Below are 48,097 nucleotides of genomic sequence, written 5' to 3'. Positions count from 1 at the left end.
TTTCCGACGCTCCCGCAGGCTGGGCTCCGCCGCCCGGCCCCCCCCGCCCGATCGCGCACGCCTGCGCAGCAACACCCCACGCAGCCGCAGGAAAGGGCGCCCACCGCTGTAATGCAGCAACGCGCCCGCCAGCAGCGCAACCACGCCATACACCGCAAATGCCAGCACGCCCCGCCCCTCCAGCGCCGGGCCGAACCAGCCCTGGGTGAGATGGAACACGGCCTTGTGAGTCAGATACAGGCTGTAGGAGATGGCCGCCAGCCAAGCCGCGCCCGGCACGCGCAAACCGCCAAGCACACCGCTACTGGCGGTGCCGGCGAGCACCAGCAAGGCCAGTCCCAGCGACAGCACCGGCCAGCCCACCGCATTGCCGATCAGGCCGGTGCGCTCGCGGAACAGCCACAGTGCCAGCGCCAGAATCGCCACGCCGGCACACAGGATGGCGTTGCCGTGCTGCTGCAGCCGTTGCCACAGCGTGGGGCGAAACACGTTCAGCACCGCCAGCACGACACCGGCCAGCAGGCCGTCCAGACGGTTCCAGGTCGGGTAGTAGATGTCTTCGATAAACCAGTTGCGCTGCAGACCTACGCCAGCGCTGTCCAGGGCAGTGTTGTGCAACCAGAAGCCGGCGCGCAGCGCGATGCCCGCGATCACCACCGCCACGCACAGCATCACAAACCGCGCCGCAGAGGGTCGACGCAGCAGCAGCGTCGCCAGCAACGGAAACACCAGATAGAAATGTTCTTCCACGCACAGCGACCAGGCGTGCGAGAACGCGGCATCACGGCCATAGTCGACGAACAGGTTCAGGGTGAAGGTGACGAACATCCACCACGGCGCCAACCCGGGCGACTCGCGAAAATCCGGCCACGCCATGTAGATCACCAGCACCAGCAAGAACGCCGGCAGGATGCGGAACGCGCGGCGCAGATAGAACTCCTTGAAGTCCAGGCGTTGCCCGCGCGCCAGCGGCCTCAGCACCTGCGTGCCGATCAAAAAACCGCTCAGGACGAAGAACAGGTCCACGCCCATCCAGCCGTAGCGCGACAACCACGCCCAGTCCGGCCCCAGACCGCCGACCACGAAGGAATGGAACAGCATCACCCAGACGATGGCGATGCCACGCAGCAGGTCCAGAGCGGGGTAGCGCATAGGGGCGATCGGCAATGAGGAAGACCGATTGTGCCGTGTGCCCCACGCCCGTGCGCAGAACACGCGCACTCGCCAGGAGATATGCAACGCACGCTCACAGCCAGCGCGTGCCAGTGACGCATGCCGCAACGAGCACCGGCGGTGCGCCCTGACGGCGAGCGCGGTGGTGTGTCAGCCGCGCTTATCCCGCTGGCGCATGCATGGCACTGCCCCGTCGGCGGGCACGCCGCGCGCCCTGGAGCCGACACAACACTCTCGGCCTCAGGCCACCGCCGCCTGCGCGACGCGTGTCATCCGCGCCACTGGATGCAACAGCCCCCACGCTTCCAGTTGATCGACTGCGCTGCGCACGCCGTCCTCCTCGCGGATGCGTTGCCCCAGCGCGCGTGCCGCTGCGCGCATGCTCGGCGCGCTGGCCTGGACGATGGTATCGGCCAGGGTTTCCGGCTGCAGCCCGACCCGTGCGAGCGCCGGCGGGGCGACGCCGCGTTGGGCCAGGCAATGCGCCCAGAACGGTTGGTCGTAGCCGAACGGCAACACCACCGACGGAATCCCCGCCGTCAGCGCAGCGCCGGTGGTGCCGGCGCCGCCGTGATGCACGGCCGCAGTCACCCGTGGAAACAGCCAATCGTGCGGCGCCTGTTCCAGATGGAAAAAGCGCTCGGCATCATCCGGGGCGGCGGTATCGGCGGTTTCCAGCCCGCCCCAGCCACTGGCCAGCAATGCGCGTTGCCCGGTCAAGCGCACGGCGGCCTTGACCATGGCGGTGAGCTGCACCGCATCGCGGCTGGTCATGCTGCCGAAGCCGATATACAGCGGCGGCGGCCCGGCCTGCAAAAACGCCTGCAATGCGGCAGGTGGTTGCCATTGCGGCTGCGGCAGTTGCCAGAATCCGCAGACCTGCGCGCTTTGCGGCCAGTCCGGCGGACGTGGGCACAGCTGCGCGCTGTAGCCATAGATCACACGCAACGCGCTGCGGTCCGGGCCATGCCATGGATACGCCGGCAAGCCCAGCGCCGGCCGCACGATATCGTTGAGCGCAGGGCGCATCAGCTGCCAGCCGGCAAACCGCACCGCGTGGTGCAAGGCCACGCTCACCGGCCCGGGCAGACGCACGTTGGGCATCACCATCAACGGCAGATGGCGCGAAGCCGTGAGCGGTTGCAACTGTGCAAAGCACACCGGCACCCCATAGGCCTGACCCAGGCTATGGGCCAGAAAACTTGCGCTTCCCACGCCCAGGATCAAGCCGGCATCGGCGCACGCCGCCCGGCCCTGCTCTGCCCATTCGCGCGCCCAGCTCAGCAGTTGTGCGCGCAAGGTGCCCCAGATACCGCGCCAGCCGCCGCGCATTTCTGCGACGTCCGGGTTGCCCTGCAGCAACTTCTGGTGGTCGCCGCTGAGCGGGAAAAACTCCAGCCCGTTGGCGCGAATCAATGCCTCGAAGTTGGTGCTGGTCAGTACCCGCACCGGGTAACCGCGCTGCTGCAGCCCGCGGCCCAGCGCGATGATCGGGCGCACATCGCCATGCGTGCCCAGGGTGGCGATGACCACCGGGCGGTTGGCTGCAGCCGAAGCGAGAGACTCAGGCATATTCGGCTACCCCGTCGTTGGCACTGGCACTGGCGATGCTGGCGTCGCGCTGCGGCACCTGTGCAGTGGCCTCGTGCAGCAGCGCGCACAGCGTTGCCGAGTGGGCGGCCGACAGCATCGAGTGGTGATCGCTGTCCAGTGCGTGCAGATGCAGCGTGCGCACATACGGACGCCATGCCTGCGGCCGGTAATCCACCCATTGCGCCTCGTCACCACCGGAGCTCATGCGCACGCTGGCTTCGACGAACAGCACATCCTGGTTCAATGCGCGCGGCCGGTGACGCCGCGCCAGGTGCAGGTGATGCTGGGTCACTGCGCCCAGGTCGTCCAGCAGCGTGGGGCGTTGCTTCAGCAACTGCTGCACCGCCGGCAAGGTGGTCAAGCCGTAGTGATCGCACAACAGGCTGGCCAGCTGGGCCACCGTGGTCGGCATCGGTTGGTCGTGCGCCAGCGTCAGCCCCAGCGCATGCACCGATGCACGTACGTTTTCCGCTTCGGGCAGTGCGGCGGCCTGTTCCAGATGCGGGTAGCTGTCGAGCATCGCCAGCAACTCGACCTGTTCGCCCAGATCATGCAATTCGGCGGCCATGGCGTGCGCGATCAGACCACCCAACGACCAGCCCATCAAGCGATACGGTCCATGCGGCTGCACGCTGCGCAGACGCGCCAGATAATCGCGGGCGATCGCCTCGATGCTGTCCGGACGATGCTGCGGGTCGCTCAATGCCGGCGACTGCAATGCGTACACCGGCCACTGCGGATCGAGCTGGCCGAGCAGGGTGAGATACGACCAGCCCAGGCCGATGACCGGATGGATGCAGAACAACGGCGTGGCGCCCGCGCTGCCTGCGCGCATCGGCAACAGCACACTCAGCGGGTCGTTCGGTGTCTGCGCGCTGCGTTTGATCACCTCGGACAGGCCGGCAATCGTCGGCGCATGGAACAGCGCGCCCAGGGGCAGCTCCACGCCGAACAACTGCGGGAAACGTGCCGCCATTTCTGCCGCGCGCAGCGAGTCGCCACCGAGCTCGAAGAAATTGTCGTCCACCCCCACCACCTCGATGCCCAGCACCTCCTGCAGCAGGGCCGCCAGTTGATGTTCGAGTGCATCGCGCGGCGCCACATGCGCTCGCTTGGGCAACGCGCCCGGCGCAGGCAAGGCGCGGCGATCCAGCTTGCCATTGGCCGTCAGCGGCAACGCCGGCAGTGGCATCCACACGCTTGGAATCATCGAAGCCGGCAAGCGCTGTTGCAGATGGGCGCGCAGCAACTCGCTCGACGGCGTGTTGCCATGCTTGCCCACCACGTAGGCGAGCAGCTGCACGGCGTTGTCGCCATCGCTGTGCGCAACCACCGCCACCTGCGCAACCTGCGCATGCAGCAGCAATGCATTTTCGATCTCCGCCGGCTCCACGCGGTGGCCGCGGATCTTCAATTGCGCATCGGCGCGGCCGATGAACTCCAGCAGACCATCGCGGCGCTGACGCACGCGGTCGCCGGTGCGGTACATGGTGCTGCCGTCGTCGGCGAACGGGTCGCGCAGGAAACGCTCGCTGGTGAGCTGGCGCTTGCCGCGATAGCCCTTCGCGACACCGGCGCCGCCGATATACAGCTCGCCGATCGCACCGGTCGGCAACGGCTGCCGCTGCGCATCCAGCACATAGACACGTGTGTTGAGCAGCGGTCTGCCGATCGGCGGTGCCGCCGCATCGGTCAATTGCAGCGGCATGATGGTCGACCAGATGGTGGTTTCGGTCGGCCCGTACAACTGGGTCAGGCGCCCGACCCGGCTCAACAAGTGCGTCGCCAACTCGGGGACCAAGGCCTCGCCGCCGACCAGCGCATGGATGCGATCCAGTGCCAGATCCTGATTGGCCAGCAGAATGCGCCACAGCGACGGCGTGGCCTGCACCAGGCTGATCTGCTCGTGGACGATCAGGCGCGAGAGACTGCGCGGGTCATGACTGATGCCAGCCGGCGCGATGACCACGCGCGCACCCACCAGCAACGGCAGATACAGCTCCAGCCCGGCGATGTCGAAGGTGATGGTGGTGACGGCCAGCACGCGGTCGCGCGGGCGCAAGGCCAGCTCGTGTTCCATCGCATGCAGGAAATTGAACAGGTTGCGATGGCTGATCTCCACGCCTTTGGGCGTGCCGGTGGAGCCGGAGGTGTACAGCACATACGCCGTCCCATCCGGAGTCGCCCTTGGGGCGATCGCGGCTGGCAGGTGCGCCGGGCGCGGGTCCAGCCAGACCATGCCGCCGAGCAGATAGCGCTCGCACAATGCCGGCTCGCAGACCAGCGCAATGGCGCCGGAATCGTTGAGCATCTGCCGATTGCGCGCCGCCGGGCTTTCCGGATCCAGCGGCAGGTAGGCCGCGCCGCTCCACATGATGGCCAGCAAGGCCACCAACAGATGCTCGCTGCGCGGCAACGCGACAGCGACCACATCGCCAGGGCGCACCCCGTCGGCCACCCATTGCGCAGCGATCCGCGAAGCGAGCTCGCACAGCGTGGCGTAATCCAGCGTGCGGTTTTCGTATTGCACGACAACGGCCGCAGGCATCGTCTCGGCACGCTGCAACATGCCGTGCAACAACGTGGCCTGTTCCGGCAGCGCTGCGGCGGTGTGATTCCAGGTGTGCAGCAACCGGTGGCGCTCTTCCTCGCCCAGCACATCCACTTCACCCAGCGCGCATTCCGGGTTCGCCAGCACGGCATCGGCCAGATGGGCCAGGCGACGGCAGTGTTCGGCCAGCTCGTCGCTGTCGTACAACGCCGGATTGGCATCCAGATCGAAGCGCAGGGCCGCGCCGTCGCCGCGCTCGTAGCAGAAGATGGTCAGATCGTCGGCCGGGCCGTTGCATAGGTTGTGCGGTATCGCATACGCCTCGCCAAAGCGCAGGGCGTAATCGAAGGCTTCGATATTGACCGCCAGGCGGGCGAACTTCTGGTCGATGCCGAACATGCCGATGTCGCGACGTACGTCCTCGAAGCGATATTGCTGATGCCGCAAGGCATGCCTGACCACCGACGCGACCTGCCCGAACAACGCATGGATCGGCTGCTGCGGGTCCATCTTCAGGCGCAGCGAAATCACATTGGCCACCAGCCCGGCAGTCTGGCGGTAGCGCGCATTGATGCGGCCGGTCACCGGCATCGCCAGCACCAGATCTTCGGCACCGGTGCAGCGGTAGTAATAGGCGGCGATCAGCGAGATCAGCATCTGCGGCAGGCTGGCGCCGTAGTCCTTGCCCATCGCGCGCAGGCGCACCACCTGCTGCGGCGAAAACTGCCCGGTGCCGCGCAACAGACCGGTGGACAGATGATTGCCCGGGCGCGCCAGGGTTGCCGGTGGCGGCAGATCGGCCAGCTGCTGCATCCAGTAGTCGCGATCGCGCTGGAAGCGTTCGGAGGCGCGGTACTGCTGCTCCATCTCGATCAGCGACAACGCGCTGCCGTACTCGGCAGGCTCGGGCTCCACGTTCGCCGCGTAGGCGTTATAGAGCACCGCCATCCGCTGCATCATGATCGAGGCGCAATAGCCATCCATCACCAGATGGCTGACGCACTGCACCCACATGTGGTGATCCTCGCCGAGGCGGAATACCGCGCAATGCCACAACGGCCCGTTGCACAGGTCCTCCGGCTTGCGGACTTCCTCGGCCACCCAGTGCTCGGCGGCATTGCGCGGCGCCGGGTCGTCGCTGACATCGAAGAACGGTACTGGCGCGGTGTACTCGGGCAGGACGACCTGGTGCGGCACGCCCTCGTGCTCGTGGATGCACAGGCGCAGCGTGTCGAACTCGCGCGCCAGCTGCAGCGTGGCGCGGATCAGTAGCGCAGGATCCAGTGGGCCGAACATCTCCAACGCTTCGGACAACATCAAGGTGTTGTCGGTATGCAACTTGTTGGCCACCCACAGGCCACGTTGTGCCCTGGTCAGTGGAAACAGTGGGGCGGCATCAGCGTGCATTGCATGCATCCTTCTGTGTGGCGCGCAGTCGCCCGGCGCCTCGACCGCAGCGCAGTCAAAGAAACGTCGGATCAGCACCCGGTAATGAAACGCAAGATAGAGAGCACCAGCGACTACCGGCGAACGCCGGCAATACGTGATGGAACCGCACAATGGAAACGCACAACGAGGCGACATGCACGATCGAAACCCCGATGTGCGGATGTCATGGGCGAAGCAACTTGTATCCCGACAAGTTAAGCAAACACTAACAACTCGCGAACTTAATGAACCGTGCAAAAATCACGAAATGCGGGTCTTCCATAATTATTTTGTTCCAAAATGTGATTTCTACAGATGTTCTGCATGCGCGCATGCGCTTGGGTCGCGTCGTGCGTGCAACTGACACACGATGTGGTGCAGCCAGATCGCATGCAACCACGAAACAGCTGTTTTCAAGGCGCTTTCGCACTATCGCGGCACGCCAGCGCAGGCCATCGATAAGACCATTTCGAACAACATCATTGGTACAAATGGCTCTACAAGGAATCACTTGATGCAATCGACGGTGATCGCCGGCGCAATCGCAACGTGGCGGGCGGCCAGGCGAACGCCGTCAATCGGTTGACGTCTCGCGCAGCTTGTAAAAGCGGGCAGTGGCGCCGATGGCGCGTGTCGACCACGGCAGGGCGTGGCCTGCCGGGACGCCATCGCAGGCAGCGAGGCGTGGGCCTGCCACTATCAGGCGCAGACGTTCGAAGGCAGAGGCGGGCGGTATTGATTCGCCGTGGCCGCAAGCGTGCGCCACGGTGGAGATGGCGCGACGGCAGTGCGGCGCGCTGCGGCAAGGGCCGCAGCGCGCCGAGGATCAGCCGAGCGGTTCGTCGGACAGATAGGTATAGCCGGTCAGGCCGGCCTCCAGCGCGTCGTGCAGTTCCTGCGCGCGCTCGGGCGGCAGTTGCGCTGCGGCGATGCGCTCGGCATAGGTCGCGCGCAGCGTGTCCAGCTGATAGCCCACATAGTCCAGCATCACATCGGTGGTGTCGCCGCGACGCTGCTGCACGATGCGATATCCGGCGCCGTCCACCGCCACTTCCACCGCATCGGTATCGCCGAATAGGTTATGGATATCGCCCAGGATTTCCTGGTAGGCACCGACCAGGAAGAAGCCGATGCGATAACTCTCGCCCGGATTCAGCGTGTGCAGCGGCATCGAGCTGTCCAGGCTTTCGTTCTCGACGTAGGTCTTGACCATGCCGTCCGAGTCGCAGGTCATGTCGGCGATGATGCCGCGCCGCTGCGGGGCTTCGTTCAGGCGTTCGATCGGCACGATCGGGAACACCTGATCGATCGCCCACACGTCCGGGATCGACTCGAACACGCTGAAGTTGACGAAGTACTTGTCCACCAGTCGCTCGTTGAGCTCGTCCAGCACCGGGCGGTGGCTCTTCTCGTCGAAGCTCAGGCGCGCGCGCACCCCGTGGGCGATGGCATAGAACAAATCGTCGATGCGTGCGCGGTGGGTCAGGTCGATCTGGCCCAGTGCATAGGCGCTCAGGCCTTCGGCATGGAAGTGCTGCGCTTCCTGGAACAGTTCCACTGCCGGGCGCACGTCGAGCTCGTCGTGGATCTCGCGCAGGTGGCGGATCGCCGCCGGCTCGTCGTCGTGCGCATCCGGCACGCGGCCTTCCGGCGCCTGCTCCACTTCGGACACGTTGGCGATCAGCACCGCGTGGTGCGCGGTCATCGCGCGGCCGCATTCGGTGACGATGCGCGGCGGGGTCAGGCCGTGTTCTTCGCAGGCGCTGGCCAGGGGCTGCACGATGTTGCTGGCGTAGGAATGCAGGCCGTAGTTGATCGAGCAATAGCTGCGCGAACGGGTGCCTTCATAATCGATGCCCAGACCGCCGCCGACATCCACGTGGCTGATCCTGGCGCCAAGCCGCGACAGTTCCACGAAATAGCGCGTGGCCTCGCGCATGCCGTTGGCGATATCGCGGACGTTGGAGATCTGCGAGCCCATGTGGAAATGCAGCAGTTTCAGGCTGTCGGCGTACTCGGTGTCGCGCAGCGTCTTCCACAGGTCCAGCACCTGGCGCGGCGACAGCCCGAACTTGGCCTTGTCGCCACCGCTGTTCTGCCACTTGCCCGCGCCCAGCGAGGCCAGCCGCATGCGCACGCCCAGCCCGGGCTTGACGTCCAGCGCGCGCGCCTCTTCCAGCACCAGCTTCAGCTCGGAAGGCTTTTCGATGACGATGAAGGTCTGCAGGCCGAGCTTGCGGCCGATCAGCGCCAGGCGGATGTATTCGCGGTCCTTGTAACCGTTGCAGACGATTAGCCCGCCCGGACGCGACAGCGCCAGCACCGCCATCAGCTCCGGCTTGCTGCCCGCTTCCAGCCCGAAGCCGTCGCCGTGGTGGCTGGCCAGGGTGCCGGCCACGCCGCGGTGCTGGTTGACCTTGATCGGGTACACCGCGGTGTAGCCGCCGGCGTAGTCCCACTCCGATTGCGCCTGCGCAAAGGCCGCCTGCAGCTTGCCCAGGCGCTGGCCGAGGATGTCCGGGAAGCGCACCAGCAGCGGCAGCTTGGCGCCGGCCGCGCGTGCGGCGTCCACGACCTCGGGCAGCGACACCGACGGGCCGTCGACGGTGGGGGTGACCACCACGTGGCCGGCGGCGTTCACATCGAAATACCCATCGGCCCAATGCGGGATCGAGTAGGTCTTGCGGGCTTGGTCGAGGGACCAATCGCTCATTTCGTTGTCTCGGCTGGGGCAAAAAGGGCGTGAAGTGTAACGCCTGGCACGCGCAGGGTCCGTTACAATCCGCGCCGACTTGATGCCCCTCTCCTGGTTGGGAGTGGGGTTGGCGAGGGTTCGGCATGGTCGTCAGCAGCTTGGTGCATGAGGCTGCGCCCGACCCTCATCCGGCGCGACGCGCCACCTTCTCCCGGTGGGAGAAGGAACAGCCCCCTTCTTTTAGGACTTTGCATGAGCGCCAACGACAACTGGTACATCGAACACTTCCAGCCCACCGGCTCGGCGATCGGCTTTCGCATCAGCGGCAAGCTGGACGAGGTGCAGTCCCCGTTCCAGAAGATCGAGATCTACCAGACCACCGACTGGGGCAAGCTGATGCTCATCGATGGCGCGGTGATGCTCACCACCCGCGACAATTTCTTCTATCACGAGATGATCAGCCATCCGGCGCTGTTCACCCACGCCGCGCCCAAGCGCGTGGTGATCATCGGCGGCGGCGACTGCGGCACCCTGCGCGAGGTGCTCAAGCACCCGGGCGTGGAAAGCGCCACCCAGTGCGATATCGACGAGCAGGTCACCCGCATGTCGGAGAAGTATTTCCCCGAGCTGTGCGATTCCAACCACGACGCGCGCGCCGAGCTGCTGTTCGACGACGGCGTGGCCTACATGGCCAATTGCCCGGCCGGCAGCGTGGATATCGTGATCGTCGATTCCACCGACCCGGTGGGCCCGGCCGAAGGCCTGTTCAACAAGGCCTTCTACGAGAGCTGCTTCAAGGCGCTGAAGGACGACGGCATCCTGGTGCAGCAGTCCGAATCGCCGCTGGCGCTGCTGGCGCTGATCAACGAAATGCGCACCGAAATGGGCAAGGCCGGCTTCCAGTCGTTCAAGACCCTGCCGTTCCCGCAGCCGTGCTACCCCACCGGCTGGTGGAGCGTGACCATGGCCAGCAAGCAGGCCAACGCCGACTTCGCCTTCCGCCAGGACGCTGCGCAGGCCAAGGGCTTTGACACGCTGTACTACACCGCCCACCTGCACACCGGCGTGCTGGTCGCGCCGCCGTTCGTGGCCAAGGCGCTGGGCGAGTAAGACTGCCAGCGGCACCAGGTGAACGGTCGCCAGATGGACATGACAGGCGCGGAGCAGCCGCCATGTCCATGCGGCAGGCGGCCCCGCGCAGCGACTGCGCCCTCCCGACGACCACGTGCCGGTCTTAACTGCCGTAGCCTGGCACCCCACGACCGGCGTAGCGGTCTGCGCGCATGCTGCGGCAAGCGCAAAGCACCGCAGACCACCGCTTGAAGCGACTTCCCGATCCCCTGCATGCACCGCTTGGCACGGCCGGTGCGCGGAACGGGCATGCACGACGCCGTACGCTCCGGTTCTGGGCGCGCCGTCCGCACGGCTTAGACTACTCGCTACGTCTTGTCAGGCATTCTTGGGCCGCGCACTCCCCGCCAGCTGACGGCTACCTGCTGCATCTGTCAGCAGCCTTACAGTCGCGCCAACACCTCGGCTTTTTTGGCGTCGAATTCTTCCTGCGTGACCAAGCCCGCATCCAATAGCTGCTTGAGCTTGCTCAGCATCTGCATCGGATCATCGGTGACGGCCACCGCGACCGGCGGAGCCGAAGGCACCGCACCCTGCGCTGCAGGAGCGTGCACCACCACGCCACCGGCCGACGCGCGCAACTTGTCGAATTCCAGCTGCTGGCGTTTTTCGTAGGCGGATTCTTCCACCTGCTGCGCATAGGCATACACGCGCCGCGCCTGCTTTTTTGGCAGGCTATCGATGGATGCGTACGCGCCCTGCGTGGTGCGGCACATGATGGTGGCCCCGAGCATCTGTTCGCTCATGTGCACATCGAGCACCTCGCGCCAGGGGAAATCGCGAAACGTCATGCCGAACAGTTTCGGGTAGACCACGATGAACCTGCGGTTGGTCAGCACCACCGCGTCAGGTGACAAGTGACAGGTTCATCACCATCTTCTTCTGCACGGCGATGTATTCGACCTGCTCGTCGCGAGTCAGCAACCCGCTGACCTTGGGCAGGATCTTGCGCACTGCCGTCGGGTCCTGCTCGTCCGTCAAAAACTGCGCCAATGCGTCCATCTGCCCTCGCCAACGGCTGAGTCAATGCGTTGACCGCGACACTACAACAACTCGCATGGATGCCCGTGCAACGCCAATGACCGTATGCGGCGCGGCTTCAAGGTGCGGCCTCAAACAGAATTACCGTCTGCCAGGACGCTGTTGAACTACATCTGACGCAGAAGGGCGGACGCTGCCGCCCGCCCTTCCTGGATCGTTCGCTTACATTAGAAGCGGACTTCGAGTGCCGCGTTCAGTACATCGGCACGATTGATGGTGGTGTCTTCGGCATAGTCATAGTAATCGTTGGCGTAAATGTAGTTGGTGTACATCGCGCTCACACTCGCGTGCTTGCCGATATCGACGCCCAGGCCAAGGCTCGCGTAGCCACCGTAGATTTCATCACTCATTTCTGCGACCTCCGCATACCATGAGCCAATCCGCACCACAGCAAACAGTGGAGTGTCACCAAAATTGAAGCGGGCCGTACCGCCGATGCCGCCAAACTTCACTGCTGGAATAAAGACATCGTCGGTCGAGTCTCCGCGGTCCAGGCGCCCAACCGATCCCTCGAGCCCGATCAACGTCACCGAGCCGGCACGCCAGCGGTAGCCGGCACTGAGGCCAAGCATGTCCTGCTTGTAGCCACTGAACACCTCGCCCCTACCACGCTGCACGCTGATAAACGCGCCGCTGTCGATACGCGATTGCTCAGTCCGCGCAGTGTCCGTTGCTGGTACTGGCGCTGCTGCGTACGCCGGCGCAGGCGGCGCATCTACCGCAGGCGTCTGCGCCGTGACGGTGGCAAATCCGCCGGCCTGGTCGACCACACCTGCGCTGCCGCTTCCACCGACGGCGGTCGGCGCGCCGCCGCTGCCGGCTTGCGACGGACGCGACGGCGGCGCTGCCGGCGCAGGGGCCCCCTGCGCACCGGCCTGCGGCTGCTTTTGCTGCTGCCGGTAGCTATCCCAGCCGCGCGACAGCGATTGCGCCGAAGCCTGTGCCGTGACGCCAAGCGCCGTGCAGGCCAACAGCAGTGTTGCAGTCCTTTTCATCGTATTCCCCATGAGTGGTCCCATCGTTCCCGCATCCGTGCGCGCGCGGGCGAACCCGACGGCGTCTGGAAGTGGCGCAGTTGCCGTCATCTCTCCGGGGGCGTCCCCGCATCACCGCAATGCCCAAGGCACCGGCCGTGGCACACCGGCGTGGATGTGCGCGACACGCGCGTGATGCAGCCCCCTGACCGCAGCGCGCACAGTGTCTGGAGTCTCATTGCCTGTCAAGAAGCGGCGCGACGCATGTTCAACCGCACTCTGCCGGGGGCGGGCTACGAGATGTTCCGCGCCCCACCGATCCGCCGCGAGCCGATCGCCAGCTCGCATTGCGATCGAGCGAGATCGCACCGTGGCCGTGGTGCGGCGTGTGGCCGCCCAGTGCACCAGCCGAGCGCTCCCGCATGCCGTCTGACCCGGTGATTTTGCAAGACCCGAGCGCTTCAACCGCCTGAATTGCAAGGCTGTTCCATGTCCGGAACATTTCATTTGTTAAACAAATGTAATTTCAGTACTCGCAAGTTCTAAAATTGCGCGATCCCGATCCATCGTGATCCCCATGGACCTGCGTCCCGCGTGACACCTCCGCGCCGCCAGGGTCTGGAGAACTGTCATGCATTACCAACCGCTGGATGTGTCCAGCCTGCAGGTCGTCACTCCCGTTCTGCTCAAACAGGGCACACGGCTGCTGGAGCCCGACGTCTACCGCACCCATCTGGACGGGCAGCTGGCCGTGGTCAAGGACTACGGCCGGTATCGCCGCACGCTGCTGGCACCGATCGCACGGCTGATGGTCCGCCACGAGGCGCGCATGCTGCGCCGCTTGCACGGCTGGCGGCATGCCCCGGCCCTGCTCGGCACCTTGGGTGGCCTGGCGCTTGGCATGGAGTTCATCCCCGGCGACACGCTCAGCGCCAGTGCGGTGGTGGGCCAGGAAGTGTTCCAACAATTGCAGCAGGCGCTGCGTCGCCTGCATGCCTTCGGCATCACCCATAACGATCTGCACGGCACCAATGTGGTGGTCAGTGCCGGGGTGCCGGTGTTGATCGATTTCACCTCGGCCTGGCGCTTCCCGCGCTGGCTGCGGCGTGGCACGTTGGCACGCCAGCTGCAACGCAGCGACGTGGCCAACTTCCACAAGATGCGCCAGCGCCTGGCCGGTATCGCACCCACCGCCGACGAGGCCGCGCGCAGCGCCGAGCCGGGCTGGGTGCGTGGCCTGCGCGGCGGCTGGAAGCGGCTCTATCGCCGCCTCAAACACGGCCCGTCACTCCCTTGAGGGCCAGCAGCGCCGTCAGTGCTCCACCGCCGCCGACACGGCTGGCCGCTTGTAGGCGATCAGCGTCGGGGCGTCTGCCACGAAGCGGTCGAGCACCCCGTCGGCAATCTTGACCGGCCCACCGAAGCGCGTGGCGCCGGGAATCGAGGGGATCGCTGCGGCTTCGGCGGCGATCCGCCCGGCATCGGCGAACGCAACGGAGGCCTGCGCGTCACCGCGATTGGCGGCATCCAGACCGGCCGCGGTCTTCTGCAGCGCGCGTCCCCAACGCTCCATCGCCTCCAGCCATGGGCGTGATTGTTCGGCAAAGCCCTTGTCAGCGACACCATCGCGAATGATCTGCGGCGCGGCAGCGATGTCGTCGGCGGTGCGCGCCAACGTTGCAATCGCCTGGCTGCGCGCTGCGGGATCGCCCAGTGCGATCGCCTCGCGCACCTGGTCGAGCAGCGCTTTGAGGCGTGGCGCCTGCTCCTGCCATGGCTGGCTGCCGAAAGTGGGCGCCAGATGCTGGGTGTCGAAGAAGGTCAGCAATGCCGCCGTCACCCGCGTATCGCCGCCGGCCAGATCGCGCGCCGCTGCATGCCAGGTGCGCTGCGCGTCGTAGCCGGTGTCGTTCCAGGCAAACCCGGTCAGTCCCATCACCGCGACGCGGCTGGGCACTTCCTGGTTCATCGGGTTGGACACGATGCCGGACAGCTCGGCCGACAGCCCGGCCTCGCGTCGCGCATACGGTGCCATCAACAAGCGCCCGGCCGAGGTTTCGAAATCGTTGACCGGGTAGTTGTCCCACAGCAGCGTCTTGCGTCCGAACGCCTTGGTCGCCGCGCGCGCATCCGGGATGGAAATGGCCGGCGGCACCACGTCGGTGCCGGTCCACTGCACCACGATCTTCGGGTCCAGGTGCTTGCGCAGCGCTTCCTTGTACGGGCTTTCCTTGGCGTCGTAATACTCGGTGGGCACCATGATCAGTTCCGACGCAGCGTCGTGGCGGGCGACCAGATCGGCCTGCACCAGATTGAGCAGATGCGACTGCGCGATGCCCGCCGCCTGCGCGCCGGAATCGCCGAAGGTGGTCTTGTCGCGTTCGCAGTTCCACTTGGTGTATTCGATATCGTCCAGCGCCACATAGAAGCTGCGCACGCCCAGCGCGCGGAACGCATCGAACTTGCGCAGCAGCGCCTTGGCATCGGCCGGATCGGAAAAACACACGCTTGGCCCCGGCGAGATCGCATAGACGAAATCGACATGATTGCGCTTGGCGTTGGCGGCCAACTTGCCCAGCGCCTGCAACGTCGCTTTCGGGTACGGATCGCGCCAACGGTCGCGCGCGTACGGGTCGTCCTTGGGGCTATAGATGTAGGTGTTGGCCTTGGTACGCGCCAGAAAATCGATGTGCTTGCTGCGATCGGCCATCGACCACGGCGCGCCGTAAAAGCCTTCGATGGTGCCGCGGATCGGCATGGCCGGGTAATCTTGGATGGTCAGCGCCGGAATGGCCGGCCGCTCCAGCAACTGACGCAGCGTCTGCACGGCATGGAACAGGCCATCGCTGTCATGGCCGGCCAGCGTGACCAGGCCAGCGCCCAGCGCGACGCTGGTGAGCGTGTAGCCTTCGGCATGGGTGTCCTGGGTCGCCTTGCTGCGCGTCAATGCATCGCGCACCACGGCCGCCTCGCCGGTGCCGATGACGATGTGCGGGCGGTCGAGCGTGGCCGGCAGGCGCGAGGCGGTGGCGATCTTGCTGACGCCGGCCGCACCGAGCAGGCTGCGCACCAGCGCGACCGAGGCCGGGTCCGCGCCCGGCGCGACGACCAGCACCACCGACCGGCCCAGAGCGATCGTCTCCCCGTCCAGCGTGATCGACACCGGGGCCGGGAACAGCGCCGGCTGGGTGACCGGCTCGGCCAGCACAGGTGCGGCCAGTCCTGCCGCCACCAAGACCGAGAGCAGGCGCAAGCCCGACTTCCTGTTGCGTCGCTTCATGTCCGAACTCCGGTATTGGAATGGTATTACGGCCTAGAGTAGGCAACTCGTTGCGCGGCGACAAGCATGCTTTGACCTTTGGGGGTCGCACCTGCTTTGGCTTGCTTGCCAGGCGCGTCAGCGCCGCGTGGGTGGAATGGAACCCGGCGCGCCGCCCATGGCTGCGGTATTGAAATGGTATGGCAAGCGGGGCGATGGCGTTGCCAGGACCACGGTTGCGGTATCGGCGACCCTAGCGCCGGGCCACCTCTTCAAATGACACATGGGCGTACTCGACGCTCGATCAGAAAGCGGCTACCAGCACGTGATCTGCCAAGGCCTCACACTGCGCAGGCACCGACCTGCGTCATGGCCCGTCCAAGGCGTCGCGCAGGCAGAAGCATCTGCGCCCCGCCATTGCCGGCCAGGGGAAGTGACCCCGCTGTTGCGTGTTGCTCGCAGCGCGTCGCCGCATGCATCGATCGATCGGCGTGTGCGGCGTCAGCGTCGCAGAAACGCATGCGTGCGTGAATGACCCGCCGCTATGCCAGTAACAGGCGCGTTGCAGCCGCACCGGTGCCCGCACCGCGGGATTGCCCAACGCATCCATCACTCGGCGCATGCGCTGTCAGCATTGAGGAGTCCTGATGCGCGCCGCACTGCCGTCAGCATCCTTCAGCACGCAGCACAGGCGGCGCCACAACGCGGCGCCACGCGCGACAGGACTTACAGTGCGTCGCTATCCAGCTCGCCGGTGCGGATGCGCACCACGGTGCCCAGGTCGTAGACGAACACCTTACCGTCGCCGATCTTGCCGGTGCCGGCGGCGGCCACGATGGCCTCGACCACGCGCTCGGCTTGGTCGTCGGTTACCGCCACTTCGATCTTCACCTTGGGCAGGAAATCGACCACGTACTCGGCGCCGCGATACAGCTCGGTGTGGCCCTTCTGCCGGCCGAAGCCCTTGACCTCGGTCACCGTAATGCCTGCCACGCCGCAGCCGGCGAGCGCTTCGCGCACATCGTCGAGCTTGAACGGCTTGACGATGGCCATGATCATTTTCATCGGTGCAGGTCCCAGGGCATGACGGGCGCGCAGCATACCGTGGACGGCTGCAACACTCACCCCTGCTTAGAGCGGCTCACAAAACGTAGCGAGCAGTCGCCAGGTGGGTGCGGACGGCGCGCAGGAACCGNNCCGAGCACCGGCCGCGCCCGCCTGGCGGCTGCACAGTAGTTTTGGTAGCTGCTCTTGGCCGCTGTCACCTCGGCCCACCAGCCGAATGGGACTATCCTTACCGCCTGCCGACTGCCTTGCCGATGTCCCGTGAGTGACGGCCTGCACTAGGCTTCCTACGGACCTGCGGAGAACACCATGATCGATTTCAATCAGCTCGACGACCTCGCCCGCCGCCTCAGCGACCTGGTGCCGCCGGGTCTGCGCCAATCGCGCGAGGAGCTGCAAAGCACCTTCAAGGGCGCATTGCAGGCCGGCTTGGGCAAGCTGGACCTGGTCACCCGCGAAGAATTCGATGTGCAGCGCGCGGTGCTCTTGCGCACGCGCGAAAAACTCGACGCGCTGGAGCAGGCCGTCGCCGCGCTGGAAACGCGCGCATCCGGCGCATCGCCCAGTGCGGTGCCCGGTTCCGACACTCCCTGACCCGAGCCTTCCATCATGAGTCTGGCGCTGGTGCACAGCCGTGCCCGCGTGGGGGTGCACGCACCTGAAGTTCGGGTGGAAGTGCATCTCTCCGGCGGCCTTCCCTCCACCCAGATCGTGGGCCTGCCCGAGGCGGCGGTGCGCGAATCGCGCGAACGTGTCCGTGCCGCCCTGCTCTGCGCACAGTTCGAATTCCCGGCCCGGCGGATCACCATCAATCTGGCGCCGGCGGATCTGCCCAAGGATGGCGGCTACCTGCAACATCATGGCATGGATGCGCTCCATTACACTCATGATGGACGGACATCCCATCTAGATCTCAGTCGGAACCCCGATGGCTCAAGTTGTAGCGATCTCATTTGGTCCTCACGAAAGTTTGTCTTCAGGAGTCGTGTCCGGGACCCACAGGTTGGGACTTCCTCAACTTGTCTGGGGCGATGGAGCGCCATGGCGGGAGGCTAACTTGTGGCTCCTTTCTCGTCGAAACGCCGGCCTTGAGGCAGAAACACTAAGGAAAGATGCCCAACTTGTGGAGGCCTATGCCAAGTGGGTAGAGGAGGAAAGCCTTTCATGGCACCACTTTCCGCCACGCAAGGAGGATCGCGTTCTCAATCGATACCGACGGCACCTGCTCAATCAGAGAATCGTAGGCAAGCTCGCGGCGAGCACCGTGACCCATCGAATGAGGGTAGTAATCGCACTGTACAGATGGCTCATGGACGAACAGTTGATCTCCACAAAGTGGCCGCTTTGGGAAGACCGAACACTCGGTGTGCGGATTACGAGCGACTTTGGCTTACATCGCTCGATCAATGTGACGACCAGTTCGCTTGCGATTAAGAACAAGCGCCCACCGGGATACCGCCTCGAAGGCGGCGTGCTCCCGGTAAGCGCCACCTTGCGTACTCAGATACTGGAGGTGGCTCGCTCGTACGCTCCGTTTGAGCTGTTCTTAATGCTTGCCTGCGGCTTCTTCACTGGCATGCGTATCGGATCTATCTGCGATCTTCGAGTTGGCACACTTACCAACGCTGCCCGCGATTCAAAGTTGAACGGCTTTGTGCACCTAACAATCGGTCCCGGTGCTACGCCACAGGTCCACACGAAGTTCGGCGTCACCGGTCAGGTGATCGTACCAGCAACATTGTTCAATGAACTTCTGGGTTACGTCGAATCGCCGAGGCGGCTAAAACGCGTAAGCCTAGCCTCTCCGAACGATCGCGATCAGGTGTTCCTGACCAGTGCGGGGAGATCATATGCGGCCAAGTCGCCCGGCCATGGCGCTACGGTCAGTGTGCTTATGTCACGACTGCGGCGCGACGCGGCGAAAGCAGGCATTGATTTAGCCGGCTTCCATTTCCACCAGACCCGCGCCACCTTTGCTACGGAGGTGGCCGAGACGGCGTTGCGCTCAGGGCTCCGTCTAAACGCAATATCCATTGTCAAGGACCTGCTGCTGCATGCCCACGAGGCAACCTCCCTACGCTATATCCGGTTCGTCGAAGACGAAAAATTAAAAGCAGAGATCGGAAACGACTTTTCGCGTGCGTTCTTGAATGAGGCTGTGATGGCTCCCCACCAATGACCAAGATTGCCGATCTTCCTGAGCTTTCGGTCAAAACAGATCGTTTTGGCGACACCGCCTGGGACTACCGCGTATTTCTATGTCACGGCATGAGTAGCATGCGTAAACAAACTGCCGACAAGATGCTGAAGAAAATTAGCCAGGTCCGTAGCTTTCGAGCGGCGCGTCTTTCCTTGGTACTTGCGCTAAGGGACTATGCTAAGGCCCAGTTCGACGAAAGTCCTTCTCATCGATCTTTCGTCAGCAATTATCAAGTACTAAGGAATTTCTACGTTTACTGCGACGAGCACGGTCTAGATCCCACCGCGATGAATATCGTCGATATTTTTATTGACTGGTCAGAGGACCGACGCAGTAATAAGCATCCGAAATATCACTATTCGATTGCATCACGGCTCTCGAGAATGCTCTCAGAGATTACCGACATCAGCGTTGACCGCTTCCGCATTCCCGCTCGGCTGATTAGCCCCTCTCCAAGGGCGAACAGCGGCCGGGTCGACACACAGAATCTGGCGAAGACCTTTCTTTTTGGCGAACTTGTGTCTTCAATTTCAAGTCTGCTTTCGACAGAGAACATTACAGGGCCTTTGCCACTCAAGTTCGGCTTCGTCGATAAAACGCTGGAGCTGTGGTCCGGCATACCTTCCGACGACGCATTACGTGCCACACATGCTTCGAAGGGTCATCCCGAACACGAATGGCAGCCTGACCAGCACCGCATTCGAACGCTTGCTGCGGGGTCACTTGCCGCGCGTAGGACGCTCGTGAATCTCAGGATCGAAGCCGAGCTGGCGATTTTCCTTGCGCAAACGGGAATGAACCTGGCACAAGCGTTCACTCTAAGCGTTGGACGATTCCGATATCGGACTCGTGATGGCGGATACTTGGTCAAAGGAATCTACAAGGACCGAAGAGGTGGTGAGGTTGCCTTCGAGGTATTTAAGGCCTACAGACGGCACTTCGAGCGGTACCTCAAATGGCGCACCTGCATCGCAGAGGCAGACGATCCGCGCCTGTTCCCCTTCGCCATCCGCCCCGGTGATCCACCACGCCAAGAACACCATTCCAATGGCCTGCGGCGTCTGTGCCAGCAAGCAGGGATCGCCTACATCGGCGCAAGAGAACTGCGCTGCACTCGCGTTAACTATTTTTTACGTCGCAGTGACGACTTTGTTCTCACTGCAGCAGTAGCACAGCATTCTGTTGGTGTGCTGATGAGCTACCAAAGGCCTAATCACCAGCGAGCAGCCACTGAGGTTACGGGCTTCTGGAACCATGTGGGTTCGCCGCTGATGTCGGCTGGGACCGGCAGCTGCAGTGGGTCCCCGCAGCCCATGCCGGCACGCCCAGGCCAGCCAGTTCCCGACTGCAGATCGGTTGCCGGCTGCCTGTTCTGCCTCGACCATCGAGACGAGATGTCACTCGATTATGCCTGGTCTTTAGTCAGCTACCGCTACCTCAAGTCGCTTGAACTCGCCGCCTACCCCCCTACCCGGGAAAAGTCGTCCGAGCCCACCACGCCAGAAATCGTGATTACCGTCCTCTCCGAGAAGCTCAAGCAGATGTGCCTACAGCACGTGGAAGGTTCGAAGCTCGTGCAGGAGGCGGAGGACCGGGCCATTGAAGGTGATTTCCACCCGCGCTGGTCTGACATCATCAACGCAGCAGAGTCCTACCATGACACGACTGACCTATAAGCTACTGCTTCATTCCAACGACCAGCGTTCGCCGGTCGCCCTGTCCGCATGGCCGCCGGCGCCCAGTACGCCGATGTCATTCGACGCCCGGGGGGATGTGGTAAGCCGCTTCAAAGACCAGACTTGGGACTTTTCCGAAGCGGCCGGCAAGAGCTGCCGGCTCAATTTTACATCCGTGTCGACACAGTACCCCGGCATCGAGCGGATGAACATTCAGACGTTTAAGGAGATCGTCGCATGGTGGCTTTTCGGCGAGCGACGTGTCATGAAGGCTTCGTCGCTGCACACGTACTACTCTCGCTTCAACCTTCTGGTCAGATTCGCCACGCGCAAGGGAATTGATCTGAAGAGGTTTAGCGAGTTGCCCGGCGAAATTCAACAGTTCGCAAAGCAACTTCGGGGGTCGCATGTCGACATGCTGTTGGTAGAGCTTCAAGCACTTCTCACGTTTTCCGATCGTATCGGTTTTATCGTCTTCGACAAAAATGCGATGAGGATTTTTTCGAGGAGCTTGCCCGATCATAAGCGCAGGCAGACTGCCTACATACCGCCCCGCATATGGTCGTACCAGCTCGGTCGGTTGAACAAATACCTGACTGAATTCCTGCAGCACAAAGATAAACTCATCGTTGCTTACCGAAAGGCATGCGAGGCCTACTTGGCCAACAAGGCGTTCGCGTTGGCCAGCAACAATCTGGATAAGACTCTCTACTCGCCTTTTCTCCGCAGTTGTGAGCGATATCCTGGCGCAAAGTACCTCGGCTCAATGGTCGATTTCCTTGCCGAACATGGACTACTCGAGTTCATGGAGACGTGGCGTGGCCGGAAAGAAGGCATTAAGCTGACATCATTCGGTTCGATGTTTTCGCTGGCGAATTTCTGCGCGAGCGCCTTTATTGCGAATTTGACCGGCATGCGGATCGGTGAGGTGTTCTCCCTGCGGCAAAATTGTCTCATCGCCGAAGCAGATGACATCCTGGGTAAGGTTTACTTTATTAGGGGCAAGACGACCAAGACTCTCAACGAAGATGAATCTTTCTGGATCACTTGCCGGGACGTCCAAAAAGCGCTGGAGGTGCTCGAAGTAGTCCATGCCGTGCGGAGCAGCCATTCACCTCACCCGTCTGATGCGAGGGAGGACAATCGACTGCTTTTCACTTGGTGTGCCGAGCCTTGGGCGGCAGTCAAGGATCGGCGGCCCGAGAACGCGGATATCCGGGCGCCTATCAGCGCCTATGGGAACTGGCAAATCCAGTTTCCGCAGCTGTTTGATCCGGAGGAGCTGAGGATTCGACCGGGCGACCTAGATGACGCGCGCCGCGTTACGCCCTCGCTAGACCCACGGCGATACACTCTCGGCGCGCTTTGGCCGCTAGCTTGGCACCAAATACGCCGTACCACGGCGGTAAACATGTCGGCTTCCGGAATCGTCAGCGATGCCAGCCTCCAGTACCAGTTGAAGCATCTGAGTCGGTCGATGTCTATCTATTACGGCCGGGGCTATTCGTCCAAGGCCATCAGCCGTGACATGCAGGCGGAGTACCTCAAGGAGGCGCTCGAGTCGATAGCACGGGCCTCCTCCAAACTGTTCGAGGACCGGTTTGTCTCACCTTACGGGCAGGAGCATAAGTTCCGCACTCTCACCGGTGCGGCCCAGCATCTAAGCGGGAACCGCAAGCAAACGCCAGTCTTCCGCAGGACGCTACTAGGTGTGTGTGTCAAGGCCACTTCGTGCCCCTCAGGCGGGTACGACGACATCGGGCCTTGTATGGGTGAGAACGGATCGAAAGGCTGTCCAGATGCGATGGTGGATCGCGAGCGTCGGCAGGTCTTAGAGCGACTACTGGAGCATAAACGCTCAGAGCACTCGAATTACGGGATCGATGAGGGTCGCCGCAGCCAGATTGCCTCACAGGTCCGCAGTCTGGAACTTTCGCTGGAGTTGATCGATGGCACCTAAGAGATTTGAAGTTACGGCGACGACTGCCGAGGCCCGCTTTCGGGATGCGTTCCATCGTTTACGCGATGGATGCCCCCGTTTGCTTGAGCCAGGTAGCAAGCCCACGCAGAACAATGTGGCGCGCGAGGCGGGGTGCGATCCGAGCGCCCTAAAAAAATCCCGCTTTCCCACCTTAGTGGCGGAAATCCAGGCATTCGCATTGAAGCACGAGGATAATGGAGGAGAGCCGTCCGTTCCAAGTCCCCCACGGAATGCGCAGGTCTGTCCGAAGTGCGACAGCCTCAAAGATCAACTACGTCAGGTTACCCTGCAAAGAGACGCCGCGATGTCAGCGCTGGTTCTGGCGGATGCCCACATGCTTGAACTCGCGCAACGAGTGCTCCAGCTGGAAGGGACTGCGAAAAACGACCCGGACAAACGACTACTCCGCTGACGTCAATCCATTTGAAGCTGGCCATACGGTGCGCTGAGCGGACACGGTTGCCGACTTATCTGTCAATGCCAAAGTCTTGATGAGGTCCCAAGCCTTCAATCACTATTCGGCGAGAAGTTGAGTCGCCGTTCCAAGCATTCTCGGCAACTTCGAGATCGTCGCCACTGCGAGGTTTACTAGCCCTGATGCTCTCGAACCAGCTGAACCGCCCGCTCTCGCACTTACGCTCAATAAATCGTCTTTTTCGTGGATCTATCTTCTCAAGATTTTGAACCTACCAGAATCCCAGGCGCTTCAGAGCCATTTAAACAGCGATGTAGCAATAAAGTATTGAAAATAAACGGAGCTCAATCGTCCTTACTCATTGCACACATGTATCCATACCATGACTCAATATCCATTTCCCCACCCGTGGATCTGCGCTCAATTTCCCTTAGAAAGGCTGATCGAGCTTCGATAGACACAAGCATCAGCGTGTCTTCAACGCACTTCGCTCTAACCAACCACCTGGTCTGGTCGGCCAACGCGGTGCACTTGTAAAGCCCAACCTCTTCAGCACCCTCGATGGCCTTGTACAGGTCGTAGACGTCTTCGTGGTCGTCCAGTTGTGTCTGATTGAGCCATACTGAAAAATTAGTAATCCTACTCACTCATAATCCTCGTAAAAAGCAATAGTGATGGCACGCTTCATCCCTAATCTTCGCCTTAATTAGTATTTTTTGCTGCACCCCTACAACCCAAGATTGCAGCTGATTGAATCTGGACACATTGAACTCAGAAAGACCCGGCTACTTCGTGGGAAATCTAAATTTATTGCTCGCTATTTTTTCAATGTGGGTTCTTGTACAGATCATGCAAAAGCTCGCTGTTGTACACAGCCTCCACCGCGGCCTCAAGGCGATCCAATGCTGTGCCCGACATGACTTCTCTGTATTCATCGAATACAGCTGTCCAAAGGCGCTGGGCGTGCACTTTCGCTTCACCTGTCAAAGAAGCATTCACGCTTGGCCAGAGAGCGACCCAAGCCCAAAAGTGCGCCGAAAGATACTCGATTTCATCCTTGTCTTCCGGCCAAGTCAGATTTCCGCCATAAATAAACTTCAACCGGCCCCGAAATGTCGCTGCTCCGCCCACCCAGGCAGTAACGGCATCACAGCGCCGCTCGTACCGTACCGACGCCTTCCATGCCTTTGCGCCGGTAATGGCGCCATACGCAGCAAGTGTCGCCGCTATCGACGATAGGACACTTGCAATCAAAGTAACCAGCGAGACCCACTCCATAGCATTTTTCTCCGATCATACGAACAGGCGTCAGATTTCCGCCGCCACCAGTTACCACCAAGCCCTCCCAACTTCATACACCAACACATAGAAGAGTCGGCGGATTCATTGCGATCTTGAGTGGCCCTTATAACAGAGCCATCAAATCTACGGCCCTAAGTAAGATAATGCCACGTTTCGCACCTAACGCGGGCTTATAGCAGGTAGGCCTATTGTTGCGAACCCATGCTCCAGGCGAACTGATCGCCGGCGGCACATGGGCGCACTACACTCAAGCATGCCTCGGATTCTGCGCTGCATGTAATTGCATCCAAAATCGATGACTTGCAGCTTAGCTGCTCTACCTGAGTCTTTGTGCTGTTGTGATTGCGACAGACATCACAGCTAATAGCAGACTTGGAAAGAAATTTCGCTTAGTCGATAGCCGATTCCGGCCAGGAGCGGACGTTAGATGGAGAAGGCTTTCCTGCGTGTGCGATCAAGTAAGAAGGACCTCGGCTGCGGAGCGTCAACTTCCGGAATACCCAGGCGATGGGTGCACAGCCAACCCAGCCGCAGCAACTGTGTTAGGTGGAGACCAGGGCATAAAGCTTGCCTGACCTCGGCCGATATCCACTAGGAACGGCTGTCTACGGTAGGTAGCCAACGACATAGGTCTGAGGAACACCCATGGAAGGACGTGAACTTGTTGCCATCAGCGCAGCGTTGATCGCGGCCGTGCTGGCCGTTGCTAAACTTATAGCGGACAAAGAGTCCAAGATTTCTGATTTCCGGAAGGACTGGATCAACAGCTACAGGGCCGCGCTGTCAGAGATGCTGGGCGAGGCCTACGTGATCGCTGGCCGTATCAGGATCCGGGCGAAGCACGCTCAGTTCGCCAAAGCCAATCGCACTGACGCCAGGAGTGCCGCAGGCGGTGCGACAATTGCGCCGGCAGCGGGTACGACGTCGTCCAACTCGGTAGGAGCAGGGAGCCACACCACGCTTCTTACTGGCAGTCTGGTCCAGGTAGTGGTGACTGTGTCTAAGGCCTCCCCGCCCGAAGTAGCCTCTCCCGCTACTGCGCAGCCATCGGTGGTCGAACCAGATCACTCGTCTGGCAGTGATGTGGCTGCAGGAGCCTTGGCTGAAGAGTCGGAGGAAGAAGGCTTGCTCTCTGCGGAGGAAATTCTCGACTTGGAGCAGGAACTGACGAGCCACTGGAACACGCTGCGTAAGGCTCACCGGACTGTGTTGCTACATATGAACTTCAACGAGACAGCGTGGGGTACAAGGGCGCTTGGTGAAGGCACAAACCATCGTGCAAAAGCGGCCAGTGTGTGGCAGTCGATTGTGTCCAGCTGCGGAGTAGTCGACCAAGACAAGGCGGCCACGGCCTACGACGCCAGCAAAAATGGCGATCCATCTGGAGCCGCTGTGCTTCTTGTTGACCAACTTGAGGACCTAGTTGGGAAACTACTAGGTGAGTACCACGTGGTCGGTGGAAAGGCACGCTACGAGGAGATCAAGAAGGCGATTGATTGCTCAACGCTGCTCGGCAATCTGGTTCTCAAGCCGGAATGGAATCGAATCAAGAGCGGAGAGCCAAAATTCAAATTCGTGGTGTTTGGCCTGTGGGCACTGGCACTGTCTGGCTCCGTGGCTCTCTTGTACTCCTCGCTCAGTCCAAGGAAGGCTCAGGAACCGGCAATGCCCACAACAATCATCGTGCAGGTAAAAGAAAAACGTTATGTTGAGCCGCTGACGTGCCCAAAGATTATTGCTCTTGGTGAAGAGTGGACTGCTCGAGGACCCATCTCCAGCAACCTACCATGGTGTCACCCGCCAGGGATTTAAAGCCGCCTAGCCAAAGTCCTACTCATCTCCGGGTTGCACTACTTCTTCTGGGCTGGAGGTGGGCGGTGGAGTGCGAGCAACATGGGCCAGCGGATCCTGGAAGAGTGAGGTTAGATCCTCGGTGTGCTGGCGCTCGCCTTGCTCAGTACGCGGTCCACCTCGCTTATCGGCCGTCATGGCTCGATCCAGGTCCTTGAACTCGATCTCCAGCTCTACGATCGCTGCTGTGACCTTCTTCTCATAGGCCTCGTATCCCAAAGGCTTACCACCGTGGAACTCCAGCATCGTGCAGAACCGATCGGGAAATTCCTCGATCATTGCTGAGGTGAACTCGTGGATCAGCGATGAGTCAGGCTTCGGCCTCTGCATGAGCGCGTCCTCAGCAGCGTGGATGACGCGCTCTGGCTCAGCATCCAGCCAAATGAGCGGATATGGGATACCGCCCATCACTCCCTTAAGTGCCTGCCGCCCCTCGAAGTAGAACTGGAATTTGTCGTCGGCCAACATGGGGATCTCCAGCTTATTTTTTTCAATCAGCGCGCAAACCATGCTCAACATGTGTGCAAGTTCAACGGAGAGAGCTAGTTTGCGAACGCTTGACTGCGTGCTGACACGGAAGCCGGTATCAATTGACTGACCGATGAAGTCCTGGTTAATGGAGGCGTTGCCGCGCTTGAAATCATCGAACAGCTGATCGTTGTTCCAGTCGGGGTTTCCGCTGTCCAAGATGGATATGGGAGCTGAATTGGTGGCATCTGCTGCTTTGGACGTCGTCCCGGGACTTGGGGGCAAGTGGGGGATATTAGTCTTGAGAAAGATCGCCCTATTGCGAATTGGAAAATCCGCAAGCCATGCCGAGGCCTTCAGCTCCAAGAGGTTTGACTTCGCAAGGCCATCTCGCACGCTACGCAGGACGTCCAACCAGACGCGCATGCAGATCAACGCTTCATGAGCATGGGTGATCTCCTTAGTGAAAAGGACCTCATCCCCGATGGTTTTCCACAACTCGGGCGCTTCAGGGCTGAGTGACAAAGAGCTGCCCGAATTGCGATGCTCCTTCAGAGCAAGCTCCCACTTCTCGCTAAAGGCAGTTTGGGAGCTGCTATAAAAGGTGCTCACCATACCGAACCACGTTTTCGCGGCTAAGTCCGATCTCTGCTTGAAGGCGGTAGAGCCGACGATGTCGGCGCTCATGAACAGTCTCAGCTTGGGCTTGAGCGATTCTCGCACTTCAACGCTCGCCAATTGCCCGCCGGGCATTTCAGGCCAAACTTAGCGACTTGGCCCTGACGCTGGCGGCGCTGGTCGACACGCTGAAGAACTCAGCCACTTTGAGCAGATCACCATCGACCTGCTGATAGACCTCAGCGAACTTGTCGCTGGGCATCAGAAATGCCGCGGCGAACCAGTTCGCCTCGAACTCAATTTGATCACTGCCATAGCGCTGAGCACGCAAGTGAGTGATCTTCTTACCCTCGGGAAGGTGTCGGTTCGCCACCAGGTAGTGGAGCACGTAGTGGCCGAGCTCATGAGCAATGGTGAAACGATCCCTCAAAATGCTGGTGTTGAGCGGAATGTTGATAGTGAACTTGCCCGGCTCAATGCTGATGGAGCCGGAGTCTGAATTGCCATCTATAAGTTCGCCATAGACGATCTCACCGCCCAGCTTCTGCACGATCGGTTCGATAGAAGCACCGGGCTCAAAGCCGAGTTGCTTTGCCGCATCCATGGCAAGGGCGGACACGTCTACACGAGCCCATTCCAATGCCTTCGGTGCTTGCCAATTGATCGCCATGATCGTCCCCCATCAGTTAAGGAAAATTGTATCACCCAGCTTTGATAGCAAGTGAAGCACCCCAGTGTCGCAGGGGCTGCGACCAACCCACAAACCGGGCAGAAGGTCCACAGCAGGGGGAGGAAGGGGGCAATTGAGAGAGGTGCCCGCCGCACAAGGCCCGCCAACAATTTCCTAGTCCACGCCGGAGCCTATGTGAGAAGCATTTGGTGTCACTCAACGGTTGGCAGGACTGCCCATAGCATTGGCTGAACCCTAGAATTCTGAACGGACGAGCGGAGGAGGGGAAGCAGTACATCCCGCCTGGCACTTTTTGACGACGCACTCTGAGTGCCTATTTAACGCAGTCCCGGGTGCCTCTCGTTCCGGGAACGCACTAATGGACATCTACTTTTCCGGTCCCGCACTCTGGCATGCGAACAATTCACGGAGACGACGAGCGCATTGGCGACCCCAAGCCGGTCTAGCTCTGGTTGGTGGACCAGCCTGGCTTCCAGGTCGCTGCTGCTCAGGCATCCACTTCTCCAAGGCATGGTTTGATACATCCTGTAGCTCAAATCCGATGAGGACCTTTGGGGTAACTGCGGAACCAATCCTGCTCGAACTGCGAAGTCAGATATGGCCGCACAAACGCCGACTGGGTGAGATCCCGCAACCGCTCCTCATGCTGGGCGATGGCTTCCACATCACTGAGTGTCGGGTAGTGACGCAACAGCCGATAGGCTTCCTCGCGCACGGACTTGGGTACGGCTTGATTGCCGGCCAGTTCCTTGAGAAACGCTCCAGCTTGCAGTAGGTTGCGAGTGCGCTCGTCAGGCAGGGTCATGTAACTGCTCGCCAAAGCTTAGGAATTGTTAGCGTAGCGCTCAGCCCCGCCCGCGTGCCAGCGGCCAGGGCCCGGCCTATCGCTTGGCCACCCGGCGCATGGCAATAATAGCCTCTTTCTCAATGGTAGGCCGCGCGTAGTTTTGCGAGCACTTGGACCCGAGCTTGCGCTGCGGCGCTCTCGCGCTCGACGTTATGCTGCGCTCACTCGGCCGGACGCCTGGCTTAATCGGCTTCGCCCACTGCTGTGGCGTGCTCGCGAGACTGCGCAGCCAGTTGGGAGTTGTGCGCCTTGGCTTCCTGGCGCAGCCGATCGATCCCGGTATAGGCCCGGTCTTCGACTTGGCGCAGGTGCGTCTGCAACGTCTCACGTTTGGCCGCAGCCGCGCTTCGATCCTGCTCAAAGCGGGATTGTGCGCTTTGCAACTGCGCTTCCAGGGCGTCTCGTCGCCCGCCAAATTCCTCCAGTCGCTGCAGCAGCGCCCCCACCTGAACAGCGAGGTCGTCGGCTGAGGCAGCCTCGGCGACTTGAGCAGCAGCAACCGCCTGTTGGCGTTGCGTTTCGATCGCAGTCACGCGCTCGCACTCGGTGCTCACGGGAGTTTCGATCTCTGCCCGGGCGCTTGTCGGTGTCGGTGTCAGCGACCAGCCGCCCATCCAACACGATGCGCTTGGGCTCCACGCATTTTCGGCTGCATTCGCAGTCTGTGCCAATCTGGCAGCAACTGCTGCAGGTAAATACCAAAACGATGGGTCAGCGACCGTTGGTTGGCGTCAACGCGCAGCAGGTGATCATAGCGCTCCAGGAGCACGTCTCATGCCCGCGCAATCACAGCCCCCAGGCTTGCGTTGCAAAAGGAACTCATCGATAGCAGGAAAAATCGGCATGGCGCTGATGGTACCGGGTCACGAAGTCCTGTCCCGCCGAGATGGCTCCTATCGAGCGGGCCATAAGCTACCCTGAGCCGTACCGGCGAATGGCAAAGGAGTTCCAAGGATGACATCAATGGCAGTCGCGCCCTCATGATCCATCGTCTCACGGTGCCGGGCGGATGGCTGGATGCACAGCAGCTCGACGGACAGCTTTCCCGCCAGCTCGCCGGACGTCCTGCCGATGCTGCGATCGAATTACATCTGGGCCAGGACACTCGCTTGAGCATCGGCGCATGTGTGCGTCTGCTGAGCTTCCTGCAAGCGCTGGAAGCGAACGGCACTACGGTGAGCGTGCATGGCCTGTCGACTTGGGGTTTGGGGAGCTACCTCGACCGGATCGGTTTTTTCGGTTTACTTGGTCCCGGCATCGCTTTCCGACGTGTCGGGCCCATCGGACAGTTTGATGATCGTCGCGGTGACCATCCCCATCTGGTCGAATTGGTGGCGGTGGCCGTATCCGGCGCGCGGGATGCCGCATTACCAAGCAAATTGGCCGATCGCGTAGCGGCATGTGTGTTGCCCGAGCACCGCGAAGCGTTGGGGGCCACCGCCTTCACCTTCTTTGCCGAATTGATAGACAACATTCGGTTGCACAGCCAATCTACCCGGCCCGGGCTCGTGGCGCTTCAAGTGTACGCGCCGACCGCTGGAGTCCGGCGCATGGTCGAGGTCGTTGTATCGGATGCGGGCGCAGGCGTACTCGCCACGCTGCGACCGGCCTTGGCAATCGACCGGCCGGCCCTAGCCGCAATGTCCGATGAGGACTTGCTCCTATATGCGGTCAATAAAGGTGCGTCCCGGCACGGTAGCGAGGCGGGCTGCGGTATTACCCAGAGCACTCTCAAGGTCCTGCGCCGGGTGGATCCGGAAGTGTCGCTACGGGTTCCCGAGCTGCGCTTGACCCTTGCTCCGGGGGCCAACGGCTACGCGATAACCGACCAGCGGCGACCTCCTGCACTGTTCCCCTTGCCGGGAACTCACTGGGTAGCGCGGTACGCGCTTGACTAAGACAATTCTTTTCTGCTTCACTTAAGGCCATGAATGAGATTACTCTCACCTTACGAAACTTCATGGACCAAGACGACGGCTGGGGCCGCGAAGATGGGCGGGCAGTCTTTCTTAGGCTGCTAGGGGCGGTTGAGGCCCACCCGGGCGTGTGCCGTTTCGGCCTGGACCTAGCCGGCGTGCACCGCCTGGATTCGTCTTTCCCTCGCGAGAGCTTCGTAGCGCTCGCTAAGCGCTTCTGCGGCGAGAAGTCCTTCGCGCTGCGCGGTCCGCTGGACCCGGACAACGAGGACAACATCGATGCTGCTGCACGCAAGCGGCAGATGCCTCTGGTGACAAGGAATGGAAGCGAATGGCGGGTACTAGGACCGGAACCCTCCCCGGGACTCAAGCCAGTATTCGAGGCTGCGATGAGCCGAGGTGAGGTGACCACGGCCGAGCTGATACGTACGCCCTACGAGATGGGCTCGGCCAACAATGTCAGCAATAAGCTGCGCCAGCTTGCCGAGGCCGGTTACTTACTCCGACGGGAAGATGCCTCAGCGTCGGGTGGTAAGGAGTATCGGTATCTAGCGCCGTGTTAAGTTTTCACGCCCCCCGGTTCATCGCAATTAATGAAGGAGAAGTTCGCCGCCATGTTAACGGCTCACCTCCGCCGCAGTCGGCCCTGACGTCGTACTCCTTACTTGCTTCGAGTCCACGCCAATGAATACCGCCACCGATCTCTCCGCTCCGTCACCCCGTGTCTCCAAGGGGGTGTTATCCCAGTTCTTGCGCACGAGTTGCCGGCGGCAGCTCTACCTATCGATCTTCGCGCCGCACTACACTCACGCTGACTACGTAGCACAGAATATGCCGCCGCCGGCGAAGTGGCGACCAGGCCTGCATACGATGAAGCGCACAGGCCAGGAACTCGAGCAGGCACGCTACGCAGAGATCACACAGGCATTTGGGGATTGCGCCTCTAACTTTAAGCCAACGGGTAAAGCCGCTACCAAGACGCAGACCGCGCTGCTCTCTGCACTAAAGGGTCAGGTCACAGTTCCCCATGTCTTCGTCGAAGCCCAGTTCGAGTCATCGGCTTTATCGCCGCATCTCTACGAGCAACTAGACATCACACCGAACATTGCCGCGCAGCTCCCGCGGCTAGCGGATCTGCGACCAGACCTGATCTTAGCTCTCGCTGCCCATACGCCGCTTCCGGCGGCCCGCCGGAAGCGGCGCGTGTTGCCCAATGGCGAAACGGCCGATATCGCTCTCGATGACATGCGAGTGTGGCTGCTGCCCATCGACATCAAGCACGCCGAGAGCATCAACGCCTCTTACGCCGTCGAGGTCACGCTGTACGCGGTGCTGCTTTCGCTATGGCTGGTACGCGAAGGACTCGACGACCGCTATGTCGTAATTGACCAGCCAGGGCTTTGGACCCTCGACCCCCCGGACGCCCCTGCGCTGGTGAGTCTGAAGGACATCCCATCGAACGAACGCATCGCAACGCTAATGCAGCGTGTGGAGTTCGTAGAGTTCGACCAGTATGTCATCAGCATGCGCAAGATCTTCCGCGAAGACCTAGTCGCAGTGGCGACGGTGACCAACTGGACGGCGCTGGAACCGCACGTCGGTACCTACTGCAACATGTGCGACTTTTATGCTTACCCCGGCTGGGCGCCGACGGATAAGAAGACCGGACTGAAGAAGCCAGTGCATCCCGAGCACTGTTCCGCCAAGACCGGGCAAATCGATCACCTATCGCGGATCCCTGACATGTCCCGTGGCATGGCTCGTACGTTGCGCGACGGACAAGTCGGCACAGTGTCGGCATTGTCTAGACAGGTCCCGGATGCGCTGGTTTTCCAGGATCACAACCGCCTTGCGGCGGAACGTCGCCTGCTGCCCAAGCGTGCTCTGCACTTAGTCGACGGTACCAGCGGAACCACCGGCCGCCAGTGTGCGACCTTGCCGCGGTTCTCGAACCTAAGCGCGTACATCGTGGTTAACTTTGACGCCTCGACTGGTTTCACGACTGGTTTCGCGATCTACGGCAACTTTTTACCCCACCGCGAGTACAACCCCAACGCCGCGCCGCTGCCGCCGACCGAGGACCCGAAGCGGCGACCCGATGCGTGGACGGTCGAGCGACGCGATCTGGACTGCGAGTATGACGGCTTGGTGCGGGTGGTGTATTACCTGCATGATCTGATCGAGGTTGCACGCGCGGACGAGCGCCACGAAGACCTCAAAAAGGCTACCTTGGCCGTGTACTTTTGGGACGCTCGACAGTACGAGCACTTCCGCATGGTCGTCGGGCGGCACCTTCATCGTCTCCTGCTTGAGCCAAAGCTAAAGGGACTGGTGTGGATGTTCCCGCCCAGCGATGTCTTACCGCACCCCGACTACGCGGCGACGCCGGCGATCGCCTTCGTCAAGGATGCGATTCGGCGCCTAGAGATCCTGCCGATACCACATGCGCTCACGCTGCTGTCGGTGGCGGGTGCTGTGCTGCCGGATCCGCCGAAGGTCTCGGACTACCTGCACGAGCCGCTCAGCGATGCGATCCCTAAGGAGCGCATTTACGAAATTTGGGACAAAGGTGGCCATCAGAACCGCCAGGACCAGATCCGCGAGTACAACCAGACCCTGCGAACGATGGTCATGACACTAATGCGCCTGACCGCGTATATGCAAAAGACCTACAAGGGCGCACTGACCGCGACGCCGCCGCCGCTGGCGTTAATGAACCTACCTGAATACCGCGGCGTGAGCATGGACGGCCAACTGCTGATCCTGCATGCGCAGTTGGAAGATGAACTAGAGCGCACCTCTACCAAGGTGATGTATGGGCGCGACCCGGACGAGCTCGAATCGGAGTTCACAAGCATGCGCCTAAGGACGCAGCTCACCGGTGTGGCGTTCGAGGACGCGCGCACGGCACTTGCGCTCGACTCGCAGCCGTATTTGCGGATCTATAGCGTCACGTCGACCTCGCACAACAGCCGGCTGAAGGTCGGGGAATGGGTGACATTCTTCATTGACGCCAAGCCAGGTCTATTGAACGTGCGCCTCAGCCGCCGCCTCGGTCATCGCCCCGACCTCGGCCGGGGCGTGTTCTCGACCATCGCAGAAGTGTTGCTCGCAAAGATCGTCGCCTTTGATCGCGTCGCCGGGCTGGTAGCCGTAGCACCGACGAGCGAAAAATCCGCCGACCACCTGCAGCCGCTGGTCGAAGCGCTAGAGGAGGATGGGCTGGATCTGAGCCAGGGTGTCTCGCTTGTGCCTAGCCTGTCGGCAATGTTCGCTGCGCACCGCAAGGAGCAGTTCATCCGCGCCTTAGCCAACCCCGCGATTGCACAGCCGTACAATCAGGCGTTGGCTGCGCTTGCCAAGCAGCCGGCGGGGGCACCCAAGCCGGGCAAAGACCTACCGCGGCGTGGCGCGCAGATGCTGTGGGACACGCCAACGCTGGCGGTCGAGCCCTCACCGCACTCGGTCGAGCAGATCGCCAAGGCACTTTCGTGGATCGAAAGCCAGGGACGAGCCATTAACTCGAGCCAGCGCGAAGCGCTGATCCACTCGCAGAGCGTGTGTTTCTCACAGCTGTGGGGCCCACCGGGGACCGGTAAGACTAAGACCGGTGCCGCGATCGCTGCCGCCGAGGTGTGGCTAGTCAACGATGACCTAGGTCACAGCAATATGCTTATCACCGGGCCCAACTACCAGGCGGTGGAAACTATCTACCAGGACTTGCTGCCGCTGCTGGCCGCGCAGGGCCCGAACGCCTGCCGCGTGCGCTGGGTCAACAGGCCGACCGCGCCCGGCCCACAGGAAGAGGCGATCAACTACGCTAACTTCGGACCCAAAGACCTGCAACCACTGCATCAGGCGCTGGCCGATAAGAGCTTGCCAACGGTAGTTTTTGCCATCGTTCACCAGCTGTTCGCGCTGAGCGGCCTGCCAGACAAGTATCAGACCAAGAAAAGTGCGACGCCTCACTTGGGTATGTTCGATTTGGTGCTCATCGACGAAGCCAGCCAAGTCGACATGGCGTATGCGTGTGGCGCCCTAGTGCACTTGGCGCCGACCGGTCGCATGGTGCTACTTGGCGACCGGCTGCAGATGCCGCCGATCACACCGGTGGAGCCGCCGCATGGGGTCGAATACATTGTTGGCAGCGTTCTCGACTACTACCACAGCCGCTTCCCTGACTTGGTGGAGAAGCCGTTGCTGACTAACTACCGTTCCTCCGAGGCGCTGGTCGCGTTCGCTCGCGAGTTGGGCTATCCGGAGGAACTGGAAAGTGCGTATCCCGACACGGCGCTGATGCTTATCGGCACAGACGATGTGCCGGCCGACTGGCCCGCAGACCTGCCCTGGAGCAACCTCTTCACTGCCTTACTCGCGCCCGAGCGCGCGACAATGGCGGTGACCTACCCTGACGGTAAGTCCGGCCAAGCCAACGAGTTTGAGGCCATGCTCGTCGCTGCCACCGTCGCCCTCGCAAGGCGCCGCGTACTCAATGGCCTCGCCGGCCGCGGTGAAACGCCGACAGCACTCGCGGATTCGGAACGCTTCTGGACGCAAACCGTCGGCATCGTGACTCCGCATCGGGCCCAGCGGTCGGCAATCATTCGTAAACTTCGTAGCCTGTTCCCCGACGACGACGCTGCGCTGATCGAAGCAGCGGTCGACACGGTCGAGCGCTTCCAGGGCGGCGAACGCGACATCATCCTGGTTTCCTTCGGCGTCGGCGATCCGGACGTAATCGAGCTGGAGGAGGAATTTCTGCTCGGCCTCAATCGCACCAACGTGGCGATCTCGCGCGCTCGTGGCAAGGTGATTGTGTTCGTCTCCGACGACCTGTCCTATCACCTGCCAGACGATACTGACATCGTCCGTACGGCACGTGCGGTGAAGGGCTTCGTGCACCAGTACTGCCGTGAGCAGCAGACAATCGTGCTGAAAAATCGAGCGGTGACGCTGCGTTGGCGCAATAACCCGCCTAAGCAGGGCGGATCCTGAAGTCGAACTCTGGAGGTGGTTCGCTTTGGGCGCGCATGGTGTCTGCTTGCCGCTTGCCGTGTGCCGACGTACCGACATTGCGCACGCTGGTAACACGCCAGTGGTGCCGCGACAAGGATAGCGAGCGGAGCAAGATTGCCTTGGGCTCCCGATCACGTGAGCGGATCGAACCGAAGCGCACGGCCATCAAGCCATCGCTCCGTAGGTGGTCGCCGCAATGGTCCCATACCTTGGCCAACGTCGTAGCGAAGTCGTCGGGTGAGCGATGCGAGAGCTGCACGCGGTTGCCGTACTCGATTCGCTCGGGGCCGCCGAGAAACCAGTTGCGCAGCCACTGGTCTTCTACGTACGTTACCAAGCCGTAGTAAGGGGGCGAGGTAATCACATGCGAAACGTTGTCGGGAACGTGCTCATATGCGCTAGCTTGCGTGCTATTACCACGTCGAATGGATCCCATCACTTGCGGCACTGGTACCGGCTCGGCGAGCACGCGATTTAGCTTACGTGTTATAGGGTTGATAACGTCAATAGGGCGTGGTTGTAGCCCGTGCTTACGCCAGTAGCGCACCGAATAGTCAGGTTTGCTTGCAAACGTGCGCGGCATCTGATTTGAGAAATAGCCGGCGGCATCCAAAGCCTTTGACTGAGGGCCGTGCAGGCAGCCGAGCACGACACCGCGCAAGAGCACCGCAGCGCTGGAGCGTCGCGCTGCCAAACCCTCGCGTAGTTGGCACAGCTGGTAAAGCGTTTGCGGGTGAAATGCCAGGCTCCAAAAATCTCCGCGCGGCACTTCAGAAGGCTTGGCGTGCGCCAAGACCTCGTTGAGGAGGTCCAGCACATCTTCGCGCTCTGCTACAGCCAACTTGGCTTGGGCGATGGCTACTGCGATCGGCGAGGTGTCGATACCGTAGGAGGCCAATTTGAGTGTACGTGCCGCGTAGTTGGACGTACCCCGCCCGCAGAAAGGATCCAAAACCACGGCCCGGCGCTGCGGCGCATTGCCGAGCACGCGTAGCGGGAATTCCAGCGGGAACATCGTGAAGTACGGGCACACCGCATTCAGCGCGTGCCGAGGTTCGGATGTCAGATGCTGAGTCATTAGGTGTATTAAACCCGACTGACACGCCCTCTGTCGCGTTATGCATGCCAGCCAGCCTTCATCCTGCGCCGGTCAATGCAGAAAAGCGGCCGCTCCGAGGTCTGCAAGCGGAAAATCTTGCAAGGGGGGGGGCAAATTGCCCTCGTCATCCTCCATTGTCACGCCTCCTTGCTCTTCGGCGGGTTGTCGGGCGACTTGTCGTGAAGGCGCGGCCCGGGGGGCCACGAACCCAGATAGGCCCATGATGTAGTCCGGCAAAGCTCATGACATGGACACATGTGCGTTTGAGGGTTCTGCTGCGCAGTCCGAGGTGGGCCCAAAGTCCCACACGTGTGCCAGGTGGCTGGATCCAACACCTGGGCGCAAGACCCGCCGCTCACTATAGCTTTGCGTGGATTTGAACGTATCAGATGGGCATGCAATCGAAATCCGATGACTGACAGGCTACCTTGGCAACTAATTCGACTACGTGATGTGCCGCCTTGCACTTATCGTCGGTGCCCGTAATCTGGTGCAGGACCAGGCTTCACCGGACGTGTGGAATCCCGTGTCATCGCCCTTTGCGCGGCTCCCGCTTCGCCGGAGTTTTCTCAATGCTTTTGAGCAGGTCTTTCTTCTGGCGAACGGATAGGTCGTTCCACTGCAGAAGCAGTTGGGCCAACAACTCGTCTTCTGTGTAGAGAAACGCCGCGGGTATGCCAAGCACCTCAGCCAACTGTTTGGCTGTCTTGATCTGGGGTTCGTGCTTGCCGCGTTCGTACTGGTTGATACGTGGAGAGGCCACGGCGGGATCCAAGCCGGCAAGGATGCCGAGCTGCTTCTGAGATAGCCCGGCTCGTTCGCGCGCCTGTGCTAGCCGCAGCGCAAAAACCGGATGTTCTGCCGTCCGCCTGTTCACTTTCGCCCCCTCAAGGAGAGTTAAGGATGGCGGAAGTGACCGGCGCTTGGATACTAAGATATTCTTAGATGCCATGGCAACGACCAGCATGCAGCCCGCGGCCCTGGATCGACTGCTCCTGGTCCTTCGTCGAACCGATGAACAACTCAAAAACGCAGTCTCGGGATCTAGTGCGTCCTGACGCCCCAACTATTAGCGACGTCCGTCATCTAGGCGGTCGTGGCGCCCTATATCTTCTGGCTTTGGTACAAGCTCGCCACGCGAGAACACGCGTGGCGCCCACACTGGAGGGCACTCACATTCTTCTCTCGGTGCTGGATGCGCTGGGGGTCATCCGAGTCGAGCCGGAGGCCGGCCCGGATAGTCATACGATAGACGGAGACAAGATTGCCTGGTCCTACACTTGGCCATACGTTCCCTTCGAAGAACTGGAAATGCGATTGAAGCTCTATCTTCAAAATGATGCTCAAGGGCCCCCTTATGCCGAGATGTGGCTAAGGGTCTGGCAGGAACTGGTTCCGCAGGACGTGACAGGCTATCTTCAGCATCAATTGCGCATTCACCAGTTTCCAGAATTTTTCCTTCTGGAGCTGGCCCGGCTACTTATGCCTTACGACTCGCGATACAGCCTGGGCCACTGGCGTTATGCGTGCTGGGCAGCGGTTCGCAGCATGGCATCGAGATCTTTGCAACACCCTGGCAACGTCGAGATGTTGAAGCTCACGCTAAGCAGCGAGCTGCCGCGTCGGCTCAGGCTCACTCAGGGCAGCTTAGAAGGAAAGCTTTGCTTTTCTCCGTCCCATTCGCTCCCGGACTGTGCGCTTACGTCGGTGTTCTCAACCGTCGCCACGCGACTGGGCGATCGATACTGGATGTCGCCCCCAGCCCTCGAGCTGATCTAGCACCTACCGCTCTTCGCTCGCTCAACATAAGGCGATGCTCTTGTAGCAGTATTCTCCTACGTGGATCTTTGAGCTGGAAGACCGGTCATTTAGTCACGATTTCCCTATCGTCATCCAGGGTCCTTGCTCGTGCTGTACCGTACTGCCGCTGACGCGCCTGATCCTGCTAGCCATGCGCAAAGCGACCAAATGCTGGATGATCAATCGACTCAATGTCCGATGCGCTGTGGGACGGTCAACGGTTCCGCACGTTCAATATCATCGACGATCTCAGTCGGGAAGCCTTGGCCATCGAAGTGGCCTGAATCTTCCGGCCGCCCGCGTCATCCGCACGTTGGAACGCATCGCAGCCTGGCGCGGCTATCCGCACAAACTGCGTTTGGACAATGGCCCGGAATTTGTTGCACTGGCCTTGGCCGAGCGGGCTGAGCTCAAGGGCATCGCTTTGGACTTCATCGAGCCGGGACGTCCGATGCAGAACGGCTTCACCACCCAAAGCAGGATGCCCTCCAGCCCTTATTCCGTCAGTAGTCGGATTCCTGTAGCAGCCTTAACCTAGCTGGCTTGAGGGCTATCTGCACGGACCGATGACTAACGGATTCAGTGAAGGGGTTCACGGCTGTACAAACTCAGTGACACACCGACCAAACGCCGATGTAGCTCAGCCAGACGTGACGCAAGACTGTGAACTCCGCCGCTACTCAGGAGGGGGCGGCCTCAATCACTTCCTAATTAGCCCTACTAACCTGAACTCGTTCATGTCGTGATCTACAAGGTTGACACCTGAAGTCTTCGGTTAGTTAAATAGGAGTGGTGTTGTAGAGATGTCCATGGCTTCATCTCAGCGTCTATGGACACGCAAAACTGGGCCAGGACGCGGTTTATAGCGTTTGTTCGCGTGTCCATGGCTAATTATGTTATGGGTAGATGGCCGCTTCGATCTGCCGATCGCACTCGGCATCCTGGCTGCCAGTGGCCAGATCGACCGGCAGGCGCTGGCCGATTACGAATGCATCGGCGAGCTCGCGCTGACCGGCGAGCTGCGTGGCGTCGATGGCGTGTTGCCGGCAGCCCTGGCTGCCGCGCAGGCTGGACGGCGCCTCATCGTGCCGCTGGCCAATGGCGCCGAGGCCGCCATTGCCGGGCACGTCCAGGCCTTCACTGCGCGCACCCTGCTGGAAGTCTGCGCCGCGCTCAACGGCACCCAGCAGGCGCCTGCCGCCGAGCTGGCGGTTGCCGCCGTGGGCGCACCTGCACTGCCCGACATGGCCGACGTGCGTGGCCAGCCACATGCGCGCCGCGCACTGGAGATCGCCGCAGCCGGCGGTCATCACCTGTTGCTGGTCGGCAGCCCCGGATGCGGCAAGACCCTGCTCGCCTCGCGCCTGCCCAGCCTGCTGCCGGAAGCCAGCGAAGCCGAAGCCCTGGAGACCGCCGCAATTACCTCCGTCAGCGGCCGCGGACTGGATCTTGCCCGCTGGCGGCAGCGTCCCTACCGCGCCCCGCATCACACCGCCAGCGCCGTCGCCCTGGTCGGCGGCGGCACGCACCCGCGCCCTGGCGAGATCTCGCTGGCCCACAACGGCGTGCTGTTTCTGGATGAACTGCCGGAATGGCAGCGACAAACGCTGGAAGTGCTGCGCGAGCCGTTGGAATCGGGTCTGGTCACGATCTCACGCGCGGCGCGCAGCGTGGATTTCCCGGCACGGTTTCAGTTGGTGGCGGCCATGAACCCGTGTCCCTGCGGATGGGCCGGCGATGGCAGCGGGCGTTGCCGCTGCAGCAGCGACAGCATCCGCCGGTATCGCAGCCGCATCTCCGGTCCGCTGCTGGACCGCATCGACCTGCATGTCGACGTGCCGCGTCTGCCGCCGCAAGCATTACGTAACGGCAACCTGGGCGAGGACAGCGCCAGTGTGCGTACACGGGTGGTCGCCGCGCGGCAGCGCCAGCTCGCCCGTGGGCCGCTGCCCAATGCGCAGCTCGACCAACCCGACACCGATCGCCATTGTCGGCTGCACGACGACGACCAACTGCTGCTGGAGCGCGCGATCGAGCATCTGCAGCTGTCCGCACGCTCGATGCATCGCATCCTGCGCGTGGCGCGCACCATTGCCGATCTGGACGATAGCGCCGCGATCGCCACGCGCCATCTGACCGAAGCAATCGGCTATCGCAAGCTGGATCGCGCACTGACCGCCGCAAGCGCGGCGTAGCCAGGCGACACACCCTCGCGAGCAGTCCTCAGCTGGAGATGGGCTGCGCACTTGGAAGCGGCGTGTCCAAGTGGCCCTGCCGCACCGAGTGCCGGCAGCGCCCGCATGCTGGGGCGCCGGGGTGTTGCGGGCCGCTCTTGGCTGGCTGCGCCGACACGGTCGATCGCGCGCGGCGCGGTGTCTTCGATGCCATGCACCGCTGGCAGGCCAGGGTGTCGCCATACCAGCAACCAATCGCTCGCATACCGCGTCGACGACAAAACGCGCGCCGGCAGTGACAGCGCACGCGATGGCGCACAGCTGGTAGCCGGTCTGCGCTTGCCAACATCCACTTCATGGCCCTGCACGTACAACGTCTGCCATCCCTTTGCGCAGAGGCCGTCATGAGCCGACTTCCCGAGTTGATCACCGTTGCATCGCTGGACCTGAACCGCTATCTCGGCACCTGGTACGAGATCGCCAGGTTGCCGATCCGCTTCGAGGACGCCGACTGCACCGATGTGTCGGCGCATTATTCGCTGGAGGACGACGGCACCGTGCGCGTGCAGAACCGCTGCCTGACCGCAGCCGGCGAGCTGGAGGAGGCGGTCGGTCAGGCGCGCGCCATCGACGCGACCAACGCCCGGCTCGAAGTGACCTTCCTGCCCGAGGGCCTGCGCTGGATTCCCTTCACCAAGGGCGACTATTGGGTGATGCGGATCGACGCGGAATACACCGCCGCGTTGGTCGGTAGCCCCGATCGCAAGTATCTGTGGCTGCTGGCGCGCCTGCCGCAGCTGGACGAAAACATTGCCCAGGCCTATCTGGCGCAGGCGCGCGAACAGGGGTTCGATCTGGCGCCGCTGATCCACACCCCGCACACCGGCCGGCTCACCGAACAACCGCTACCCTGAGCAGGCGTGGCGACCGCCGCAACTGCGCCAGGTGAGACCGACGGCGCAAGCGCACGCGCGCCGCAAGGTCCACCTCGGCCTCGATTCCATACACACCGCTGCGCGATGCCTGGCAGTGCGTCGCGTGCACCACATGGACCCGCGCGTTGAGACGAGTCGGGCACGGCCGTGCCGTGACCTAGCCGTCCGGTTGCGGCTCACCTCCGCAGCAGAACGAAGGACGTCACGGCGCGATCGACCCCGCCGCGTCGAACCGATCCTGACTCCGCCACCCTCACACAACAACGCCCGGAGCACGCAGGCCGCAGCACACATGATGCGCCCGCTTGGTTGCTCCGGCCGTCTCGGCCCGCGATTGCTGCGATGCCCCCGGCTGTCGACTGCATCGAGCGTCGCCATCAGCTGCGGGATGCCCCCCTGGCGGCAATCAATCCTGCGACTCAGCCGTTGAGCGTGCCCAGATCCTTGGCGGCGGCCTGTGCGCCTTCCAGGCTGTCGAAGGCCACGCCGGTATCGCCGACCACGTACTTGACCAGCTCGCCGTCGCGCGTGGTTTCGTGCATCTTGAAGATCGGTACCGCATCGGTGCCGCCGACGCGTTCTTTCTGCGTTGTCATGGGTGATTCCTCCAGTGAGAGCGCCTTGCCGGGGACCGGATGGCCCCGCAGCCCGCCGTGGCGAGCGCAGACGCAACGACCCTAGCGCGCGACTGCGTGCAGGCGCGTGAATCCATCGGCCGCGTCAATTGCTGCAGTGCAGGGGGCGGCCTCCGGCAGAAAATCACATCCACTTCGCTCGCCAGACGCGCGCAATGCACGCGTGTGTCGTACATTCGCGACGTGCAGCCTCATCAGTCCATATCTGTGGTCCACATCACGCCGGCACGGCGGGCTGCTGCGTGTGGCGGCGTAGCCGTGGCGGACGCGCACACCGTGGCGCGCAGACCGCACAGCAGGCCGCGCGCATGAGCTGGCCCCCATGCCGATGCGGGTGGTGACGTGAAGCGTCAACGCATCATCAGTCTGACCGTGCTGCTGGTGCTGCTCTGCGCAACGCTCCCGATCGGCCTGTCCTACTACTTGGCTTGGCGGCTGGCGCTATCGCGCGAGGAAAGCAGGCTCAGCCAACTGGCGGCGCTGTCGATCCGGCGTACCGAAACCGCCTTCGACGAGGCACATGGCGCCTTGCTGAGCATGGCCGCCTCACGGCTGCCACCCTGCTCGCCCACGCATCTGGCGCAGATGCGCGCGCTGGTGCTGACCAGTCACTACATCGTCGAGATGGGGCATTTCGAGCAACGCCGCCTGCACTGCACGTCGTGGGGGCTGCTGCCCAACAGCATTCCGCAGACCCGAGCGGACTTCATGGTCAAGCGCGGCATCGCCGTGACCACCCGGCTGCTGCCGCTGGCCAATCCGCAGCACCCCTTGATGGCGCTGCAGCTTGGCGACTACAACGTCCTGATCAATCCCGATACGCTGGCCGACATCAATATTCCGCCGGGCCTGCAGCTGGCGATCGGCACGCCCGAGGGGCAGGTACTCAGCAGCACCGGCACGGCGGCCGAGCAACTGCTGGTGACGCCGCTCGAGGACACCGACACCCGCACCGCCGCCGCGCAGCCGCAGGTGCTGTCCGGCCGCGACCGGCGTGGCGACTGGGTCGCGGTGGTCACCGAGCCGATGGCGTACCTGCGCGGGCCGCTGGCGGCCGCGCGGCTGCAAGTGGTACCTGGTGGCATCGTGCTGGCAGTGCTGCTGGTCGGCGTGGTGCTGTGGGTGTCTCGGCGCCGCCTGTCGCCGCTGGCCCGGCTGGAGATTGCGGTGCAGCGCGGCGAATTCATCGTGCACTACCAGCCCATCATTGCGCTCGACGACGGCCGCTGTGTCGGCGCCGAGGCATTGGTGCGCTGGCAACAGCAAGACGGCGTGCTGGTGCCGCCGGATGCCTTCATTCCGCTGGCAGAAGAAAGCGGCCTGATCCTGCCGATCACCGATCTGGTGGTGGCCGAAGTGATCCGCGACCTTGGCCCCACCCTGGCTGCCGATCCCACGCTGCACGTGGCCATCAACGTCTCGGCCGACGACATCAAGAGCGGCCGTGTGCAGTCGGTGCTGGCCCAGGCCCTGCAAGGCACCGGGGTGGACAGCGGGCAGCTGTGGGTGGAGGCGACCGAGCGCAGCCTGATGGACATCGACGCGGCGCGCACCACCATCACCCATCTGCGCGGCGCCGGCCACACCGTGTCGATCGACGACTTCGGCACCGGCTATTCGAGCCTGCAATACCTGCAAGGCCTGCCGCTGGATGCGTTGAAGATCGACAAGTCGTTCGTGGACACCATCGGCACCCACTCGGCCACCAGTTCGGTGACCGCGCACATCATCGAAATGGCCAAGACCCTGCAGCTGCGCACCATCGCCGAAGGCGTGGAGCGCCAGGAGCAACTGGACTACCTGCGCGCCCACGGCGTAGACCTTGCGCAGGGCTGGCTGTTCTCGCGCGCGCTGCCGGCAATCGGCTTCATCGCGTATCACGCGCAGGCGCGCACTGTTGCGGCGCACGGTTTCAAGTAGGCAACCGCTCCTTCAAGGCATCCGGCAAGCCGTCTGGATGGCTCGAAGACCACGCGCAGGGTCGAAACTGCGCGGTCGTGATCCGTGGCCGCGCCTGGCACGATCGGGATGCCCAGGCTTGCCGCCATCATCGGCCTGACATCCTGCAACTCCGGCAAGCAGTCACACCATGGCGTGGCCTGGACGTGAGGCGCGCAACCACCGCGTTGCCCCCGGGCCCACCCCGTCAGGACACCGATCGGCGCCTATCGCTCGCCTACGCCAATGAAGTGCGCGTGTTGCCTGCAGATACGTGGCCGCATCGCTCACCCACAACCTGGCCTGTTGTCGAAGCGGCGATTGCAGCCCTGTTGTCGCTCAGCCCCAGCTCACCGGTGCGTCGGATCGGTGTCTAGCGCCGACGCCGACCACGCTGCTGCATTGGCATGCAGACACATAGCCGCATCGCTACGCTCGCCCACCCCGTCGGGCTGCATCGCTTTGCATCACGTTGATGAGACCCGACCCCATGAAAAGGCCGCCAATGGCGGCCTTTTCCGTATCGCTCAAGCGCCCTGCAGTGCAGCGTTGCGTTGGCGCACCGGCTTGGGCCGGCTCGGGAAGGCATGCCGCACGATCCGCCACATCACCTGGCCGAACTGGCGCGGCAGCGAGCCGGTGTTGTAGTGCTGGCCGTAGCGTGCGCAGACCTGCTTCACCTCGACCGCGATCTGCGCGTAGCGATTGGCCGGCAGGTCCGGGTAGAAGTGGTGCTCGATCTGGTGGCTCAGATTGCCCGACAGCACGTTCATCAGCTTGCCGCCGGTCAGATTCGACGAGCCGCGCAACTGACGCAGATACCAGTGACCGCGCGATTCGTTGCGGATCGATTCCTTCGGGAACACTTCCGCATCGGCGGTGAAGTGGCCGCAGAAGATGATCACGAAGGTCCAGATGCTGCGCAGCACGTTGGCGGCAAGGTTGCCCAGCAACACGGTGAGAAAGAACGGGCCGGCCAGCAGCGGGAACACGATGTAGTCCTTGAGCATCTGGCGGCCGATCTTGCGGCCCACCGGCAGGAACGAGGCGCGCAATTCGGCGGCTTTCATCTTGCCCGCGAACCACCGGCCCAGGCGCAGATCCTGGATGGCCACGCCCCACTCGAACAACAGCGCAAACACCACGGCGATGAACGGCTGCAGCAGGTAAAACGGGCGCCAGCGTTGCTCTGGGAAGATGCGCAGCAGGCCGTAGCCAATGTCGTCATCCATGCCGCGTACGTTGGTATAGGTGTGGTGCTTGAAGTTGTGCGTCTTGCGCCAGTTGTCGCCGGTCGCAACGATGTCCCACTCGTAGGTATTGCCGTTGAGCTGCGGGTCGCCCATCCAGTCGTACTGGCCGTGCATGACGTTGTGGCCCAGCTCCATGTTCTCCAGGATCTTGGACAGCGTCAGCAGCACCACGCCGGCAATCCAGGCCGGAATCAGCACGCTGTGCACGAACGCACCCACAAACAGCAGGCCGCGGCCGGCCACGCCGGTCCAGCGCACCGCGGCCACGATGCGGCGGATGTAACGCGCATCGGCGGCGCCGACCTGGCGCTGCACGCGGGCGCGGATGGCATCGAGTTCGTCGCCGAAGGACTGCAGTTCGGCGGCGGACAGGGCACGGTTATGGACTCGGCTCATGAAGATTCCTTACAGATCCAGGATCAGGTCAGTGCTCGGGGCACTGATGCACAGGCGGACCTGTGCGGTGGGTTCGTTGCTGCGCTCACCGGTCAGCAGGTGGCGCGTGGTGCCGGACTGGCGCGCGCAGGCGCAGCTGTTGCAGATGCCCATGCGGCAGCCATGCTTCGGGCGCAGGCCTTGCGCTTCCAACCCTTCCAGCAGCGACTGACCGCGCGGCAGGGTGAGCGTACGGCCGCTGCGTGACAGCTGGACCTGCACCAGCCCCGCCTCGTTTTCTTCAAGCGTCGGCACGCTGAAGGCTTCGGCCTGAAACGCCGCCACCTGGCCTTCCAGCCGCGCGCGCGCCGCCTGCACGAATCCGCCGGGGCCGCAGGCCATGACATGGCGCGCGGACAGATCGGCGATCTGCTCCAGCCGATAGCTGTCCACCCGCGCTGCCGGCGTCGCACCCTCGCGGGTGGTCAGCAACTGCACGCGCAGACGCGGATGCGCAGCGGCCATCGCCTCGAATTCGTCCAGGAAGCAGGCTTCATCGCGCTGACGCACCCAGTACAGCAGGTCCACCTCCGCCGGCATGCCGGCGTGCGCGGCCGCACGCAGCAGCGCACGCATCGGGGTGATGCCCGAGCCTGCGGCCAGCAGCAACAGCGGGGTCGACGTGGCCGGCAGCAGCATGTCGCCGAAGGCAGGGTCCAGCGACACCACCGTGCCCAATGCCGCATCGTGCGCCAGATAACGGCTCACCTGCCCGCCCTCGATCGCCTTGACGGTGATCGCCAGGCGGCCATCGGCCAGCACGGTGGGGCTGTAGCTGCGCAGCAGGCGACGACCGTCGATCTCCACGCCCAGGCTGACGTGCTGGCCGGCTTGCAGGCCCTGCCAGTGGCCATTGGCCTGAAACACCAAGGTCACCGCATCGCGGCTGGCGGCGCTGCGTTCGACCAGACGGGCCATCGGCCGATCCAGCGTCCACAGCGGATTGATCCGGGTTGCCCAGAAATCGAACAGCTGTGGCGACACCAACCGGCGCGCCAGCCGTGCGGGCAACGGGGCTTTGGTCTTGGGAGTGGATGCCAGGCTCATGGATCGCACTATACGCATGCATGCACACGCGTGTATACAGTTGTATATTCCCAGAAGGGCTATGATTCATCCCCACGCCCGGCTGCCGCCCCATGACCTCCATCGCCCTGCCTTCCCACGACGCGCCGCCGTCACGCAAGCCGGCGATTTCACGCGAGGACCTGATTGCCGCGGCGCTGTCGCTGATCGGCCCGCACCGCAGCCTGTCCACGCTGAGCCTTAGGGAGGTGGCACGCGAAGCCGGCATTGCGCCAAACAGCTTCTACCGCCAGTTCCGCGACATGGATGAGCTCGCGGTGGCGCTGATCGATCTGGCCGGCCGCTCGCTGCGCACCATCATCGGGCAGGCCCGCCAGCGCGCCACCTCCACCGACCGCAGCGTGATCCGCGTGTCCGTGGAAGCGTTCATGGAGCAGCTGCGCGCCGACGACAAACTGCTGCACGTGCTGCTGCGCGAGGGCGCGGTGGGCTCGGACGCCTTCAAGCAGGCGGTGGAGCGCGAGCTGACCTATTTCGAAGACGAACTGCGCGTGGACCTGATCCGCCTGGCCGCCGCCGACAACGCCAAGTTGCACGCACCGGCGCTGGTGTCCAAGGCGATCACCCGTCTGGTCTTTGCGATGGGAGCGGTGGCGATGGACTCGCCGCCGGAAAAGGACCCGGAACTGATCGAACAGATCTCGCAGATGCTGCGCATGATCCTGACCGGCGCGCGTACGCTGGGCACCCACGGCGGCTGAGCGCGGCTCACAGCACCGCGCGCGCAGTGGTCAGGCGGCTGCGGACCGCCTGCGCATCACCACAGCGATCCGTGGCGCACGCCGCATCGCAAACCAGGCGCGTCCGCCTGGCGCTGAGCCCCTTGGGCTTAGAGTGGCTAACAAAACGTA

At 62.5% G+C, this 48,097-nt stretch carries 33 protein-coding genes, 1 other RNA gene and 4 pseudogenes; 18 read left to right on the top strand and 20 right to left on the bottom strand.

What is annotated here, in order from left to right:
• The 4 genes from Y887_RS07270 to speA all read right to left on the bottom strand — a co-directional run.
• On the bottom strand, window positions 1-1,152 hold a 1,152-nt coding region (locus Y887_RS07270; protein WP_248827416.1), incomplete at its 3' end, for an acyltransferase family protein.
• Window positions 1,153-1,413: 261 nt separating this feature from the next.
• A complete protein-coding gene (locus tag Y887_RS07265; RefSeq protein ID WP_046963702.1) occupies window positions 1,414-2,745 on the bottom strand; it encodes a glycosyltransferase in 1,332 nt (443 codons plus the stop codon).
• Complete coding sequence (locus tag Y887_RS07260) at window positions 2,738-6,724, bottom strand: non-ribosomal peptide synthetase (RefSeq protein ID WP_046963701.1); 3,987 nt, start codon at window positions 6,722-6,724, stop codon at window positions 2,738-2,740. Before Y887_RS07260 ends, Y887_RS07265 begins: the two co-directional genes overlap by 8 nt.
• Before the next feature lie 847 nt (window positions 6,725-7,571).
• Window positions 7,572-9,458: an arginine decarboxylase gene (gene speA / locus Y887_RS07255; RefSeq protein WP_046963700.1), complete on the bottom strand. Its 1,887-nt coding sequence runs from the start codon at window positions 9,456-9,458 to the stop codon at window positions 7,572-7,574.
• A gap of 234 nt (window positions 9,459-9,692) precedes the next feature.
• Between speA and speE the strand changes: the two genes are divergently transcribed.
• Window positions 9,693-10,550: a polyamine aminopropyltransferase gene (speE, locus tag Y887_RS07250; RefSeq protein WP_046963699.1), complete on the top strand. Its 858-nt coding sequence runs from the start codon at window positions 9,693-9,695 to the stop codon at window positions 10,548-10,550.
• A gap of 404 nt (window positions 10,551-10,954) precedes the next feature.
• Here the strand turns inward: speE and Y887_RS07245 are convergent.
• Together Y887_RS07245 and Y887_RS07240 are read right to left on the bottom strand one after the other, a co-directional pair.
• A pseudogene (locus Y887_RS07245) lies at window positions 10,955-11,573 on the bottom strand (PH domain-containing protein).
• A 206-nt stretch (window positions 11,574-11,779) separates the two neighbouring features.
• Window positions 11,780-12,607 (bottom strand): hypothetical protein, encoded by an 828-nt coding sequence (locus Y887_RS07240; RefSeq protein WP_046963698.1) that lies wholly within the window; start codon window positions 12,605-12,607, stop codon window positions 11,780-11,782.
• A gap of 610 nt (window positions 12,608-13,217) precedes the next feature.
• Between Y887_RS07240 and Y887_RS07235 the strand changes: the two genes are divergently transcribed.
• Entirely contained in the window at window positions 13,218-13,883 is a 666-nt protein-coding gene (locus tag Y887_RS07235; RefSeq protein ID WP_046963697.1) for an RIO1 family regulatory kinase/ATPase domain-containing protein, read from the top strand.
• A 15-nt stretch (window positions 13,884-13,898) separates the two neighbouring features.
• On the opposite strand, the gene Y887_RS07230 is transcribed toward Y887_RS07235, so the two are convergent.
• The 3 genes from Y887_RS07230 to Y887_RS18775 form a co-directional block, all read right to left on the bottom strand.
• Window positions 13,899-15,866, bottom strand: a complete 1,968-nt coding sequence (locus Y887_RS07230) for a glycoside hydrolase family 84 protein (protein ID WP_046963696.1) — start codon at window positions 15,864-15,866, stop codon at window positions 13,899-13,901.
• A gap of 705 nt (window positions 15,867-16,571) precedes the next feature.
• Window positions 16,572-16,946 carry a P-II family nitrogen regulator gene (locus Y887_RS07225; RefSeq protein WP_276580866.1) on the bottom strand — a complete coding sequence of 125 codons (375 nt, stop codon included), beginning with the start codon at window positions 16,944-16,946 and terminating at the stop codon, window positions 16,572-16,574.
• A 37-nt stretch (window positions 16,947-16,983) separates the two neighbouring features.
• A non-coding RNA gene (locus Y887_RS18775) (sX9 sRNA) lies at window positions 16,984-17,057 on the bottom strand.
• Between the two features lie 162 nt (window positions 17,058-17,219).
• Here Y887_RS18775 and ubiK point away from each other — a divergent pair.
• The 6 genes and pseudogenes from ubiK (at window position 17,220) to Y887_RS20170 (ending at window position 23,179) form a co-directional block, all read left to right on the top strand.
• Window positions 17,220-17,504 (top strand): ubiquinone biosynthesis accessory factor UbiK, encoded by a 285-nt coding sequence (ubiK, locus tag Y887_RS07220; RefSeq protein WP_046963695.1) that lies wholly within the window; start codon window positions 17,220-17,222, stop codon window positions 17,502-17,504.
• Window positions 17,505-17,519: 15 nt separating this feature from the next.
• Window positions 17,520-17,756 (top strand): annotated as a pseudogene (locus Y887_RS18770) (magnesium chelatase domain-containing protein); the annotation flags it as partial.
• 463 nt (window positions 17,757-18,219) lie between these two features.
• On the top strand, window positions 18,220-19,089 hold the full coding sequence (locus tag Y887_RS07215; protein ID WP_162199155.1) for a site-specific integrase: 870 nt from the start codon (window positions 18,220-18,222) through the stop codon (window positions 19,087-19,089).
• Window positions 19,086-20,786 (top strand): hypothetical protein, encoded by a 1,701-nt coding sequence (locus Y887_RS07210; RefSeq protein ID WP_046963693.1) that lies wholly within the window; start codon window positions 19,086-19,088, stop codon window positions 20,784-20,786. Before Y887_RS07215 ends, Y887_RS07210 begins: the two co-directional genes overlap by 4 nt.
• Window positions 20,767-22,746 (top strand): hypothetical protein, encoded by a 1,980-nt coding sequence (locus Y887_RS18260; RefSeq protein WP_146093439.1) that lies wholly within the window; start codon window positions 20,767-20,769, stop codon window positions 22,744-22,746. The genes Y887_RS07210 and Y887_RS18260 overlap by 20 nt, the downstream gene beginning before the upstream one ends.
• The gene (locus Y887_RS20170; protein ID WP_146093438.1) at window positions 22,736-23,179 is read left to right on the top strand and encodes a hypothetical protein; all 444 of its coding nucleotides are present in this window, start codon (window positions 22,736-22,738) and stop codon (window positions 23,177-23,179) included. The genes Y887_RS18260 and Y887_RS20170 overlap by 11 nt, the downstream gene beginning before the upstream one ends.
• Window positions 23,180-23,526: 347 nt before the next feature.
• Here Y887_RS20170 and Y887_RS07200 read toward each other — a convergent pair whose 3' ends face one another.
• Both Y887_RS07200 and Y887_RS07195 read right to left on the bottom strand, forming a co-directional pair.
• The gene (locus tag Y887_RS07200; RefSeq protein WP_046963692.1) at window positions 23,527-23,829 is read right to left on the bottom strand and encodes a hypothetical protein; all 303 of its coding nucleotides are present in this window, start codon (window positions 23,827-23,829) and stop codon (window positions 23,527-23,529) included.
• Window positions 23,830-24,007: 178 nt separating this feature from the next.
• Window positions 24,008-24,460, bottom strand: a complete 453-nt coding sequence (locus tag Y887_RS07195; protein WP_046963691.1) for a hypothetical protein — start codon at window positions 24,458-24,460, stop codon at window positions 24,008-24,010.
• Between the two features lie 669 nt (window positions 24,461-25,129).
• Between Y887_RS07195 and Y887_RS07190 the strand changes: the two genes are divergently transcribed.
• Entirely contained in the window at window positions 25,130-26,296 is a 1,167-nt protein-coding gene (locus Y887_RS07190; protein ID WP_104612329.1) for a hypothetical protein, read from the top strand.
• Window positions 26,297-26,314: 18 nt separating this feature from the next.
• Here Y887_RS07190 and Y887_RS07185 read toward each other — a convergent pair whose 3' ends face one another.
• The 4 genes from Y887_RS07185 to Y887_RS07170 form a co-directional block, all read right to left on the bottom strand.
• Window positions 26,315-27,490 carry a hypothetical protein gene (locus tag Y887_RS07185; protein ID WP_146093437.1) on the bottom strand — a complete coding sequence of 392 codons (1,176 nt, stop codon included), beginning with the start codon at window positions 27,488-27,490 and terminating at the stop codon, window positions 26,315-26,317.
• A 67-nt stretch (window positions 27,491-27,557) separates the two neighbouring features.
• Entirely contained in the window at window positions 27,558-28,091 is a 534-nt protein-coding gene (locus Y887_RS07180) for an ImmA/IrrE family metallo-endopeptidase (protein WP_084725956.1), read from the bottom strand.
• Window positions 28,092-28,644: 553 nt separating this feature from the next.
• Window positions 28,645-28,917 (bottom strand): BPSL0761 family protein, encoded by a 273-nt coding sequence (locus tag Y887_RS18765; RefSeq protein WP_084725955.1) that lies wholly within the window; start codon window positions 28,915-28,917, stop codon window positions 28,645-28,647.
• A gap of 224 nt (window positions 28,918-29,141) precedes the next feature.
• Entirely contained in the window at window positions 29,142-29,492 is a 351-nt protein-coding gene (locus tag Y887_RS07170; protein ID WP_146093436.1) for a hypothetical protein, read from the bottom strand.
• A 447-nt stretch (window positions 29,493-29,939) separates the two neighbouring features.
• Between Y887_RS07170 and Y887_RS07165 the strand changes: the two genes are divergently transcribed.
• The 3 genes from Y887_RS07165 (at window position 29,940) to Y887_RS18255 (ending at window position 35,870) form a co-directional block, all read left to right on the top strand.
• Complete coding sequence (locus Y887_RS07165; RefSeq protein WP_046963686.1) at window positions 29,940-30,857, top strand: hypothetical protein; 918 nt, start codon at window positions 29,940-29,942, stop codon at window positions 30,855-30,857.
• 62 nt (window positions 30,858-30,919) lie between these two features.
• Window positions 30,920-31,438, top strand: coding sequence for a DNA-binding protein (locus tag Y887_RS07160; RefSeq protein WP_146093435.1), 519 nt, complete (start codon window positions 30,920-30,922; stop codon window positions 31,436-31,438).
• A 121-nt stretch (window positions 31,439-31,559) separates the two neighbouring features.
• Window positions 31,560-35,870 (top strand): DEAD/DEAH box helicase, encoded by a 4,311-nt coding sequence (locus Y887_RS18255; protein WP_052764956.1) that lies wholly within the window; start codon window positions 31,560-31,562, stop codon window positions 35,868-35,870.
• On the opposite strand, the gene Y887_RS07145 is transcribed toward Y887_RS18255, so the two are convergent.
• Window positions 35,851-36,969, bottom strand: coding sequence for a DNA methyltransferase (locus Y887_RS07145; RefSeq protein ID WP_211256985.1), 1,119 nt, complete (start codon window positions 36,967-36,969; stop codon window positions 35,851-35,853). The two genes, Y887_RS18255 and Y887_RS07145, sit on opposite strands and share 20 nt — an antisense overlap.
• Before the next feature lie 550 nt (window positions 36,970-37,519).
• Window positions 37,520-37,957, bottom strand: a complete 438-nt coding sequence (locus Y887_RS07140; protein ID WP_425445640.1) for a helix-turn-helix domain-containing protein — start codon at window positions 37,955-37,957, stop codon at window positions 37,520-37,522.
• A gap of 182 nt (window positions 37,958-38,139) precedes the next feature.
• Between Y887_RS07140 and Y887_RS07135 the strand changes: the two genes are divergently transcribed.
• From Y887_RS07135 to Y887_RS07120, 4 genes and pseudogenes are all read left to right on the top strand, one after another.
• Complete coding sequence (locus Y887_RS07135; RefSeq protein ID WP_245879472.1) at window positions 38,140-38,769, top strand: hypothetical protein; 630 nt, start codon at window positions 38,140-38,142, stop codon at window positions 38,767-38,769.
• A gap of 200 nt (window positions 38,770-38,969) precedes the next feature.
• Window positions 38,970-39,256, top strand: a pseudogene (locus Y887_RS07130) (DDE-type integrase/transposase/recombinase); the annotation flags it as partial.
• Window positions 39,257-39,698: 442 nt separating this feature from the next.
• Window positions 39,699-40,985 (top strand): annotated as a pseudogene (locus Y887_RS07125) (YifB family Mg chelatase-like AAA ATPase); the annotation flags it as partial.
• A 383-nt stretch (window positions 40,986-41,368) separates the two neighbouring features.
• Entirely contained in the window at window positions 41,369-41,878 is a 510-nt protein-coding gene (locus tag Y887_RS07120) for a lipocalin family protein (protein ID WP_046963681.1), read from the top strand.
• Window positions 41,879-42,318: 440 nt separating this feature from the next.
• Here Y887_RS07120 and Y887_RS20945 read toward each other — a convergent pair whose 3' ends face one another.
• The gene (locus Y887_RS20945) at window positions 42,319-42,495 is read right to left on the bottom strand and encodes a hypothetical protein (RefSeq protein WP_005989247.1); all 177 of its coding nucleotides are present in this window, start codon (window positions 42,493-42,495) and stop codon (window positions 42,319-42,321) included.
• Between the two features lie 381 nt (window positions 42,496-42,876).
• On the opposite strand from Y887_RS20945, the gene Y887_RS07115 reads away from it, so the two are divergent.
• Complete coding sequence (locus Y887_RS07115) at window positions 42,877-44,454, top strand: EAL domain-containing protein (protein WP_046963680.1); 1,578 nt, start codon at window positions 42,877-42,879, stop codon at window positions 44,452-44,454.
• Between the two features lie 545 nt (window positions 44,455-44,999).
• Here the strand turns inward: Y887_RS07115 and Y887_RS07110 are convergent.
• Both Y887_RS07110 and Y887_RS07105 read right to left on the bottom strand, forming a co-directional pair.
• Complete coding sequence (locus Y887_RS07110) at window positions 45,000-46,121, bottom strand: fatty acid desaturase family protein (protein ID WP_046963679.1); 1,122 nt, start codon at window positions 46,119-46,121, stop codon at window positions 45,000-45,002.
• Window positions 46,122-46,130: 9 nt separating this feature from the next.
• Entirely contained in the window at window positions 46,131-47,207 is a 1,077-nt protein-coding gene (locus tag Y887_RS07105) for a ferredoxin reductase (RefSeq protein ID WP_046963678.1), read from the bottom strand.
• Between the two features lie 92 nt (window positions 47,208-47,299).
• On the opposite strand from Y887_RS07105, the gene fabR reads away from it, so the two are divergent.
• A complete protein-coding gene (fabR, locus tag Y887_RS07100; protein WP_005989260.1) occupies window positions 47,300-47,947 on the top strand; it encodes an HTH-type transcriptional repressor FabR in 648 nt (215 codons plus the stop codon).
• Window positions 47,948-48,097 lie beyond the last annotated feature (150 nt).

This window comes from Xanthomonas pisi DSM 18956 (genome assembly GCF_001010415.1).
GTDB classification, from domain to species: Bacteria; Pseudomonadota; Gammaproteobacteria; order Xanthomonadales; family Xanthomonadaceae; genus Xanthomonas; species Xanthomonas pisi.
Note: the sequence above shows the minus strand (reverse complement) of the source record. Positions and strands in the feature narration are given on the sequence as shown.

Coding starts and splice junctions, on each gene's coding strand:
- Y887_RS07265 (WP_046963702.1), bottom strand. CDS start 2,745: ATGCCTGAGTCTCTCGCTTCGGCTGCAGCCAACCGCCCGGTGGTCATC.
- Y887_RS07260 (WP_046963701.1), bottom strand. CDS start 6,724: ATGCACGCTGATGCCGCCCCACTGTTTCCACTGACCAGGGCACAACGT.
- speA (WP_046963700.1), bottom strand. CDS start 9,458: ATGAGCGATTGGTCCCTCGACCAAGCCCGCAAGACCTACTCGATCCCG.
- speE (WP_046963699.1), top strand. CDS start 9,693: ATGAGCGCCAACGACAACTGGTACATCGAACACTTCCAGCCCACCGGC.
- Y887_RS07240 (WP_046963698.1), bottom strand. CDS start 12,607: ATGAAAAGGACTGCAACACTGCTGTTGGCCTGCACGGCGCTTGGCGTC.
- Y887_RS07235 (WP_046963697.1), top strand. CDS start 13,218: ATGCATTACCAACCGCTGGATGTGTCCAGCCTGCAGGTCGTCACTCCC.
- Y887_RS07230 (WP_046963696.1), bottom strand. CDS start 15,866: ATGAAGCGACGCAACAGGAAGTCGGGCTTGCGCCTGCTCTCGGTCTTG.
- Y887_RS07225 (WP_276580866.1), bottom strand. CDS start 16,946: ATGCTGCGCGCCCGTCATGCCCTGGGACCTGCACCGATGAAAATGATC.
- ubiK (WP_046963695.1), top strand. CDS start 17,220: ATGATCGATTTCAATCAGCTCGACGACCTCGCCCGCCGCCTCAGCGAC.
- Y887_RS07215 (WP_162199155.1), top strand. CDS start 18,220: ATGGACGAACAGTTGATCTCCACAAAGTGGCCGCTTTGGGAAGACCGA.
- Y887_RS07210 (WP_046963693.1), top strand. CDS start 19,086: ATGACCAAGATTGCCGATCTTCCTGAGCTTTCGGTCAAAACAGATCGT.
- Y887_RS18260 (WP_146093439.1), top strand. CDS start 20,767: ATGACACGACTGACCTATAAGCTACTGCTTCATTCCAACGACCAGCGT.
- Y887_RS20170 (WP_146093438.1), top strand. CDS start 22,736: ATGGCACCTAAGAGATTTGAAGTTACGGCGACGACTGCCGAGGCCCGC.
- Y887_RS07195 (WP_046963691.1), bottom strand. CDS start 24,460: ATGGAGTGGGTCTCGCTGGTTACTTTGATTGCAAGTGTCCTATCGTCG.
- Y887_RS07190 (WP_104612329.1), top strand. CDS start 25,130: ATGGAAGGACGTGAACTTGTTGCCATCAGCGCAGCGTTGATCGCGGCC.
- Y887_RS07185 (WP_146093437.1), bottom strand. CDS start 27,490: ATGAGCGCCGACATCGTCGGCTCTACCGCCTTCAAGCAGAGATCGGAC.
- Y887_RS07180 (WP_084725956.1), bottom strand. CDS start 28,091: ATGGCGATCAATTGGCAAGCACCGAAGGCATTGGAATGGGCTCGTGTA.
- Y887_RS18765 (WP_084725955.1), bottom strand. CDS start 28,917: ATGACCCTGCCTGACGAGCGCACTCGCAACCTACTGCAAGCTGGAGCG.
- Y887_RS07165 (WP_046963686.1), top strand. CDS start 29,940: ATGATCCATCGTCTCACGGTGCCGGGCGGATGGCTGGATGCACAGCAG.
- Y887_RS07160 (WP_146093435.1), top strand. CDS start 30,920: ATGGACCAAGACGACGGCTGGGGCCGCGAAGATGGGCGGGCAGTCTTT.
- Y887_RS18255 (WP_052764956.1), top strand. CDS start 31,560: ATGAATACCGCCACCGATCTCTCCGCTCCGTCACCCCGTGTCTCCAAG.
- Y887_RS07145 (WP_211256985.1), bottom strand. CDS start 36,969: ATGACTCAGCATCTGACATCCGAACCTCGGCACGCGCTGAATGCGGTG.
- Y887_RS07140 (WP_425445640.1), bottom strand. CDS start 37,957: ATGCTGGTCGTTGCCATGGCATCTAAGAATATCTTAGTATCCAAGCGC.
- Y887_RS07120 (WP_046963681.1), top strand. CDS start 41,369: ATGAGCCGACTTCCCGAGTTGATCACCGTTGCATCGCTGGACCTGAAC.
- Y887_RS20945 (WP_005989247.1), bottom strand. CDS start 42,495: ATGACAACGCAGAAAGAACGCGTCGGCGGCACCGATGCGGTACCGATC.
- Y887_RS07110 (WP_046963679.1), bottom strand. CDS start 46,121: ATGAGCCGAGTCCATAACCGTGCCCTGTCCGCCGCCGAACTGCAGTCC.
- Y887_RS07105 (WP_046963678.1), bottom strand. CDS start 47,207: ATGAGCCTGGCATCCACTCCCAAGACCAAAGCCCCGTTGCCCGCACGG.
- fabR (WP_005989260.1), top strand. CDS start 47,300: ATGACCTCCATCGCCCTGCCTTCCCACGACGCGCCGCCGTCACGCAAG.